A 57,671-nucleotide genomic window follows, 5' to 3' on the forward strand; every position below is an offset into this window, starting at 1 on the left:
CGGCATCCGGGTCGCCGTCCTGCGCGCGGATCATGCGCTTCCACACGTCCATCGCACGGCCGTCGGCCAGGGCGGCCTCGACGTCGGCGTCGGGACGACCCGCGAGGGTGAGCATCTCGCGGGCGAGCGCGACGGTCAGCTCGACGACGTCGGCCGGGCCGCCGCCGGCGAGGACCTCGACGGACTCGCGCACCTCGTTGGCGTTGCCGATCGCGCGCCCGAGCGGGGTGTTCATGTCGGTCAGGAGCGCCGTGGTGTTCACGCCGGAGTCGGTGCCGAGGGCGACCATCGTCTCGGCGAGTTCGCGCGCGCGGTCGATGTCCTGCATGAAGGCGCCGGAGCCGAACTTCACGTCGAGCACGAGCGAGTCGGTGCCCTCCGCGATCTTCTTCGACATGATGCTCGAGGCGATCAGCGGGATCGCCTCGACGGTGCCGGTGACATCGCGCAGCGCGTAGAGCTTCTTGTCGGCCGGGGCCAGGCCCGTTCCCGCCGCGCAGATCACGGCGCCGACGTCGGCGAGCTGCGCGAGGATCTCGTCGTTGGACAGCGCGGCCCGCCACCCCGGGATCGACTCGAGCTTGTCCAGCGTGCCGCCGGTGTGCCCGAGACCGCGGCCGGAGAGCTGCGGAACGGCGACGCCGAATGCGGCGACCAGCGGCGCCAGTGGCAGCGTGATCTTGTCGCCCACCCCACCGGTGGAGTGCTTGTCGACGGTGGGCTTGTCGAGCGAAGAGAAGTCCATGCGCTCGCCGGAGGCGATCATGGCATCCGTCAGCACCCGGATCTGGTCGCGGCCGAGACCGTTCAGCAGGACCGCCATCGTGAACGCCGACATCTGCGCGTCCATCACGTAGCCGCGCGTGTAGGCGTCGACCAACCAGCGGATCTCACCCTCGGAGATGGCCCGACCGTCGCGCTGCGCGCGGATGATGTCGACCGCGTCGTACTGCTCGGTGCTCACCGGGCCGCCTCCTCGAGGTCGCGCGGACCGAAGGCGTCCGGGAGGACCTCGTCGATCGTGCGGATGCCGCTGACGGTCTCGAGCAGCATGCCCGGGATCGCGTGCTCGAAGAGCAGCTGACGGCACCGGCCGCAGGGCATGAGCGTGCGGCCCTCACCGTCGACGCACACGAAGGCCACGAGCTGACCACCGCCGCTCATGTGGAGTTCCGAGACCAGCCCGCACTCGGCGCACAGCGTCACGCCGTAGGAGGCGTTCTCGACGTTGCACCCCGAGACGATGCGTCCGTCGGCGACGAGCGCCGCGGCGCCCACCTTGAAGCGGGAGTACGGGGCGTAGGCGCGATGCATGGCCTCGGTGGCGGCGGAACGGAGTTCGTCCCAGTCGATGTCGGTCATCGTGGAGCGGAGGGTCCTCTCGTGAAGGGGGAAGCGGGCCGGGTCAGCCCTTGACGTACGGTTTGCCGGCGGCCGCGGGGCCGCGGACCTTCCCGACGAGACCGGCGACGGCGAAGATCGTCACGACGTACGGCAGCATGAGCATGAACTCGCTCGGCACGGGCGAGCCGATGACGCCGAGGGTGTTCTGCAGGTTCGAGGCGAAGCCGAACAGCAGGGCGGCGAGGGTCGCGCGGATCGGGTCCCACTGACCGAAGATGACCGCCGCGAGGGCGATGTATCCCGCGCCCGCCGTCATCTCCTTGTTGAAGGCACCGACCGAACCCAGGGTGAAGAACGCACCGCCCAGACCCGCGATCGCACCGCCCAGGGAGACGTTCCAGAACCGGGTGCGGGCGATGTTGATGCCCACGGTGTCGGCCGCCTGCGGGTGCTCGCCGACGGCGCGCAGCCGGAGGCCCCAGCGGGTGTGGAACAGGCCCAGGTAGACGGCGATCACCGTGACGTACATGAGGTAGACGATCACGGTCTGGTTGAACAGCATAGGCCCGATGATCGGGATGTCGGCCAGCACCGGGATCGGCAGACGCGGGAACCGCGGGGGCGAGTTCAGCGTGTCGGCGTGCGGCGAGAGGAGCTGCGAGAACAGGAAGCTCGTCAGGCCCACGACGAGCACGTTGAGGACGACGCCGACGATCACCTGGTCGACGAAGTACTTGATCGCGAAGGCGGCAAGGACGAAGGACACCAGGACACCGGCCACCGCGGCGGCGAGCAGACCGATGAAGGGGTTGCCCGTCACCGTCGCGACGATCGCCGAGGTGAACGCGCCGGCCAGCAGCTGTCCCTCGATCGCGATGTTGACCACGCCGACGCGCTCGCTGAGGACGCCGCACATGGCACCGAAGATCAGCGGCACCGAGAGGCTCAGTCCGCCCGCGAGGAGACCCGTGAGCGGGATGACCGAGGTCGTCGCGCCGGCGGCGGCCCAGGTGAGGAATCCGACCATGAAAACGACGGCGAAGATCACGGCCAGCCAGATCGGAGGCCGGCGGTGCGCGCGCACCATCAGCACGCTCGCGACCGTGACGAGCGCCAGCAGGATCGTGCAGACCGCGCCGGTCACGGCGCCGCCCAGCACGACCTCGGGCAACTGGATGAACTCACCCGGGCTCGAGATCCGGAAGACGGCGTCGCCGTCCTGGCGCGCCACGACGAAGAGCACGGCGGCGAGCACCGTGATGACGCCGTAGACGATCGGGGCCTTCCAGCTCACGACGACGGCCTTGTCGAGGGCCTCGACGGCGGGCGCGGCCTCGGGGTGTGCGGCGGTGGTGCTCACCGGGCCGCCTCCTTCTTCTTGGCGGCGCGCACCTTGGGCTGGCGCGCTCCGGGGGTCGGCAGGCGGAAGATCGCGCGCACCAGGGGCGGGGCGGCGATGAACAGCACGATGAGCGACTGCACGACCAAGACGATGTCGATCGGCACGCCGTTGGCGGCCTGCATGGCGAAGCCGCCGGCCTTGAACGCGCCGAACAGGATGCCGGCCACCAGGACGCCCACGGGGGTGGAGCGGCCGAGCAGCGCGACGGTGATCGCATCGAACCCGATGCCGGCGTCGATGCCGCTGGAGAATCCGGTCGTCACGGTTCCGAGGACCTGGTCCACTCCGGCGAGACCGATGAGACCACCGGAGATGAGCATCGCGTAGACGTACATCGACTTGACGTTGATGCCCGCGACGCGCGCCGCGTTCGGGTTGAGACCGACCGCGCGGAAGCGGAAGCCGAGCGAGGACCGTTCGAGGATCCACCACACCAGCACCACCGCGAGGATGGACAGGACGAAACCGAAATGCAGGTTGTAGCCCGAGCCGAAGAGGTCGGGGAAGACCGCGGTGTCCTTCATCGGCGGGGTCGTCGGGTTGCTCGAGCCCGGCGCCTGGAGGAGCCCCGGGGTGCGCAGCATGTAGTACACGAGGTAGTACGCCACGTAGTTGAGCATGATCGTCACGATGACCTCGTGCGCACCGGTGCGAGCCTTGAGGACTCCCGCGATGCCGGCCCAGATCGCACCGGCGACGACGCCGGCGATCAGGGCGATGACCATGTGGACGCCCCACGGCAGGTCGAACGAGAAGGCGACCCAGCCCGCGGCCGCCGCGGCGACGAGCATCTGACCGCGACCGCCGATGTTGAACATGCCGACGCGGAACGCGAGGGCCACGCCGAGGCCCGCCGCGATCAGGGGTGTCGCGAACGTCAACGTCTCGGTGAGCGGCTTGATCCCCGTGGCGAACTCGGGGCGGCGGAAGTTGTAGATAGCCCCCTGGAAGAAGGAGGCGTACGCCCCCGAGACCGACTCCCAGATGGCGGCGAGCGTGTCGCCCGGCCGCGCGAAGAAGTACGCCGATGTCGCCTGGACGTTCTCATCCGTGGCGGCGATCATGATCGCGCCCACGAGCAGGGCGAGGATGACCGCGAGCACGGAGATGATGGCGTTCCCCGTGGCGATCTCGCGCAGGGCGCGACTCCAGCGGTTCTCCTCGGGCGCGGGCGGCGGAGTCACGACGCGGGCTCCCGCCGCCGTGTCGACCGCGACGCTCCCCTCGAGGGCGACGTCGGCGTCAGTTGCGGCGGCGACCTCGGCGGCGCGATCGGCGCGCGCGGCGGTCGGGTCGTGCGGGCTGTGCGAATCGCTCACGCGGCGACTCCTTCGTTCTGGGGCGCTTCGCCGGCCATCATCAGGCCGAGCACATCGCGCGAGGTGTCGCCCGGGACGATGCCGACGACGCGGCCCCGGTACATGACCATGATGCGGTCGGCGAGGGCGGTGACCTCGTCGAGCTCGGTGGAGACGACGATCACGGGCACACCGCTGTCGCGGGTCTCGATGACGCGCTTGTGGATGAATTCGATCGAGCCGACGTCCACGCCACGGGTGGGCTGGGCGGCGACGAAGAGGCGGAGGTCGCGGCTGAGCTCGCGTGCGAGGACGACCTTCTGCTGGTTGCCGCCGGAGAGGCGCCCGACGGGTGTCTCGATCGAGGGCGTCCGCACGTCGAACTCGCTCACCTTCTCGCGCGCGAAATCGGCGAGCGTGGAGAGTTGGAGCGCGCCGCCCTTGACGAATGGGGCACCGTCGGCCCGGTCGAGCATGAGGTTCTCCGCGATCGAGAACTCCCCCACCAGACCGTCTTCTTTGCGGTCCTCGGGGACGAACCCGACGCCCGAGTCGAGCACCGCGCGGACGCTCTGGCCGAGGAGCTCCGTGCCGTCCAGCACGATCGAGCCCTCGACGCGATCCTGTAGTCCCAGGAGGGCCTCGGTGAGCTCGGTCTGTCCGTTGCCCTGCACGCCGGCGATCGCGAGGACCTCGCCCCGGCGGACGTCGAAGCTGACGTCGTTGACGACGAGCTGGCCGATCGCGTCGACGACGGTGAGCCCGGATACGGAGAGCCCCACCTCGCCGAGCGTCGGCGCCTCCTTCTGAACGGTCAGCTCGACGGCGCGACCGACCATCAGCGACGCCAGTTCCGCGTTCGAGGCGCGCGGGTCGGCCTCGCCGACCACCTTGCCCAGGCGGATCACCGTGATGCGGTCGGCGACCTCGCGGACCTCGCGGAGCTTGTGGGTGATGAAGACGATCGAGGTGCCGGAGGACTTCAGCTGACGCATGATCGCCATCAGTTCGTCGGTCTCCTGCGGCGTGAGGACGGCCGTGGGCTCGTCGAACACGAGGACCTTGGCATCCCGGGAGAGGGCCTTGATGATCTCGACGCGCTGCTGCACCCCCACGGGCAGATCGTCGACGAGGGCGTCGGGGTCGACGTCGAAGCCGAAGCGGTCGGAGATCTCCGTGACCTTCGCACGCGCCGCGGCGAGGTCGAGCCGACCGCCGAACTTCGTCGGCTCGTGGCCGAGCATGACGTTCTCGGCGACGGTGAAGACCGGGATGAGCATGAAGTGCTGGTGCACCATGCCGATGCCGGCCCGCATCGCGTCGCCGGGTCCGGCGAAGTGCTGGACGTCGTCGTCCAGCAGGATCTCTCCCCCGTCGGCCTGGTAGAGACCGTAGAGGACGTTCATCAGGGTGGACTTGCCGGCACCGTTCTCGCCGAGCAGGCAGTGGATCTCTCCGGCCTCGACAGTGAGGTCGATGTGATCGTTCGCCACCAGGGATCCGAAGGTTTTCGTGATCCCGCGGAGTTCGAGCTTCATGTTCCCGATCCTAAGTTCTGTGGCGCCGCACACGGGGTGCGACGGGGAGGATCCGCCTCGTGAGCGGATCGGTTCCGATCGCCGGGGCCGAGGCCCGCGGCTCCCATAAGGGAGGGGAGGCCGGCACGGAGCCGACCTCCCCCAGGAGAGTGGATCTCTCAGCCGGCCAGGTAGGACTCGACCGTGATCTTGCCGCTGATGATGTCGGCCTTGAGCGCGTCCACCTTGCTGGTCAGGTCAGCGGGCACGCGGTCCGACCAGTCGTGGTACGGCGCGATTCCGACACCGTCGTTCTCGAGGGTGCCGATGAACGGCGTGGTGTCGAACTCGCCCTTTCCGGCGGACACGATCGCGTCCTTGGTTCCCACGTCGATGCCCTTGAGGATCGAGGTGAGGAGCAGGCTGCCGACCGAGGGGTCGGTCTCGAACACGTCGGCGTCGACGCCGACCATGGCGATCTCGCGGCCCGAGTCCTGGATGGCGACGGCGGCCGACTGGTAGATCGGGCCACCGACGGGCAGAAGCACGTCGACGTTCTGGTCGATGATCGCCTGCGCGGTCTGACGCGCGGTGTCGTTGGCCTCGAAGCCACCGGTGAACGAGCCGTCCTTGGCGGTGCGGTCCCAGCCGACGACGCGGACCGAGGTGCCGTTGTCGGTGTTGTACTTCTCGACGCCCTGGGCGAAACCGTCCATGAAGATCGTGACGGTCGGGATGTTCATGCCACCGAAGGTGCCGACGACGCCGGTCTTGGAGACACCCGCGGCGAGGTAGCCCGCGAGGTAGGCGGCCTGAGCGGTGTCGAAGATGATCGGCTTGATGTTCGGCGCGTCCGTCGTGCCGTCGAAGTTCTGGTCGACGGTGTCGTCGATCGAGACGTACTGCAGGTCGGGGTTGGCCGTGGCCGACTCGAGCGCGGCCGGTGCCAGGAGGAAGCCGACCGTGATGATCGTGTTGCAGCCCTGGTCGACGAGGCTGGAGAGGTTGGAGGCGAAGTCGGTCTCGGCCTGCGACTGGACCTCGATCGGCTTCTTCGAGCCGAGCTCCGCGGCGGCCTGGTCCAGGCCTTCCTTGCCCAGCTGGTTGAACGACTTGTCGTCGAACCCACCCGAGTCCGACACCATGCAGGGCAGGTAGTCGCTGGCACCGGCAGCGGCCGACGAGCCGGTGCTCTCGGGCGCGGCACCGCAACCGGCGAGCAGCACGGCCGCGCCGATCATCGCGAGGCCGCTGACGACGGCCTTCTTCGTGGTCTTCACGAATGGTCCTCCAAGACGGGGGCCCCCAACGGGTTCGGGGGACGATGGAGTCACGTTACCCACTGTGACGAATCGCTTGCGCGCCCGAACGGGCCCCGCGCGGCAATGGTTACAAAGACGCAATCTCGCGTGATGCGCGCGCCACACGGCGACGGCACCGACGAGACCGGATGCCGCGAGCTGCGGCATCCGGTATCAGAGGACGTCGCCGCGACCGGTGAGCTTGAGCGCGTCCACGACGCCCTTGACGCGCTGGGCGTTCTCGCTCGTGGTCACCAGGAGCGCGTCGGGGGTGTCGACCACGACGATGTCGCGCACGCCGATGAGGCTGATGACGCGCTTCGTCTGGGACACGACGATCCCGCTGGAGGCGTCGGACAGCACGCGCGCGTCCTCACCCAGGATCGCGAGCTCGTTGCGCCCACCGGAGGAGTTCAACTTCGAGAGGCTGGCGAAATCGCCCACGTCGTCCCAGTCGAAGTGACCGGGGATGACCGCGAGACGCCCCTTCTCGGCGGCCGGTTCGGCGACGGAGTAGTCGATCGCGATCTTCTTCAGGCCCGGCCAGATGCGGTCGACGGCGGGACCGCGGAGGTCGCGGTCGTCCCACGCCTCGGCCAGTTCGAGCAGGCCCGCGTGCAGCTCCGGCTCGTTGACGGCGAGCTCGGCGAGGAGCACGTCGGCGCGGGTGATGAACATGCCGGCGTTCCAGAGGTACGCCCGATCCGAGAAGTACGCCTTGGCGGTGTCGAGATCGGGCTTCTCGACGAACCGCTCCACGGTGTAGGCCTCGGGCGCCCCGTCGACGATGAGCTCGTCCGCCTGCTTGACGTACCCGAAGCCGACGGAGGGCTCGCTGGGCTGGATGCCGATCGTGCAGATGTATCCGGCACGGGCGACGGCCACCGCCTGCCGCACGGCGAAGTCGAACTGGCGCGTCTGGCGGATGACGTGGTCGGCGGCGAACGAGCCGATGATGACGTCGGGCTCGCGGCGGACGAGGATCGCGGCGGCGAGACCGATGGCGGCGCTGGAGTCCCGCGGCTCGGACTCGAGGAAGACGTTGTGGTCGGGCACGCCCGGAAGCTCGCGCTCTACGGCGGCGCGGTGCGCACGGCCGGTGACGACCGCGATGCGATCCTCGCCGGACAGCGGCGCGAGACGGTCCCAGGTGTCGCGCAGGAGCGTCTGACCGGACCCGGTGAGGTCGTGGAGGAACTTGGGTGCGTCCGCGCGGGACAGCGGCCACAGGCGGCTGCCGATCCCACCGGCGGGGATCACGGCGTAGAAGTCGTCGATAGCAGGTTCGGCCATGGCACCGACCCTAACGGGAAAGGCGCCGGCGCACCCACGCGAGGCCAGTCGCCGCCCGGCGGGGAGCCACCCCCGGACCCCTCGATTTATCTCGACATCGAGAGAGTGTTAGGCGACCCTCATCCCCCCGATTCATAGCCCGGCCGTAGTATTCAGTGGCGCCCGTGTGACGCTCGGGGCCCACGCGGGCCCCCACACCGTGTTCGATCAGGGAGGACGACCGTGTCAGCACCAGCACGTGCCACGCCGTCGGTGAAAGAGACCACCTCGAAGAGGCCGCGCGGAACCCTCTACCGCGGCCGCGAAGGAATGTGGTCGTGGGTCCTGCACCGGATCACGGGCGTGGCGATCTTCTTCTTCCTTCTCGTCCACATCCTCGACACCGCCCTCATCCGCGTCTCCCCCGAGGCCTACGACGCCGTGATCGGCACCTACAAGAACCCGATCATGGGCCTGGGCGAAGTCGCCCTCGTCGGAGCCATCGCGTACCACGCCTACAACGGCCTGCGCATCATCGCCGTCGACTTCTGGCCGTGGGCGACCCGTCACCAGCGTCAGCTGTGGTGGGGGGTGCTGGGCCTCTGGGTCGTCACGATGCTCGGATTCACCCCGCGTCACCTCATCAACGTCTTCAGCGCCGTCACGGGGAGCCACTGATGTCCGTCGCCCAGGAAGCAAGCACGATCCCCGCGCCCCGCACGCCCGCCGTGCGGAAGAAGGGCTCCAACCTCGAGAAGTGGGGATGGATCTACATGCGCGCCTCCGGCGTGCTGCTGGTCGTCCTCATCTTCGGTCACCTCTTCGTCAACCTGATGACGGGCGAGGGCATCCACCAGATCGACTTCGCGTTCGTCGCCGGCAAGCTGGCCTCGCCGTTCTGGCAGTGGTGGGACGTCCTGATGCTGTGGCTGGCACTCATCCACGGCGCCAACGGCATGCGCACGATCGTGAACGACTACGTCACGACGCCCTCCGTGCGTCGCGTCCTGGTCTGGGCGATCGGGCTGTCGGCGGCCTTCCTGATCCTCCTCGGCACGCTCGTGGTCTTCACCTTCGACCCCTGCCTCGGCGTCACCGAGAGCAGCTCCCTGTGGGAGATCTGCCAGGCGTGAGCCGCGGCATCCTCCCTTTCGACTGAGACAGCAGAGGCATTGCACACGTGAGCACTCAGAACAGCGCGGACACGATCGTCAAGGACGGCGTGCACTACCACCAGTTCGACATCGTGATCGTCGGCGCCGGCGGCGCCGGCATGCGCGCAGCCATCGAGGCCGGCCCCGGCGCGAAGACCGCCGTCATCTCGAAGCTGTACCCCACCCGCTCCCACACCGGGGCGGCGCAGGGAGGCATGGCCGCGGCCCTCGCCAACGTCGAAGAGGACTCCTGGGAGTGGCACACCTTCGACACGATCAAGGGCGGCGACTACCTCGTCGACCAGGATGCCGCGGAGATCCTCGCCAAGGAGGCGATCGACGCCGTCATCGACCTCGAGAACATGGGTCTGCCGTTCAACCGCACCCCCGAGGGCAAGATCGACCAGCGTCGCTTCGGCGGGCACACCGCCGATCACGGCAAGACTCCGGTCCGCCGTGCGTGCTACGCGGCCGACCGCACTGGTCACATGATCCTCCAGACGCTGTTCCAGAACTGCGTGAAGCTCGGCATCAACTTCTTCAACGAGTTCTACGTGCTCGACCTCGTCACCGTGAAGGACGACGCGGGGAACACGCAGGTCGCAGGCGTCGTCGCCTACGAACTCGCCACCGGCGACCTGCACGTCTTCCAGTCGAAGGCCGTCGTCTTCGCCACGGGCGGCTTCGGGAAGATCTTCAAGACCACCTCCAACGCCCACACCCTCACCGGTGACGGCGTCGGCATCGTCTGGCGCAAGGGCCTGCCGCTGGAGGACATGGAGTTCTTCCAGTTCCACCCGACCGGTCTCGCCGGTCTCGGCATCCTGCTGACCGAGGGCGCGCGAGGCGAGGGCGCGATCCTCCGCAACGCCAGCGGCGAACGGTTCATGGAGCGCTACGCGCCGACCATCAAGGACCTGGCGCCGCGCGACATCGTCGCCCGCTGCATGGTGCAGGAGGTCGCGGAGGGTCGCGGCGCCGGACCCCACCGCGACTACGTGCTCCTGGACTGCACCCACCTCGGTGCCGAGGTCCTCGAGACGAAGCTCCCCGACATCACCGAGTTCGCGCGCACCTACCTGGGCGTCGACCCCGTCGTCGAGCCCGTCCCGGTCATGCCGACCGCGCACTACGCGATGGGCGGCATCCCGACCAACATCAAGGCCGAGGTGCTGTCGGACAACGACACGGTGGTCCCCGGTCTCTACGCCGCCGGCGAGTGCGCCTGCGTCTCGGTGCACGGATCCAACCGCCTCGGCACCAACTCGCTGCTCGACATCAACGTCTTCGGCAAGCGCGCCGGCCGCAACGCCGTCGAGTACGTCCAGACCGCGGACTTCGTGCCCCTCCCCGAGGACCCGGCGAAGGAGGTCCGCGAGATGATCGAGGGCCTGCGCGCCAACTCGGGCACCGAGCGCATCGCGGTCCTGCGCAAGACGCTGCAGGACGAGATGGACAAGGGCGCCCAGGTGTTCCGCACCCACGACTCCCTCGCCGAGGTGCTCGACATCATCGCCGACCTGCGCGAGCGCTACAAGAACGTCCACGTCGACGACAAGGGCAAGCGGTACAACACCGACCTGCTCGAGGCCGTCGAGCTGGGGTTCCTGCTCGACCTCGCCGAGGTCGTCGTCTACTCCGCGCAGAACCGCGAGGAGAGCCGCGGCGGTCACATGCGCGACGACTTCCCGACGCGCGACGACGAGAACTACATGCAGCACACCATGGCCTACCTGACCGGCGACCCGCACTCGTCGCACCCCGCCGACCACATCGAACTCGGGTGGAAGCCCGTGGTCTTCACGAAGAACGATGCCGGCGAACTGCGCTACCCGCCCCTCGAGAGGAAGTACTGAGATGGCATCCACCGTCATCGAGACCGTCGACACCTCCGACGAGGTCGAGCAGACCCCCGAGGACACGGGGATCCAGTCGTTCCTGGTCACGTTCAACATCCGCCGGTTCGACCCCGAGGTCGACGACGAGCCCCGCTGGGTCGACTACGACGTGGAGCTGTACTCCACCGATCGCGTGCTCGACGCCCTGCACAAGATCAAGTGGGAGAAGGACGGTTCGCTGTCGTTCCGCCGCTCGTGCGCGCACGGCATCTGCGGATCGGATGCCATGCGCATCAACGGCCGCAACCGCTTGGCCTGCAAGACGCTGATCAAGGATCTCGACATCTCGCAGCCGATCTACGTCGAGGCGATCAAGGGCCTGCCGCTCGAGAAGGACCTCATCGTCGACATGGAGCCGTTCTTCGCCTCCTACCGCGAGGTGCAGCCCTTCCTCATCGCGAACAGCAAGCCGACCCCCGGCAAGGAGCGCATCCAGTCGATCGTCGACCGCGAGGTCTTCGACGACACGACGAAGTGCATCCTGTGCGCCGCGTGCACCTCGTCGTGCCCCGTGTTCTGGACCGACGGCCAGTACTTCGGACCGGCCGCGATCGTCAACGCGCACCGCTTCATCTTCGACTCGCGCGACGACGCCGGCGACGTGCGTCTCGACATCCTCAACGACAAGGAAGGCGTGTGGCGCTGCCGCACGACCTTCAACTGCACCGAGGCGTGCCCCCGCGGTATCGAGGTCACCAAGGCCATCGCCGAGGTCAAGCAGGCGGTCCTCCGCGGCCGCTGAGTTCCTCTCGCGAACGGCGGGTGCGCTTCGGCGCCCCGCCGTTCGGCGTCTTGCGTGGGAACACGGCGTCGCGGGGCCGGAACCGCTCGCCGGCCGCGGCCGAGAGCGACCGGCATCCATTCACTAGGCTCGAACGGTGACCGACAGCCGCCACGACCCCCGACCGCTGCCCGGTGCGGCGTCGGAGGACACCTCGTTGCGCGACCGGTTCGATGCAGCCCAGGCGGCCGTGCGCGAGCGTCTCGATGAACCGCTCGCCCGCGCGGCGAAGCTCGCGCAGCTGTTCCCGGTGCGGGTGTGGCGTCATTTCCTCCGGCACAACGGATTCCTGCTCGCGGCCGGCATGAGCTATCAGGGCTTGTTCGCGGTATTCTCCGCGCTCTACCTCGCCTTCGCCAGCGTCGGCATCTGGCTGGGCGGAAGCAAGGAGGCAATCGACGGACTCATCCGCATCGTCAACAGCTACATTCCCGGGATCATCAGCGACACCGGCCTGATCAAGCCCGAGCAGGTCGAGGCCGTCGCGCAGGACAGCGGCAGGCTTCTCGGTGTCACCGGCGGCTTCGCCGGCGTGGTCGTCATCTGGACCACCATCGGGTTCGTCACCTTCACCCGGCGCGCGGTGCGCGACACCTTCGGGCTGCCGTTCGACCTGCGGAACTACGTGCTGCTGAAGGCCCGGGATTTCGTCGCGTCGCTGTTGTTCGGCGTCTCCCTGCTGGTGGGTGCGCTTCTGGGTTCCATCACCACGGGTGCCGTCGACCTCGTCTTCGGGTGGATCGGGTGGACGCGCGAGACCGAGTGGTGGTCGCTCGGGGCGCGAGGGGTGTCGCTCGTGGTCGCCTTCGGCGTGAACACCCTGGCGCTCGGGTCGCTGTTCCGGTTCCTCACGGGCACCGTGCTGCCCTGGCGGCGGATCTGGCCGGGCGCCCTGGTGGGTTCGGCGGGGCTCGTGCTCCTTCAGGTGGGGGCGGGCTTCCTGTTCGTCTACACGCCCTCCAACCCGTTGCTCGCGACCTTCACGGTGCTGATCGGTTTCCTCCTGTGGTTCCGCCTCGTGGGGATCGTGATCCTCGTCGCCGCGGCGTGGATCGCCGTCGCCGCGCAGGATCGAGACGTACCGCTGCGCTCTCCCGAGGACCGTCGCGCCATGGAGCAGACTGCCCTGGTCATCGCCGCCCAGGTTGCGGTGCGAACGGCAGAGGAGACCGCGGCTCTCTCCCGGTGGCCTCGCCGATGGATCGCCCGGCGCCGGCTGCGCGCCGCCCGGGCGCACCTGGCACGGGTGGAGGCGGAGCTTCCCGCTCCGCGTCGGCAGACGCTGCTGCTGGACTGAGCGTCCGGGTCGCCGCGGGCGGGCCCGGCGGCCGCCGCCGGGTCCCGTGTCGGAGGCCCGGGCTACGCTCGACGGGTGGCTCGTTCCGTACGCATCGTCTCCGTCAACGTCAATGGCATCCGCGCCGCCGTCCGCAAGGGCATGATCGAGTGGCTCGACGCCTCGGGCGCCGACATCCTCGCTCTTCAGGAGGTGCGCGCGACGGCCGACCAGCTCGCCGAGGCCCTCCCGGGGTGGCAGATCGTGAACGACGAGGCGCTGCAGAAGGGCCGCGCCGGCGTCGCGATCGTCAGCCGGCTCCCCGGCGTCGAGACCCGCACCCACCTCGGACCCGAGCCGCTGGACGCCTCGGGACGCTGGATCGAGACCGACTTCGCCATCGACGGCGAGACCCTGACCGTCGTGAGCGCCTACGTGCACAGCGGCGAGGTCGACACCCCGAAGCAGGAGGCGAAGTGGCTCTTCCTTGATGCCATGGAGGCGCGTCTCGCCGAACTCGCGGCCACGCAGCCGCTCGCCGTCGTCATGGGCGACCTGAACGTCGGACACCGCGAGCTCGACATCAAGAACTGGCGGGGCAACCGCAAGAACGCCGGGTTCCTGCCCCGTGAGCGCGCCTACTTCGACCGGTTCTTCGGCCCCGCCGGCGAACAGGTCGAGGGTGCCGACGGCTCGACCGGTCGCGGCCTCGGATGGGTCGACGTCGGCCGTCGCCACGCCGGCGAGGTCGAGGGACCGTACACGTGGTGGTCGATGCGCGGGAAGGCGTTCGACAACGACTCGGGGTGGCGAATCGACTACCACGTCGTGACCCCCGCCCTGGCGGAGCGGGTCACCGACTACCGCGTCGACCGCGCACCGTCCTACGACACCCGGTGGAGCGACCACTCCCCCGTCATCGCGGACTACACGCTGGGCCTCTGAGCGGCGCGGGTCGCCGGACACGTTCCCCATGTCGCGGCGGCCTAGGATCGTACGGTGACCCAGCAGCGCCTCTACTCCGGAATGCAGCCCTCCGCCGACAGCCTCCAGATCGGCAACTACATCGGGGCGCTCCTCCAGTGGCGCGAGCTGCAGGACCAGTACGACGCGTTCTTCTCGGTCGTCGACCTGCACGCCCTCACGCAGCCCGGTGATCCGGCCGAGCGCCGCGAGAAGACCCGCCGCACCGCGGCGCAGTACATCGCCGCGGGGATCGAGCCGTCGCGCTCGACCCTGTACGTGCAGTCGCACGTGCCCGCGCACGCCGAGCTGCAGTGGGTGCTGTCGACGCTCACCGGTTTCGGCGAGGCCGGACGCATGACGCAGTTCAAGGACAAGTCGGCCCGTTACGGGGCGGATGCCACGAACGTCGGCCTCTTCACCTACCCGGTGCTCATGGCCGCCGACATCCTGCTGTACCAGACCGACGTGGTGCCGGTCGGCGACGACCAGAAGCAGCACATCGAGCTCACGCGCGATCTCGCGGAGCGCTTCAACAAGAACTTCGGTGAGACGTTCACGATGCCGAAGCCGATGATCCAGCGCGAAACCGCCCGCATCTACGACCTGCAGAACCCGACGGCGAAGATGTCGAAGTCGGCCGAGTCCGACGCGGGCGTGCTGTGGATGCTCGACGAACCCAAGGTCAGCGCGAAGAAGATCATGCGCGCCGTCACCGACTCCGAGGGAGCCGTGCGCTTCGACCGCGAGGAGAAGCCGGGCGTCTCGAACCTGCTGGTGATCTACTCGGCCCTGACCGGCCGCGAGATCTCCTCCATCGAGGACGACTACGCCGGCCGCGGCTACGGCGACTTCAAGAAGGGTCTCGCCGAAGTGGTCGTCGCCGAGTTCGAGCCGGTGCGTGCGCGCGCCCTCGAGCTGCTCGACGACCCCGCCGAGCTCGACCGCGTGCTGGCCACGAACGCCGAACGGGCGGCATCCGTCGCGGAGAAGACCCTCGCCGACGTCTACGACCGCATCGGCCTGCTCCGCCGCGGCTGACGCGGCGCGGGGAGCCCCCCGATAGCGTGGGCGGATGGAACCCGACCACCTGCAGACGCCTCGGCTGGAACTCTCGGCCCCGGCCAACGCCGACGTCGCGGCGATCCACGCCGCGTGCCAGGATGCCGACCTGCAGCGCTACACCACCGTGCCGTCGCCGTACCTCGTCGAGGACGCCGAGCGTTTCGTCGCGCTGACGGCCGAATGGTGGTCGGACGGCACGCAGCCGACGTGGGCGATCCGTCGCGACGGCCGCCTCGCCGGGATGATCGGGCTGGCGAAGCTCGACACCGGGGCACCCGAGATCGGCTACTGGATCGCCCGCGACGCGCGACGGCAGAACATCGCGGTCGAGGCGGGGACCGCGGTGATCGACTGGGCGTTCGCCGATGACCGGCCCGCGGTCGAGCGCATCGAGTGGCGTGCCGTGGTCGGCAACCTCGGCTCGGCCCGGATCGCGCGGCGCCTCGGCTTCCGGTACGAGGGTCTGCTGCGGCAGGCCCACGTCAACAGCCTCGGGCGCGCCGACCTCTGGATCGGCGGTCTGCTCCGACACGACGAGCGAACCCCGCAGGACTGGCCGCTCGACCTCGGTTAGCCCGCGGCGAGGTCGAGTGTCCAAGACACGCCGCGTCGCGCCGGGCGCATGCGGCGTGTCTTGGACACTCGGTGGGGCGGGGTGGGCGGGGGCGCGGCAAGGGCCTGTCGCATGTCGGTGACGGATGCCACGATGGCTGCATGCCCGAGATGCCCGAGGTCGAAGGACTCGTCGAGTTTCTGCGCGGCCGCGTGACGGGGCTGACGTTCACGAAGGCGAGTGTGTCCGCCATCAGCGCGTTGAAGACCTACGACCCGCCCATCGACGCGCTCGTCGGCTCGGCCGTCACGGGGGTCGAACGTCACGGCAAGTTCGTCGACGTCGCCACCCACGGTGGCATCCATCTGGTGTTCCACCTCGCCAAGGCGGGTTGGCTGCGGTGGTACGACGCGCTCCCCTCGACCCTCATCAAGCCGGGGAAGACGCCGATCGCGCTGCGGATCGGGTTCGACGACGGATCGGGCTTCGACCTGACCGAAGCGGGGACGAAGAAGTCGCTCGCCGTCTACGCCGTCCGCTCCCCCGCCGACGTGCCGGGCATTGCCCGACTCGGCCCCGACCCCCTCGACGACACGCTCGATCGCGACGCGTTCGCCGCGCTGCTCGCCGGGCGCCGCACGCAGATCAAGGGCGTCCTGCGCGACCAGTCGATCATCGCGGGCGTCGGCAACGCCTACTCCGACGAGATCCTGCACGCGGCGAAGATGTCGCCGTACGCGCTGGCCGCCAACCTCACGCAGCCCGAGATCGACACGCTCTACGCCGCGATGATCAGCACCCTGACCGAGGCGATCGACACCGCGCGCGGCAAGCCCCCGGCCGACCTGAAGGATGCCAAGCGGCGGGGCATGCGCGTGCACGGCCGGCGCGGCGAGGCGTGCCCGGTGTGCGGCGACGAGGTACGGAGCGTCTTCTTCGCCGACAACTCCCTCGAGTACTGCCCGACCTGTCAGACCGGCGGCAAGATCCTCGCCGACCGACGTCTGTCGCGCCTGCTCAAATAGCACGATTTCGCCGTGAGTCGGCGGGAATGAATCCGTGTCGGCGGTGTTGATTAGACTTCGACCAAGCAATACGTGCTCCGGGGTCGGTGGGAATCCGAACCGGCGGTGACAGTCCGCGAACCCCTCCGCTCCGGCGGTGGGGCCGATCCGGTGGAATTCCGGAACCGACGGTGATGAGGCGAGAGATCTCCTCTAGTCCGGATAGGAGGCAGCACGGTCGGCGCGCCGCGCCGTGCCACCCTGCGCTCCTGCCCCGTCACGAGGGGAAGGACAGGGAAATGGCATCCGCCGCCGAAACATACGCCATGCGCCGCGCGCTGCGTCTCGCGCGGAACGGTCCCCGCGGCCTCAACCCGCAGGTCGGCGCCGTGATCCTCTCCCCCGCAGGCGACGTGCTCGCCGAGGGTTACCACCGCGGTGCGGGCACCGCCCACGCGGAGGTCGACGCGCTCTCGAAGCTCACGCCCGGCGAAGCCCGCGGTGCGACCGCGGTCGTCACGCTCGAGCCCTGCAACCACACCGGACGCACCGGTCCGTGCGCCGTCGCCCTGCTCGAGGCCGGGGTCGCCCGGGTCGTGTACGCCCTCGACGACCCGACCGACGCGGCGGCGGGCGGAGCAGACCGTCTCCGCCACGGCGGCGTCGATGTGGAGTCCGGGCTGGAACGCGATGCCGCGGAGGAGCTCATCCGCGGCTGGGTGCACCTCCAGCGCACCGGCCGCCCGCGGGTGACCGTGAAGTGGGCGCAGAGCCTCGACGGCCGCGCCGCCGCGGACGACGGATCGAGCCAGTGGATCACCGGTCCCGCCGCGCGCCGCGACGTGCACGATCGCCGCGCGGCCGCCGACGCGATCCTCGCCGGCACCGGCACGGTGATCGCCGACGACCCGGCCCTCACCGCGCGGGACGCGGACGGCGCACTCCTCGAACGCCAGCCGATCCCGGTGGTCGTCGGCGAGACCGAGGTCCCGGCGGATGCCGCCGTCCGCCGCCACCCGCGCGAAGCGCTGTTCTTCCCGACCCGCGACCTCGGCGCGATCCTCGACGACCTCGGCGGACGTGGCATCCAGACCGTGTTCGTCGAGGGCGGTCCCACCCTCGAGAGTGCGCTGGTGCGCGAGGGGCTGGCCGACGAGGTGCTCGTCTACCTCTCCCCCGTCCTGCTCGGCGGCTCGCGGCTCGCGCTCGGCGACCTCGGCGTCCCCGACATCGCCTCGGCCCGTCGGCTCGAGGTCGCCTCCATCGACATCTTCGGCGACGACATCCGCGTCGTCGCCCGTCCCGTCCACGACACCCAGGGAGATTCCTGATGTTCACCGGAATCGTCGAAGAGATCGGCGAGATCACCGCGGTCGAACCCGCCGGCGACGGCGTGCGCGTGACCGTGAAGGCCCCGCTCTCCGTATCGGATGCCGGCCATGGCGACTCGATCTCGGTCAGCGGCGTGTGCCTCACCGTGGTCGACCAGGGCACCGACTGGTTCACCGCCGACGTCATGAAGCAGACGCTCGACATGTCGACGCTCGCGAATGTCGGCGCGGGGCGTCCCGTCAACCTCGAGCGCGCGACCGCCGCGCACGGCCGCCTCGGTGGCCACATCGTGCAGGGCCACATCGACGGCACGGGTGTCGTTCGCGAGGTGCGTCCGGGCGCGCAGTGGAGCGTGGTGCGCATCGGCATCCCGGCCCAGCTCGCCCCGCTCGTGGTCGATAAGGGCTCCATCGCGATCGACGGCGTCTCGCTGACCGTCAGTGCGGTGAGCGAGGCCGGCGACCCCGAGCCCTGGCTCGAGGTGTCGCTGATCCCCGAGACCCTCGAGGCGACGACGCTCGGTCGCGCCGAGGCGGGCACTCCCGTGAACCTCGAGACCGACATCCTGGCCCGGCACGTGCAGCGCATGCTGGCCTTCCGCAGTACCGAGAACCCCGCGGCCCCCGCCGCGACGACCGAGAGGGGCTCCGCATGAGCCTGTCCACCATCCCCGAGGCCCTCGAGGCCCTCCGTGCCGGACGCCCGATCCTCGTCGCGGACGACGAGAACCGTGAGAACGAGGGCGACGTCATCATCTCGGCGCAGCTCGCGACCCCCGAGTGGCTGGCGTGGACCGTGCGCTGGTCCAGCGGCTACGTCTGCGCGCCCATGCCGGCCGACTGGGCCGACCGTCTCGATCTCCCCCCGATGGTCGAGGTCAATCAGGACGCGCGCGGCACCGCCTACACGGTGAGCGTCGACGCGGCGTCGGGCGTGACGACGGGCATCAGCGCCGCCGACCGCGCGCACACGCTCAACGTCCTCGCCGACCCCGAGTCCGTGCCGACGAGCCTCATCCGTCCCGGCCACGTGCTGCCCCTGCGCGCCGTCGACGGCGGCGTGCGCGAGCGCGCGGGCCACACCGAGGCGGCCGTGGACTTCATGCGCCTGGCCGGCCTCGAGCCGGTGGGCGCGATCGCCGAGGTGGTGGCCGAGGACGGCAGCATGATGCGCCTCCCGGGCCTCATCGAGCTCGGCGAGCGCGACGGCATCCCGGTCGTGACGATCGAGCAGCTCGTCGCGTACCTGAACGAGACCGAGCCGGTCGAGGCGACCCCGGTCCCCCGCCGCCGCGTGAGTCTGCGGGCCGAGGCGAACGTGCCGACCTCCCACGGGACGTTCCGCTTCCTCGCCTACAAGGACCGCATCACCGGCACCGACCACATCGCGGTCGTCTCGGGCGAGATCACCGACGAGGCTCCGCTGGTGCGCGTGCACTCGGAGTGCCTCACGGGCGAGGCGTTCGGCTCGCTCAAGTGCGAGTGCGGTCCCCAGCTGGATGCCGCGCTGGACACGATCGACCGCGAGGGCGGCATCGTGATCTACATGCGCGGCCACGAGGGTCGCGGCATCGGTCTCATCAACAAGCTCCGCGCGTACAGCCTGCAGGAGCGGGGCCTGGACACGGTGGATGCCAATCTCGCGCTGGGCCTCCCCGCCGACGCGCGCGATTACGCCGCCGCGGCCGGCATCCTCACCGACCTCGGTGTGGAGCAGGTGCGCCTGCTGACCAACAACACCGACAAGGTGGCGCAGCTGCGCAGCTTCGGCCTCGACGTCGTCGAGCAGGTCCCCTTGCTCGTGGGCGTCGGCCCCAACAACCACCAGTACCTCGAGACGAAGCGCGACCGGATGGGTCACGTCATCGACGAGGACGAGCTGCGCGATGCACTCGCGCACATGAAGGAAGGACTCGTCTGATGGCGGGAAGCGGAGCACCCGAGACCGGCGGCGTCGACGCGACGGGACTGAACGTCGTCGTCGTGGCCGGCACGTGGCACGAGGTCATCACCGACGGTCTGATCGCCGGAGCGAAGCGGGTCCTGGATGCCACGGGCGCGACGTACCGCGTCGTGCGCGTGCCGGGTTCGTTCGAGCTGCCGGTCGCCGCCGTCGCGGCGTTCGAGGGCGGGGCCGACGCGGTCGTCGCGCTCGGCGTGATCATCCGCGGGGGGACCCCGCACTTCGAGTACGTCTCGTCGGCCGCGACCGACGGCCTGACCCGGGTCGCGATCGACGCCGGGAAGCCCGTCGGATTCGGCGTGCTGACCCTCGACGACGAGCAGCAGGGCCTCGACCGCGCCGGACTCGAGGGCTCCAAGGAGGACAAGGGCGCCGAGGCGGCAGACGCCGCCCTCCGCACCGCTCTGGTGCTGCGCGACCTGCGCGGCTGACCGCGGTCCCGCACGGCGCGCCTCCCCTCGCGGTGAGGCGCGCCTTGCTGGCGGCGGGGGCACGGCATCCCTACCCTGACCGTATGGAGATCCTGCGTCACGTCATCGTCCTGGTTCATCTGATCGGGTTCGCCACGTTGTTCGGCGCCTGGATCGTCGAAGCCGTCTCGCGTCGCGTGCGCGTCACGCCGCTGATGAACTACGGTCTCCTCCTCTCGCTCCTCACGGGCCTGATCCTGGCCGCACCGTGGGGACTCGAACACGACCTCAACTACGCGAAGATCGGCGTCAAGCTCGTCGTGCTCATCGTCATCGGTGCGCTGCTGGGCATCGGTTCGGCCCGGCAGAAGCGCACCGGCGCGGTGCCCCCGGTCCTGTTCTGGCTCGTCGGGCCCCTGACGGTGCTGAACGCCGCGCTCGCGGTCATCTGGCGCTGACCCGCCCGCTCGCCGAGTCCCTCTCGGCGAGCGCCTAGACTGGAGGGTCTGGACCCACACCCGGGTCCATCCCGGTGCCCCCCGCCGCGCGCCCGGACACGCATACCTGCCGTGCCCGACTCCGCGCCACCGCCTGCGCCCCCACGACGGACGCGATCGCTCGATCTCTCGTCAGGCAGTCATGACCTCCTCCTCCCCCACCGTCCGCTCCTCGTCGGCCCCCGCCAATCCGCGCTCCCGTGTCATCACCGCGAGCCTCATCGGCACGACGATCGAGTTCTACGACTTCTACGCGTACGCCACCGCGGCGGTGCTCGTCTTCCCGATCCTGTTCTTCCCGACCGGCAACGAGACCACCTCGCTCCTTCTCTCCTTCAGCGTCTTCGGCGCCGCCATGGTCGCGCGCCCCCTCGGCGCCGTCGTCTTCGGCCACTTCGGCGACCGGTTCGGCCGCAAGGCCACCCTCGTGGCATCCCTGCTCACCATGGGCGTCGCGACCTTCCTCATCGGCTGCCTGCCGACCTACAACGACATCGGCGTGTGGGCGGCCGTCCTGCTGCTGATCATGCGCCTCGCGCAGGGCTTCGCGCTCGGCGGCGAGTGGTCCGGCGCGGCCCTGGTGGCCACCGAGAACGCGCCGAAGGGCAAGCGCGCCTGGTACGGCACGTTCCCCCAGCTGGGTGCGCCGATCGGCTTCATCATCGCCAACGGCGTCTTCCTCTTCATCAACTTCGCCCTCCCCCACCCCGACGGCACCGCGCAGCGTTCGGCGGAGTTCCTCGCGTGGGGCTGGCGCGTGCCGTTCCTGTTCTCGGCCGTGATGGTGATCGTCGGCCTCTGGGTGCGTCTGAAGCTGGTCGAGAGCGAGTCGTTCGCGAAGGCCGAGAAGAGCGGGGCGATCCGCAGGTTCCCGCTCGGCGAGGTGATCCGCCGCAACTGGGTGCAGCTGATCCTCGGCACGTTCATCATGCTGGCCACCTACGTGCTGTTCTACCTGATGACGAGCTTCACGCTGTCGTACGGCACCAAGCCGACGCTCGAGGGCGCCGCCGCCGCGGCCGAGAAGGCGGGCACCGAGTTCGATCCGTCCACGTTCGTGCCCGGCCTCGGCTTCGGATACACCGACTTCGTGATCATGCAGATCGTCGGCGTCGTCTTCTTCGGCATCTTCACGCTGCTGTCGGGCCCGCTCGCCGACCGGTTCGGACGCAAGCGTCTGCTCACCGTCGTCACGATCGCGATCATCCTGTTCGGCCTCACGTTCTCGTTCTTCCTGCTGCCGCAGGCCGACGCCGGCCTCACCCGGGCGTCCGTGCAGGCGTTCCTCATCATCGGGTTCCTGCTCATGGGCACGACGTTCGGCCCGATGGGCGCGGTGCTGCCCGAGCTCTTCCCCACCAACACCCGCTACACCGGGTCGGCGATCTCCTACAACGTGTCGTCGATCCTCGGCGCCGCCCTGGCGCCGATCGTCGCCGTCGCCCTGTGGGCGGCGGGCGGCGGCAACCCGTGGCTCGTCGGCGTCTACCTGTCGGTCATGGGCGTCCTCACGCTCATCGCGGTGGCCCTCTCGCCCGAGACCAAGGACGTCGACTACGACGCGAACATCGCGGCCGGGGCGAGCGCGCCGTAGGACGCGTACACGCGGATCGATGGATGCCACGGGGCCCCGGCCTCGTGGCATCCGTCGTTCCACCGACGAGCAGACGCGTCCGCCGATGTCGGCGCGGAGAGGTACGGTCGAAGAACCCGTTCTTCTGCTGAGGTGAGCATGTCTTCGTCCGCTCCCGCCCGAGGCCGCCGCGGCCGCCGCGCCCCCGAGGGGCCCCGCGCGTCCTTCCGCCAACTGCTGCCGTTCCTCGCCGAGCACAAGGGCACACTGGTCGTCGTCGGGGTGTTGAGCATCCTGGGCGCCGGCGCGACCCTCGTGCAGCCGCTGCTCGTCGGCCAGGTCATCACGCGCGTGCAGCAGTCGGTGCCGCTCGGGGCGCTCGTCTGGCTGCTGGTCGGATTCGTCGTGCTGTCATCGCTGATCTCCGGGTACCAGCACTACCTCCTGCAGCGCACCGGCACCGCCGTGGTGTACTCCTCGCGGCGGCGACTGATCGCGCGCATCCTCCGTCTGCCGATCAGCGAGTTCGACGCGCGCCGCACCGGCGACCTCGTCTCGCGCGTGGGAACCGACACGACCCTGCTCTACGCCGTCCTCACCCAGGGGCTCGCGGATGCCGTCGGCAACGCGCTCATCCTCGTCGGGGCGATCATCGCCATGGCGTTCATCGATCCACTGCTCCTCGGTCTCATCGTGCTCGTGCTCGGCGCCTCGATCGCGACGGTCGGGATCCTCAGCACGCGCATCCGCACCGCTTCGGCGGCACAGCAGGCGAAGGTCGGGGAGCTGGCATCCGGAGTCGAACGCGCCGTCGGATCGATCCGCACGATCCGCGCCGCGGGGGCCACCGAGCGGGAGGTGGCGACCGTGACGGGCGCCGCGACCGAGGCGTACGACGCCGGCGTGCGGATCGCGAGGGTGTCGGCGCTCATCGTCCCCGTCGCCGGGATCGCCCTGCAGGTCTCGCTCCTGGTGGTCCTCGGCGTGGGCGGCTTCCGCGTGGCATCCGGAGCCATCGACGTCGCGTCGCTCGTGACGTTCGTGATCTTCCTGTTTCTCCTCGTGCAGCCCCTCGCATCCGCCATCGGCGCGATCACCTCCGTCAACCAGGCACTGGGCGCGCTCGGGCGCATCCAGGAGGTGCTCGACCTGCCCCTCGAGGAGGACGACGACCGGCCGGGCCCCACGGCAGGCCCGACGGATGCCGCGGCGATCGAGTTCCGCGACGTGCGGTTCCGCTACCCGGACCACGTCGTCAAGGCCCGCGAAGCCGCCGCGAAGGAAGCGCGCTCGGTGCTCGCGCAGGCGCACCTCGACCGCGTCGCGGACGAGACGACGGCGGAGGTGGCGGACAACGCGCAGGAGGTGCTGCGCGGGGTGTCGTTCACCGTTCCCCGCGGGTCCCGCGTCGCGCTCGTCGGGCCGTCCGGGGCCGGGAAGAGCACCGTCCTCTCGCTGATCGAGCGGTTCTACGACCCGACGGCCGGCGCCATCCTGGTCGACGGCGTCGACGCCCGACAGCTGCCCCGCGAGGCGCTGCGCGCCCGCTTCGGATACGTCGAGCAGGACGCTCCGACCCTGGCCGGGACGATCGCCGACAATCTCCGCCTGGCCTCACCCGACGCCACCGACGCCGACTGCGCGCGGGTGCTCCGCGCCGTCAACCTCGGCGACGTGCTCGAGCGCAGCCCGCTCGGAGTGGATGCGCCGGTCGGCGAAGACGGTGTGATGCTCTCGGGCGGCGAACGCCAGAGGCTCGCGATCGCCCGCGCGCTCCTGGCTGCTCCCCCCGTGCTGCTGCTGGACGAGTCGACCTCGTCCCTCGACGGCGTGAACGAGCAGCGCATGCGCGAGGCGATCGACGCCGTCGCCACCGGGCGCACGCTGCTGGTCATCGCGCACCGCCTGTCGACCGTCGTCGACAGCGACCTGATCGTGGTGCTGGAGCACGGCCGCGTCGTCGGTCAGGGGACGCACAGCGAGCTCGTGGCATCCGTCCCCCTCTACCGCGAGCTCGCGAAGCACCAGCTTCTGGTGTGACGCGGGCGCCGCGCGGCGGGCGTGGGCGCGGCGGGCGCGGGGGCAGGCGGGGACACGACGACGCCCCTCCCGCGCGCCAAGAGCAGGGAGGGGCGTCGAGTTCGCGTCCGCCCCGCTCCGCGATACGGCGGGCGGGGTGGACGAGACCGTGCGGCTACGCGCGCTGCAGGCGGTAGCGGAGAGCGGCCAGTTCGGCGCGGAGGGCGGCCGGGAGGTGGCTGCCGAACGTGTCGAAGAACTCCTCGGTGAGGTCGGCCTCGGCAAGCCACGACTGCGTGTCGATGGCGAACAGCTCGGCGAGGTCGGCTGCGGGAAGGTCGAGGCCGGAGAGGTCGAGGTCCTCGGCGTAGGGCAGACGGCCGATGGGGCTGTCCACGGCGTCGACCTGACCGTCGACCCGACGGATGATCCAGTCGATCACGCGGGCGTTGTCGCCGAAGCCGGGCCACAGGAACCGGCCGTCGTCACCCTTGCGGAACCAGTTGACCTGGAAGATGCGCGGCGCGCGGTCGAAGCGGAGCTGCTCCCCGACCTTCAGCCAGTGGCCGAAGTAGTCGCCCATGTTGTACCCGCAGAAGGGCAGCATCGCGAACGGGTCGCGACGCAGCTCGCCGACCGTGCCCTCCTGCGCGGCGGTCTTCTCGCTCGACACCGTCGAACCGAGGAAGACGCCGTGCGACCAGTCCGTCGCCTCGAGGACGAGAGGGACGTTCGTGGCGCGACGACCGCCGAAGAGGATGACATCCAGCGGAACGCCCTGCGGGGTCTCCCAGTCGTCCGCGATCTGCGGGCACTGCGCGGCCGCGACGGTGAAGCGGGAGTTCGGGTGCGCGGCCGGGCGGCCCGAAGCCGGGGTCCAGTCCTTGCCCTCCCAGTCGACGAGCTGCGGCGGAGCCTCGTCGGTCAGCCCCTCCCACCAGACGTCGCCGTCGGGGCGGAGCGCCACGTTGGTGAAGATCGTGTTGCCCCACAGGGTCTCGACCGCGGTCACGTTCGTGGACTCACCGGTGCCGGGGGCGACGCCGAAGAAGCCGGCCTCGGGGTTGATGGCCCAGAGGCGCCCGTCCTCGCCGGGGCGGATCCAGGTGATGTCGTCACCGAGGGTCTCCACGCGCCACCCGGGGATCGTCGGACGCAGCATCGCGAGGTTGGTCTTTCCGCACGCCGACGGGAAGGCGGCGGCCACGTGGTACGCCTTTCCCTGCGGGTCGATCACGCGGATCAGCAGCATGTGCTCGGCCAGCCAACCCTCGTCGCGACCGATGACCGAGGCGATCCGCAGCGCGAAGCACTTCTTCGCCAGGATCGCGTTGCCGCCGTAGCCCGATCCGAACGACCACACCTCGAGCGTGTCGGGGAAGTGCACGATGTACTTCTCGTCGTTGCACGGCCAGGCGACGTCCGCCTCGCCCGGGGCGAGCGGCGCGCCGACCGAGTGCACCGTCTTGACCCACGGGGCCCCCGCGGCGATCTGCTCGAGCACGGCGGTGCCGACGCGCGTCATGATCCCGATGGATGCCACGGCGTACGCGCTGTCCGTAATCTGCACGCCGATGTGGCTGAGCGGACCGCCGACCGTTCCCATCGAGAAGGGGACGACGTACATGGTGCGTCCGCGCATCGAGCCCTCGAAGACACCGTTCAGCGTCTGGCGGATCTCCTCGGGCGCGATCCAGTTGTTCGTGGGACCGGCATCCTCCTCGCTCTCCGAGGCGATGTAGGTCCGCGACTCGAGGCGAGCGACATCGCTCGGGTGCGAGCGGGCGAGGTAGGAGCCGGGACGCCACTCGGGGTTGAGCTTGATGAGCTTCCCCTCGTCGACCATCTCGCGCAGGAGGGCGTCGTTCTCGGCCGCCGAGCCGTCGACCCAGTGGATGCGGTCGGGCTGGGTGAGCGCGGCGACCTGGTCGACCCAGGCGGTGAGGGCGGCGAGTCCGGGGCCCTCGACCGAGGGACGGATGCCGCGGCCCGGGTGAGCCGGACGGGCGGCGGGCGTGGTGCGACCGGAGGGGCGTCCGGCGAAGATGTCGGCGAGTGCCATGGTCGATCTCCTCGATTGAGAGCGAATTCGGATGTCTTCCTCCACTTTGCGACCCTCGAGCTGGTCTTTCAGCAGATTTTCGTCACAAGAATCGCCGATCTTTCGCTATCGTCAAGGAATGGCCTCGTCGCTCGAACTGACCACGCTCGGACACCGCATCCGCCACCACCGCCTCGCCCGCGGGTACACCCTCGACGAGCTCGGAGCGCTGGTCGGGGTGGCCGGCAGCCAGCTGAGCCTGATCGAGAACGGCAAGCGCGAACCCAAGCTGTCGCTCCTGCAGGAGATCGCGCGCGCGACCGAGACCGAGGTCACCGAGCTGCTGTCGACCGAGCCGCCCAACCGTCGGGCGGCTCTGGAGATCGAACTGGAGCGCGCGCAATCGAGCCCCTTCTTCCGACAGCTGGGGATTCCGCCGATCAAGGTCAGCAAGGGCACGAGCGACGAGACCATCGAGGCGGTGCTGGGTCTGCACCGTGAACTGCAGCGCCGCGAGCGCGAGACCATCGCGAGCCCGGAAGAGGCACGCCGTGCGAACACCGAGCTGCGCCTGCGCATGCGCGGGCTCGACAACCACCTGCCCGACATCGAGAAGCTCGCCGAGAAGCAGCTCAAGGCGGCAGGGCATTCGTTCGGCGCCCTCACGCACCGCACCGTGAGCATCATGGCGGAGCAGCTGGGGTTCGAGCTCATCTACGTCGCCGACCTCCCGCATTCCGCGCGGTCGGTCACCGACCTCGAGAACGGACGCATCTACCTGCCACCGGCATCCATCCCCGGCGGACACGGCCTGCGCTCGATGGCCCTCCAAGCGATGGCGCACCGTCTGCTCGGGCACCGCCCGCCCACCGATTACGCCGACTTCCTGCAGCAGCGGCTGGAGATCAACTACTACGCCGCGTGCTGCCTCATGCCCGAAACCAACTCGGTCGCGTTCCTCGCACAGGCGAAGAAGGACCGCAACCTCGCCGTGGAGGACTTCCGCGACGCGTTCGGCGTCACCCACGAGGCCGCCGCGATGCGCATGACGAACCTCATGACGGCGCATCTCGGCATCCGTCAGCACTTCCTCCGGGTCGACGGCGACGGCGCGATCTCCCGGGTGTACGAGAACGACGACCTGCCCCTGCCGACCGACGTCACGGGGTCGGTCGAGGGCCAGATCGTCTGCAAGAAGTTCTCGGCCCGCGCCGCGTTCGACGAGCACAACCGCACCACCGAGCACTACCAGTACACCGACACCCCGGCCGGGACGTTCTGGTGCTCGACGCAGACGGGCACCACCGCGGAGGGCGATTTCTCCATCACCGTCGGTGTGCCCTTCGACGACGCCCGGTGGTTCCGCGGACGCGAGACCACCACCCGCGGGATCTCGCGCTGCCCCGACGAATCGTGCTGCCGCCGCCCCGACTCCGAAGCGGCGGAGCGCTGGTCGGGCAAGGCGTGGCCGAGCGCCCGCGTGCACCGGCACATGTTCTCGCCGCTCCCCCGCGGCATGTTCCCCGGCGTCGACGACGCCGAGGTCTTCGCCTTCCTCGATCGCCACGCGTCCTCGTCCGACGCGTAGGGGCGGCAGGGACGCGTGAGTCGCCAGGATTTGTCGCCTACATCACGCCAGAGGCGACAAATCCTGGCGACTCACGCATCAGGACGGCGAATGCCACGGCCCCGACGCCTGGGAGAGCGCGGGGCCGTGGCATCCGGTGGGTCAGGCGTAGGGGTTGGCCGTCAGCGTGTACTTGGTCTGCAGGTACTCGTGGATGCCCTCGTCGCCGCCCTCGCGACCGGGGCCCGACTGCTTCCAGCCACCGAACGGGGCCGCGGCGTTGGAGACCACGCCGACGTTGAGGCCCATCATTCCGGTCTCGAGGCGCTCGATCATGCGCTGACCACGCGAGAGCGACTCGGTGAAGACGTACGACACGAGACCGTACTCGGTGTCGTTGGCGATCCGCACGGCGTCGTCCTCGGTGTCGAAGGGCACGATAGCGAGCACGGGTCCGAAGATCTCCTCGCGGAGGATGTCGCTGCCCGGCTGCACGTCCGACACGACGGTGGGCTCGAAGAACGTTCCGGGGCCGTCGACGGGCGAGCCGCCGGTCGTGACCGTGGCGCCGCGCCCCACGGCATCCCCGACGAGGGTCTTCGCCTTGTCGACGGCGCGGTCGTCGATCAGGGGTCCGATCTGCACGCCCTCCTCGGTGCCGCGCCCGATCTTCATGCCCTGCACGCGCTCGGTGACGCGGCGCGTGAACTCCTCGACGACGGAGCGCTGCACGATGAAACGGTTCGCCGCAGTGCACGCCTGGCCGATGTTGCGGAACTTCGCCAGCATCGCACCGTCCACCGCCTTGTCGAGGTCGGCGTCCTCGAAGACGACGAACGGGGCGTTGCCACCGAGCTCCATCGAGGTGCGGAGCACACCCGGGGCGGCCTGCTGCAGCAGCTTCACACCCACCGGCGTGGAGCCCGTGAACGAGAGCTTCCGCAGACGCGGGTCGGAGATGATGCGCTCGGAGACCGGGCCGGTGTTCGTGGTGGTCACGACGTTGACGACACCGGCCGGAACACCCGCGTCCTGCAGGATCTGCGCGAAGAACAGCGTCGTGAGCGGCGTGAGGGTCGCCGGCTTGATGACGACGGTGCAGCCGGCGGCGAGCGCGGGCGCGATCTTGCGCGTCGCCATGGCGAGCGGGAAGTTCCACGGGGTGATGAGGTAGCAGGGACCCACGGGGTGCTGCGTGACGATCATGCGGCCGGTGCCCTCGGGGTTCGCGCCGTAGCGGCCCTGGGTGTGCGCGGTGACCTCGCTGAACCAGCGCAGGAATTCGCCGCCGTAGCCGACCTCGCCGCGGGCCTCCGCGAGGGGCTTGCCCATCTCGAGGGTCATCAGAAGCGCGACGTCCTCCTTGCGCTCCTGGAGCAGATCGAACGCGCGGCGCAGGATCTCGGCCCGCTCGCGGTCGGGGGTCGCCGCCCACGACGGGAACGCCTCGGCCGCGGCATCCATCGCCGCCACTCCGTCGGCGACGGAGGCGTCGGCGATCTCATGGATGACCTCGCCCGTCGCGGGATCGTTGACGGCGACGGTCTTGCCGCCCTCGGCCGCACGCCACTCGCCGTTGATCAGCAGGCCGGTCGGTACGGATGCCAGCAGCTCGCTCTCGCGCGAATCGGTCATGGGTCCTCCTGGGTCGGTGCGGGTCTCCCCGCTCATTCTGGTCAGCGCACGAACGAGCGCCGATATACGTGCTGTACAAGCGGAGCGCCGGGGTCGCCGCGGCGGCGAGGACGTGGCATCCGCTCGCTTCGCTCCCGTCGCTGCCTGAGAGCCGCGGCACCCGCCGCACACGCATAAACGCGATTTCCGCGCAGAAACACGTCGCCATCGCGTTTATGCGCGCGGATCGTGTTTATGCCCGACCGGCACCGACACCGGCACCGGCGGATGCAGCGACAGCGGACGCAGCGACGGCGGGAGCAGCGACGCCGCCGGCGGAGGTCGCCGGGGAGCGCATCGCGCCGGAGAGGAACCGCTCCAGCTCCTCGGGTGCGGTCAGCGGCAACACGTGCGCGACGTACTGATCCGGCCGCACGACGACCACCGCGCCCGCGGCGCCGATGCCGCGCTCGGCGAAGATGTCGTCGCTCGTCCACGCGGAGGGGGCGGCGGCGAACACCTTCTCGAGGTCGGTGAGTCCGAGCGGGCCCGACTGCGGCCGGAAGAGAGCGGGGACGTCGGTGACGTCCTCCCAGCGCCCGGGGTAGACGACCTTGGCGTCGAACACGGAGTCGAGGTCGGCGCCGGCGGGGGTGAACCGTTCGACGATCCCGCGCGCGGCCTCGGCCCATCCGCGCAGCGCCGCGCCGTCGGCATCCGCGAACGCGTAGAGACGCCACCGGCCGTCCGCGCGCGCGTGGTGCCCGAGATGGACGCGATTGCCGTCGCACACCCGCACGACTTCGACGCTCTGGAAACGTCGGCCGACCGGGAATCCGGATGCCAGCTCCTGGGCCGGCGCATCAGAGACCAGGGTCGAGGGCGCGTACCGCGTGCCGAATCCGGACGGGAACTCGGCAGTCGCGAGGTAGTACGTCGCCAGCTCGGCAGGGTCGGTGATCTCACCGGGCTTGCGGGCCATGAGCGAGGACCACTTGCGGTCGAAGTCGATGAGCTGTTGGGCGACCGGGCGACGCTCGGCGTCGTAGGTGCGCAGCAGATCGCGGGATGCCAGTCCCGTGAGGACGTGTCCGAGCTTCCAGCCCAGGTTGAATCCGTCCTGCATCGACACGTTCATGCCCTGACCGGCTTTGGCGCTGTGGGTGTGGCAGGCGTCGCCGGTGAGGAAGACACGCGGGTTCTGCAGGTCGTCGACGAACTGATCGGTCACCCGGTGCCCGACCTCGTAGACGCTGTGCCAGGCGACCTGCTTCACATCGATCGCGTAGGGGTGCAGGATCTCGTTCGCCTTCCGGATGATCTCCTCGATGGGCGTCTGCCGGACGCGGTGGTTGTCGCCCTCCGCGACCTCGCCGAGGTCGATGTACATGCGGCTGAGGTATCCGCCCTCGCGGGGGATGTGGAGGATGTTGCCGGCGGCGGCGTTGATCGCGCACTTGATGCGCCAGTCGGGGAAGTCCGTCTCGACGAGCACATCCATGACACCCCACGCGTGCTGGGCGGCGGCACCCACGTGCGTGCGGCCGATCGCCTGTCGCACGCCGCTGCGGGCACCGTCGCAGCCGACGACGTATTTCGCGCGGATGGTGCGCTCGCCCTCGGCCGTCTGCACGCGCACCTTGACATCGTCGTCGCCGACCTCGAGCCCCAGGAACTCCACCCCGTAGTCGGGGACGACGCGCGCCGGCCCGTTCGCTGCCGCCTCGGCGAAGTAGTCCAGAACCCGCGCCTGGTTGACGATGAGGTGGGGGAATTCGCTGACCTTGAGGCCGTAGTCCTCGGTGCGGGTGGTCCGCACGATCCGGTCGGGGCTCTCGGGGTCGGGAGCCCAGAAGTTCATCCAGCCGATGTTGTAGGCCTCCGCGGTGATGCGATCGGCGAAGCCGAAGGCCTGGAAGGTCTCGACGCTGCGGGGCTGGATGCCGTCGGCCTGGCCGAGCGCGAGACGCCCCTCGCGCTTCTCGATGAGGCGCGTCGTGAACTGCGGGAACTGCGACATCTGCGCGGCGAGCAGCATGCCCGCGGGCCCGGAACCGACGATCAGGACGTCGATCTGCTCGGGCAGGGACGAGGGACGGGCGATGCCCGTGCCCGCGGCGGGCTGGACGCGCGGATCACCGGAGACGTAGCCGTGGTGGTGGAACTGCATGGTTCTCCTGACGTCGATGTCGGGGCTCAGCGCGGCGGCGCGGTGCTTGCGTCGCCAACGGTCGTGTTCTATATTCGAACGCACCGTTCTTCTATCGAACGAGAGGTTAGCTGTCCCATGGCCCCGCGGCAAGACACGACCCCCGCGTCGCAGACCCTGAGTCGTGGCATCCGCCTGCTGGAAGAGCTCGCCGACGCCCGCGGTCCGCTCACGATCGACGACCTGTCGGCACGCGTCGGACTGCATCGCTCGGTCGCGTACCGACTGCTGCGCACCCTCGAAGATCACGGCCTGGTGACCCGGGATGCCACGGGTGCCGTACGCCTCGGGACGGGGCTCGCCGCCCTGGCCGCCGGCGTCGCCGCCGATCTGCAGTCCGAGGCCCTGCCCGAACTGACCGCCGCCGCCAACGACCTCGGCATGACCTGCTTCCTCGTCGTGCTCGACCACGACGAATGCGTGACCCTCGCCAGCGTCGAGCCGCGGCACGCGGTGACCGCGGTGGCGCAGCGGCCGGGTACGCGGCATCCGGTCACCCGGGGCGCCCCCGGTCGCGCGATCCTCGCGCAGCTGCCGCCGCGCCGGTGGCCCGACGGCGTGGACACGCGCCTCGCCGCCGAGGTGGCGGAGGCCGCGGAGCGCGGCTGGGCGACGAGCCACGACGAGGTCGTACCGACGCTGCGCGCGGTGGCGGTGCCGCTGAGCGTGCAGGGTCGCGGGCCCGCCGCCGTCGCGGCCGTCCACGTCAACACCGAAGCCGACGACGCGGCGATCGCCGCGCGGCTAAGGGCCACGGCCACCGCCATCACGAGCGCCCTCTAGCTTCCCCCTTCCCTCGGTCGACGTGGGCCTGGGCACGCGCGAGGGCGCGGTCGACGAGCATTCGGCGCACGTCACCAGGTGGGACCGAGGCGCTCACGCGTCCCGCCCGCCGGCGAGCGCGGGCTGGAGTTCGCCGAACGCGGCGCGCAGGCGGGCACGCGCCCGCTCGTAGCGCTTGCGCGCCGCCGCCGGCCGCACTCCGGCGAGTGCACCCGCCTCGGCGACGCCGAACCCGTCCCACAGCACGAGTCGCAGCAGTTCCTGGTCGGCGGGCGCGAGGGTGCGCAAGGCCTCGAGGGCGAGGAACGCCTGATCACTCGCCGGTTCGGGGACCTCCCGCACGAGTGCCTGATCGATCCGCGCGCGGCGAGCGCGCTTGCGCGTGTGATTCGCGAGGACGTTCCGGGCGATGCCGAACGCCCACATGCGCTGATCCTCGGATGCCACGGGCAGCCGCTTTCGATGCCGCCACAGCGCGAGGGTGGTTTCGGAGACGCAGTCGTCGGCATCGGCGCGCGGCTCGACGCGCCGCACGAAGTACCGCAGAAGGTCGGGGATGAGGGGCCCGACCGCATCCTCGAAGCGGGCGCGTTCCGCCTCGGCGGTCACCGTCCGCGCCCCTCGAGCATCTCGCCGCACCACGCGTCGGCGGCGGTCACCCCGGCACGGTCGCCCGCGGTCGCCGCCGCGGCGAGAGCGCGCTCCTCGTCCACGATGCCGCCGCCGTCCGACGCGACGGTCGCGGGCCAGGTCGCCGCTGCGGTCAGCGTCTGCGCCGCCGTCGCCGCGCGTTCCGCATCGCCCCGCGCATCGGCGTCCAGCCATTCCGCTCGCCACGCGCAGCGGGCGTTCTGCTCGAACTCGCTCCGGATGCCGGTGACCTGGCGAAATCCCTCGACGCTGTCCGCCGCGATGGGTCGGGCGAACGCAGCGGTGTCGTACCCGACGGGCAAGGCGGCGTACGCCGGCCACAGGGTGACGGCATAGTCGCCGTAGTCGGGCGCCGACGCGTCGATCCACTCGCTGCCGTCGGCCTCGGTGCCGATCGGGCGCGTCCCTTCGGGGGAGCCCGGCTGGGGCGAGCCGAACCACCCCGTGCGCGCGAGGTACCCGGAAGCCACCGCCGCCCCGGGGATGCCGATGGCGCACACCACCGCGATCGTCACGGTCGCGAGGATCCAGCGCCGTCTCCGAGATTGCGCTGTCGCCGCTCGCACGATGCGCCGCACGTCGGCGTCGGACAGCGAGACGTCGCGAGCCGGGTCGGCCGCGGCCAGGGCCGCGAAGGGGTCGGTGTTCATGAGGGGTCCTCTCTCATTCTCTTCACCCCGTTCCTGTCGCGAGCCCGCGCGAACGTGACACCCCGCGCCGTCGTCCTCCGCTGACTTGCGCGCGTGTACGCGAAAGGCCCCACCCGGCGTATATACGGCACAAGTCAGCGAGGAGGGCCGTGCCCCTATACTCGATCCCGTCAGGCGCACCGGGTCGTGCGTCGCTGCTCGAAAAAAGGGCACGTAGCGCAGAAGCGCGAGACACATACGGCATCCATTCCGTCCGTCTCGAAAGGCTTCCTTCGCCATGCCCACCGTCTCCGCGCACGTCGCGCACACCCTCGCCCGCCACATCGACACCGTCTTCGGTGTCATGGGCAACGGCAACGCCTACTTCCTCGACTCCCTCGGACGCGAAACGTCCTCGGGCTTCGTCGCCGTGCGGCACGAAGCCGCCGGGGTCGTCGCCGCCGACGCGCACTACCGCGCGAGCGGCCGGCTCGCCGCGGCCACCGCGACCTACGGCGCCGGGTTCACCAACACGCTGACGGCGCTCGCCGAGGCGGTCCAGGCCCGCACGCCCCTCGTCCTGATCGTCGGTGACGAACCGACCTCGGGCCCGCGGCCGTGGGGAGTCGACCAGATCGCCCTCGCCGCCGGCGTCGGCGCCCGCACGTACACCGTCGGGCACCGCGACGCCGCCGCCACGGTCGTCATCGCGATCGAGCACGCCCTGACGTATCGCCTGCCGGTCGTGCTCGGCATCCCGTACGACGTGGTGACGCGCGACGCGGGCCCGGTCCCGGATGCCTCGGCCCCCCAGGTCACGCCCGAGCACCCTCCCGTGGGGCCGTACGCCGACGGCGTGATCGATCGCATCGTCGACGCCCTCGCGACGGCCGAACGCCCGCTGCTCCTCGGCGGGCGCGGAGCGTGGCTGGCCGGGGCCGGGTCGGTGCTGGGCGAACTCGCGGCCCTGACCGGCGCCCTCACGACCACCACGGCTCTCGGCCGGGGACTCTTCCCCGACTCCGCGCGCGACCTCGGCGTCGCGGGCGGGTTCGGTGCGCCCGGCGCCATGGAGATCGTGCGCGACGCGGACGTGGCCGTGGTGTTCGGCGCCGCCCTCAACCAGTTCACGATGCGCTTCGGCGAGCTCTTCGCCCCCGGGACGCGCGTGTTCCAGATCGACCTCTCCCCCACCGCCACGCACCCGCACGTCGGCGGCTACGTCCGCGGCGACGCGGCCGACGTCGCCGGCGAGATCGTGCAGCGTCTGCGCGTCCGGGGCGGCTCCCCGTCGACGTGGGGCACCGGACTCGACCTCGAAGCCGCCCGCCGCCAGGCTGCGGGCACCGGCGTCGGACCCGACGGCCGGCTCGACCCCCGCACCGCGGCCGCCCGGATCGCCGAGCTGCTGCCCGAGGACCGGGTCGTCGTGTCCGACGGCGGCCACTTCCTCGGCTGGTCGAACATGTACTGGCCCGTGGCCTCCCCCGACCGGATGATGATGGTCGGCACCGCGTACCAATCGATCGGCCTCGGCTTCCCCAGCGTGCCCGGCGCCGCGGTCGCGCGACCGGACTCCACCGTCGTGCTCACCACCGGCGACGGCGGCGGACTCATGGCGATCGCCGACCTCGAGACCGCGATCCGCGTCGCGCGAGGACGCGGAGTCGCCGTCGTGTGGAACGACGCGCAGTACGGCGCCGAGGTCCTCAACTACGGCAAGAAGGGGCTGCACCCCGACCCGATGCTGATCCCCGAGGTCGACTTCGCCGCCGTCGCGCGGGGATTCGGCGCCGAGGGCGTGGTCGTGCGGGATGCCGCCGACCTCGACGCCCTGGCATCCTGGACGGCCCGCGATCCCGAGGACCGGCCGTTCCTCCTGCTGGATCTGCGGGTGAGTGCGGCCGTCGTGGCGCCGTACTGGGAGGAGATCGCCGCGCGCGGCTGAGGCTGCGACCCTCGTCCCCCGTTGTGTTGCTGCCACGGGGGCCGAGGCTGCGACCCCTGTCCCACTTGGTGCTGCCGCGGGCCCGAGGCGGCGACCCATGTCCCACTTGGTGCTGCTGCGGGGCCGCCAGAACCGCACCTCGTGGGACATGATGCGCCACAGGTGGGACGAAGGCCGCCCAGCCCGACGGAAAGGCCCGCCGCACGCCCTGCCGGACCCATGTCCCACTTGGTGCTGCTGCGGGGCCGCCAGAACCGCACCTTGTGGGACATGATGCGCCGCAGGTGGGACATGATCCGCCGCAAGCGGGACGAGGGTCACACCGAACAACGGAAAGGCCCCGCCGCACGCACGGTGCGACGGGGCCGGAGGACCCGGGCTCAGACGTTCGCGAACCCGCGGATCGGGCTCCGCTCCTGCTCGGCCTCGTGGTCGGGGCCGAGGGGGATGCCGCTGCGGTCGCGCAGCAGCAGCGTCGCGACGAGGCCGACAACCGTCATCCCGGCGAGGTACCACGTGACCGACATCGTGGTGCCCGTCGCCTTCACGAGCGCCTCCGCGATCGTCGGGGCGAAGGCACCGCCGAGGATCGCCCCGATGGCGTACGAGATCGAGACCCCCGAGAAGCGGATGGATGCCGGGAACAGCTCGGCGTACAGCGCCGCCTGCGGGCCGTAGGTGAGGCCGAGTCCGACCGTGAGGATCACGAGCGCGAGCGTCAACAGCCCGATGCTCCCGGTGTTCACGAGCGGGAAGAGCAGGAAGACGCCGACGAGCTGCGCGATCCACCCCAGCACGTACGTGTTGCGGCGACCGATCTTGTCGCCGATCCACCCGCCGAGCCACGTGAACGCCAGCCACGACACCGCTGAGAGGGTCACGGCGCCCAGCACGTCGGCGGTGGCGAAACCGATCGGTCCGTCGGGGTTGGTCGCGTAGCGCTGGATGTACCCGCCCGTCGTCATGTAGCCGACGGCGTTGTTGCCGGCGAACACGAGCGCGGCGATGAGGACGAGCAGCGCATGCTTGCGGAACAGCTGCACGATCGGCATCCGCGTCTTCTCCTTGCGCTCGGCGAGCTCGAGGAACACCGGGCTCTCCTCGACCTTCTTGCGCACGTAGTAGCCCACGAGGATCAGCACGAACGACAGCAGGAAGGGCACGCGCCAGCCCCACGCGAAGAACGCATCACCGGGGGCGATCAGGGCCATGAGCGCGAGCATGCCGCTCGCCAGCAGCAGGCCCAGCGGCACGCCGAGCTGCGGGGAGGCGCCGAAGAGGCTCCGCTTGGTCTTGGGCGCGTGCTCGACCGCCATCAGCACCGCGCCGCCCCACTCTCCACCGGCCGAGATGCCCTGCAGCACCCGCAGGAGGATCAGCAGCACCGGGGCCGCGACGCCGATGACCTCGTAGGTGGGGAGCACGCCGATCAGGGTGGTCGAGGCTCCCATGAGGATGAGCGTCAGCATGAGCACGACGCGTCGGCCGTACTTGTCGCCCAGGTGACCGGCGAGGAACGCCCCCAGCGGGCGGAACAGGAAGCTCAGACCCACCGTGAGGAACGACAGGATCTGGGCGATGCCGGGGCCGGCGGGCGCGAAGAAGAGCTGCCCGAACACCAGGCCGGCAGCCGAGGCGTAGAGGAAGAAGTCGTACCACTCGACGGTGGTGCCGACCACGGTGGCGAAGACGACGCGGCGCCGGTCGCCGGTCGTGGAGATGGTGCCGGTGGGCGTGAAGCCCGGGGAAGAGGGGCGGGACATGGGACTCCTTCGTGACGTCGTCGTCGGCCCGCCGGTCTCGCCGTCGACGCCGACGGAGCGAGTTGCGGGAGCGTTTCTGGATCATATACGATTTCGAATACGACGCAAGGGAGCCTCATGACCACCACCGACCCCCGCTTCGCCGTCCTCGGCGCCCGGCCGGGAAAGATCGTCGCGGTCCACCTCTCGTACACCTCGCGGGCCGATCAGCGCGGCCGCCGGCCCGCCGCCCCCTCGTACTTCCTCAAGCCGTCGAGCTCCCTCGCCCCCTCGGGCGCGACGATCGAGCGCCCCTCCGGCACCGAACTCCTCGCGTTCGAGGGAGAGATCGCCCTCGTCATCGGCGAGCCCGCCCGATGGGTGACCCCGGATGCCGCGTGGAACCACGTGGCATCCCTCACCGCCGCGAACGACTTCGGACTGTACGATCTGCGCGCGAACGACAAGGGCTCGAACGTCCGCTCGAAAGGCGGGGACGGCTACACCCCGCTCGGTCCCGCTCTGATCGACGCCCGCTCCGTCGACCCGCACGCGCTGCGGCTGCGCACGTGGGTCAACGGCGACCTCGTGCAGGACGACTCCACCGCGGGCCTCCTGTTCCCCCTCGCGCAGATCGTCGCCGACCTGTCTCAGCACTTCACGCTCGAGACCGGCGACGTCATCCTCACCGGCACGCCCGCGGGATCGTCGGTGGTCGTGCCCGGCGATGTCGTCGAAGTGCAGGTGGATGCCGGCATCCATTCGACCGGCCGGCTCCGCACTCCCGTGACCCAGGGCGCGCACTCGTTCGATGCCGCGGTCGGGTCCCTCCCCGCGGTGGACGACACGCAGCGCCTCGAGGCGTGGGGTTCGGCCGAGGCTGCGGGCTCGGCGCCCTCCTCCGCCCTCCCGCCGGAACTGCGCGCGAAGCTCGAACGCGTCCCGGTCGCCGGCCTCAGCGCGCAGCTGCGCAAGCGCGGCCTGAACGACGTGACGATCGACGGGGTGCACGCCCTCACCCCCGGGAGCCGCTTCGTCGGCACCGCGCGGACGCTCCGCTTCCTCCCGCACCGCGAAGACCTCTTCGCCGCGCGCGGCGGCGGCTACAACGCCCAGAAGCGCGCGTTCGACGCGGTCGACGCGGGCGAGGTCATCGTGATCGAGGCGCGCGGCGAGACGGGGTCCGGCACCCTGGGCGACATCCTCGCGCTCCGCGCCCACGCGCGCGGTGCGGCGGCGATCGTCACCGACGGCGGCGTACGGGATGCCGAGGCCGTCGCCGCGGTCGGCATCCCGGTGTTCACCGCGGGTCCCCACCCCGCGGTGCTCGGCCGGAGGCACGTCCCGTGGGAGACCGGCGTCGCCGTCGGCTGCGGCGGCACCACCGTCGAGCCGGGCGACATCCTCGTGGGCGACGGCGACGGCGTGATCGTGATCCCCCCGCACCTCGCCGAGGAGGTCGCCGACGCCGCCCTCGCGCAAGAGGCCGAGGACGCATGGATCGCCCGCCAGGTGGCATCCGGTCATCCCGTCGACGGACTGTTCCCCCTGAACGCGCAGTGGCGCGCCCGCTACGAGGCCGAGAGGAACGCCTGATGGATGCCACGACCCCCGCCGCCACGACCCCGGCGAGCGCGCAGCCGGCGAGCGCGCAGAGCAAGTCGCAGCAGGCGTACCACTGGATCAAGGAACGCATCGCGGCGCAGGAGTTCACCCCCGGCTACCGGCTGGTGCTCGGCACGATCGCCGGCGACCTCGACATGAGCGTCGTGCCGGTGCGCGAGGCGATCCGTCAGCTCGAGGCCGAAGGGCTCGTGACGTTCGAGCGCAACGTCGGCGCGCGGGTGTCGATGGTCGACGACTCGCAGTATCGCTTCAGCATGCAGTCGCTGAGCATCCTCGAGGGCGCGGCGACCGCGCTGTCGGCGCGGGCCCTCACGACCGACGACGTCCGCCGCGCGCGCCGCATCAACGAGCTCATGGTCGAGACCCTCGACCACTTCGACCCGCGGGCGTTCACCGCGCTGAACCAGGAGTTCCACGCGACCCTGTTCGAGAAGTGCGCGAACCCCCGAATGCTCGACCTCGTCCGTGCGGAGTGGGCGCGCCTCGGGCACCTGCGCGACTCCACCTTCAGCTTCGTGCCCGGTCGCGCGGCCGAGTCGGTCCGCGAGCACGAGAACATCCTCGTGCTCATCGAGAACGGCGCCCCGCTCGCCGAGATCGAGAAGACCGCCCGCCGCCACCGATCGGCCACGCTCGACGCCTACCTCATCCACGAGCACCCCGACGAGTCGCTCGGGCTTCCCGCTTTCTGAACCGGATGCCACCGGCATCCCTCCCCTCCATCGAAGGAGCACCCATGACCCGCCGCACCCCGGCAGACCTGCCCGCGCGCATCCGGCACTACATCGGCGGCAGCTTCGTCGACTCGATCGACGGCGACGAGTTCGACGTGCTCGACCCGGTGACCAATGAGACGTACGTCCGCGCCGCCGCGGGCAAGAAGGCCGATGTCGACGCCGCCGTCGCCGCCGCCCGCGCGGCGTTCACCGAAGGCCCGTGGCCGCGCATGCTGCCCCGCGAGCGTTCGCGCGTGCTGCACCGCATCGCCGACCTCGTCGAGTCGCGCGACGCTCGCCTGGCGGAGCTGGAGTCCTTCGACTCGGGCCTGCCGATCACCCAGGCACTCGGGCAGGCGCGGCGCGCGGCCGAGAACTTCCGTTTCTTCGCCGACCTGATCGTCGCGCAGACGGACGACGCGTTCAAGGTTCCGGGCCGCCAGCTCAACTACGTCAACCGCAAGCCGATCGGTGTCGCCGGACTCATCACGCCGTGGAACACGCCGTTCATGCTCGAGTCGTGGAAGCTCGCCCCGGCGCTCGCCACGGGCAACACGGTCGTGCTGAAGCCCGCCGAGTTCACGCCGCTGTCGGCGTCGCTCTGGGCCGGGATCTTCGAGGAGGCCGGGCTCCCCGAGGGCGTGTTCAACCTCGTCAACGGCCTCGGCGAGGACGCCGGCGACGCGCTCGTGAAGCACCCCGACGTGCCGCTCATCTCGTTCACCGGCGAGAGCTCGACCGGGCAGCTGATCTTCGCCAACGCGGCACCCTTCCTGAAGGGCCTGTCGATGGAGCTCGGCGGCAAGAGCCCGGCGATCGTCTTCGCGGATGCCGACCTGGATGCCGCCATCGACGCGACGATCTTCGGCGTCTTCTCGCTCAACGGCGAGCGCTGCACCGCCGGCAGCCGCATCCTCGTCCAGCGGGACATCTACGACGAGTTCGTCGCGCGCTACGCCGCCCAGGCCGACCGGGTGAAGGTCGGCTTCCCCGACGACCCCGCGACGGAGGTCGGTGCGCTCGTGCACCCCGAGCACTACGCGAAGGTGATGTCGTACGTCGAACTCGGCAAGACCGAGGGGCGCCTGGTCGCCGGCGGCGGCCGGCCCGACGACTTCCCCGAGGGCAACTTCGTCCGCCCCACCGTGTTCGTCGACGTCGCCCCCGACGCCCGCATCTTCCAGGAGGAGATCTTCGGCCCGGTCGTCGCGATCACGCCGTTCGACACCGACGCGGAGGCCCTGGCGCTCGCGAACGACACGAAGTACGGCCTCGCCGCCTACGTCTGGACCAACGACCTGAAGCGCGCGCACCTGTTCGCACAGAACGTCGAGGCCGGCATGGTGTGGCTCAACTCCAACAACGTCCGCGACCTCCGCACCCCGTTCGGCGGGGTGAAGGCCTCGGGCCTCGGACACGAGGGCGGCTACCGCTCGATCGACTTCTACACCGACCAGCAGGCCGTGCACATCACGCTCGGCCCCGCCCACAACCCCACCTTCGGCAAGGGAGCCTGAGATGACCGACCGCAGCCAGATGACCCGCACCTCGTCGGGATTCTTCGTGTCGCAGGAGGCGCCGATCCAGGCGGAGAACCCCGTCCCCACCCCCACCTCTCCCGCGCCCGACATCCTCCGGTGCGCCTACATGGAGCTTGTCGTCACCGACCTCGCGGCATCCCGGGAGTTCTACGTCGACGTGCTCGGTCTGCACGTGACGGAGGAGGACGCGGACGCGATCTACCTTCGCTCGACCGAGGAGTTCATCCACCACAATCTCGTGCTGCGTCGCGGCGAGATCGCCGCCGTCGCCGCGTTCTCGTACCGCGTGCGCTCCGCCGAGGACCTCGACAAGGCCGTCGTGTTCTACGAGGAGCTCGGCTGCGACGTCCGCCGTGAGCCGAACGGCTTCACGAAGGGCATCGGCGACTCGGTGCGCGTGGTCGACCCGCTCGGATTCCCGTACGAGTTCTTCTTCGACACCGAGCACCAGGAGCGCCTGTCGTGGCGCTACGACCTGCACTCCCCCGGCGAGCTCGTGCGCCTGGACCACTTCAACCAGATCACCCCCGACGTCCCCCGCGCGGTGAACTTCATGCAGGCGTTGGGCTTCCGCGTCACCGAAGACATCCAGGACGAGGAGGGCACGGTGTACGCCGCGTGGATGCGGCGCAAGCCCACCGTGCACGACACCGCGATGACCGGCGGCGACGGCCCGCGCATGCACCACGTGTGCTTCGCGACGCACGAGAAGCACAACATCCTCGCCATCTGCGACAAGCTCGGCGCCCTCCGGCGATCGGATGCCATCGAGCGCGGCCCCGGCCGCCACGGCGTCTCGAACGCGTTCTACCTGTACCTGCGCGACCCCGACGGCCACCGCGTCGAGGTGTACACGCAGGACTACTACACCGGCGACCCCGACAACCCCGTCATCACGTGGGACGTGCACGACAACCAGCGCCGCGACTGGTGGGGCAACCCCGTCGTCCCCTCCTGGTACACCGACGGTTCGCTGGTGCTCGACCTCGACGGCATCCCGCAGCCGGTGCGTGCGCGCACGGACTCGAGCGAGATGGCCGTGACGATCGGCGCTGACGGCTTCTCCTACACGCGCGCGCCCGACGCGGCCCCCGCCCCCGCCGAGTTCAAACTCGGCAACCAGCTGTAACCCCCCCTCGCGTGAGTCGCCAGTATTTGTCGCCTGAGCACCCCTCTAGGCGACGAATCTTGGCGACTCACGCGCCGCCACGACGGAGGAGACGCATGCTCAACGAGCAGCAGATCGACGACATCGCAGAGGAGCTCGCCGAAGCCGGGCGGACGCACTCGGTGATCCCGCGCATCACGGCACGGTACCCGGATGCCACGGTCGAGGACTCGTACGCGATCCAGGGCCGCTGGCGCGATACGCAGGTCGCCGCCGGCCGCACGCTCGTCGGGCGCAAGATCGGCCTTACCTCGAAGGCGATGCAGCAGGCGACGGGGATCACCGAGCCGGACTACGGCGTCATGTTCGACGACACCGTGTACCGCACGGGCGACGAGATCCCCGTGGACCACTTCTCGAACGTCCGCATCGAGGTCGAGCTCGCGTTCGTGCTGAAGACACCGCTCGAGGGCCCCGACTGCACGCGGGAGGACGCCCTCGCGGCGATCGACTACGCCGTTCCCGCGCTCGAGGTGCTCAACTCCCACATCGAGCTCGAGGGCCGCACGATCGTCGACACGATCAGCGACAACGCCGCCTACGGCGCGATGGTGCTCGGGGACGTGCGCAAGCGTCCCGACGAGATCGACCTGCGGTGGGTGCCGGGCGTCCTCAGCCGCAACGGCGAGATCGAGGAGACCGGGGTCGCCGCGGGAGTCCTCGGCCACCCCGCGACCGGTGTCGCGTGGCTCGCGAACAAGTTCCACCAGCACGGCGCGCGCCTGGAGGCGGGCGAGATCATCCTGGCAGGATCGTTCACGCGCCCGATGTGGGTGTCGCGCGGTGACGACGTGTCGTGCGACTACGGACCGATGGGAACGATCACGTGCCGCTTCGTCTGACCCCCACCTTCCGCGCCGCCCTCGCGGCATCCGATCGCCCGCTCGCCGGCATGTGGGTGTGCGCCGGCAGCACGGTGGCGACCGAGATCGCCGCGGGCTCGGGCCTGGACTGGTTGCTGGTCGACATGGAGCACAGCGCGCTGTCGCTCGAGTCGGTGCTCGCGCAGCTGCAGACCGCGGCCGGATACCCTGTGACTCCCGTTGTGCGGGTGCCGTGGAACGATCCGGTGCTCATCAAGCAGGTGCTCGACATCGGCGCGCAGAACATCATCGTCCCGATGGTCGGCTCGGCCGAGGAAGCCCGCGCCGCCGTCGCGGCGACCCGGTACCCGCCGGCCGGGATCCGCGGCGTCGGCAGCGCGCTGGCCCGCAGCGCCCGGTGGAACCGCGTCGACGACTACCTCCGCGACGCCGCCGAGCACGTCTCCGTGACGGTGCAGATCGAGACCGCGGCCGGCGTCGAGGCCGCGGCGGAGATCGCGGCCGTCGAGGGGGTGGATGCCGTCTTCGTCGGCCCCTCCGACCTGTCGGCGTCCATGGGGCTGCTGGGCCAGCAGTCGCACCCCGACGTCGTCGCCGCGGTGCACCGGGTCTTCGCCGCGGCGCACGCGGCCGGCACCCCGGTCGGGGTCAACGCGTTCGACCCCGCCGTCGCCGAGGCATACCTCGACGCGGGCGCGGACTTCGTCGCGGTCGGCGCCGATGTGGCCCTGCTCGCCCGCGCGTCGGAGGCGTTGGCGGCCCGGTTCGTCGCCGCCCGCACGGAGTCCCGGGACAGCTACTGAGCGCACGCGAAGGGGGCCGGACGATTGCGTCCGGCCCCCTTCGTCACGAGTCAGTCCTCGTCGTCGTCCTCATCGTCCTCGTCGTCCTCACCGACGATCTCGATGTCCTCGACCTCGAGCTCGGGCGTGAGCTGCACGTGCACGAGCGCGTCGGGGAACGACGTCGCCCCGGCGAAGACCACGATGATCGCGTCGGCGAAGACGCCGACGCCCACGGCCTCGAGGTCGGTGCGCAGGTCGATCTCGCTGTCGACCTCGTCGTCCTCGAGCGCGTCCTCGATCTCGGTCGCGACCTCGTCGACGATCGCGCGCCAGCGGTCCTCGCTCACCGAGAGGATGTCGGACAGCGACGTGAGGATCGCGTCGACGTCGGGGTCGTCGACGTCGTCGATCTCGGGGTCGAGGTCGACCTCGACCTCGACGCCCGCGGCATCCAGGTGGGCCAGACCCACGACGGTGTCCTCGTCGATGGTCGGCTCGTCGAGCAGGCCGCTCTCGGTGACGCGGCGGAGGAGGTCGTTCAGCACGGACTCAGTCATGGATGAACTCTGACACGTCTCGCGGGTCACCGCCTCCCGGTTGCGCGTGGCGCTCCGTCTGTTCAGTCGGCGTGGGTGCGCGGTTCACCGTTCGGGTGCGTGCCGGGCTCCGGAGAACGGGCGAGGTCCGGCGGTTCAGAGACCGGCCGCGCGCTCCGCGGCCTCGACGACGTTCGTCATCAGCAGAGCCACGGTCATCGGCCCGACCCCGCCCGGGTTGGGCGAGACGAACCCTGCGACCTCGGCGACGTCCGGGTGCACGTCCCCGTAGACACGCGACTTCCCCGTCTCGGGGTCGGTCTCGCGCGTGACACCCACGTCGAGAACCGCGGCACCCGGCTTGACGTCCTCGGCGCGCACGATGTGCCGCACGCCGGCGGCCGCGACGATGACGTCGGCCTCGCGCAGGTGCTTCGCGAGGTCGACGGTGCCGGTGTGCGTGAGGGCCACGGTGGCGTTGATCTCGCGACGGGTGAGCAGCAGCCCGATGGAGCGGCCGATCGTGACACCGCGCCCGACGACGACGACCTCCTTGCCCGTGAGGTCGTAGTCGTTGCGCAGCAGCAGCTCGATGACCCCGCGCGGCGTGCACGGCAGCGGCGTGGTGATCGGGGCGTTGACGTTGAGTACCAGACGGCCGAGGTTCGTGGGGTGAAGTCCGTCGGCATCCTTCGCCGGATCGATGCGCTCGAGGATCGCATCGGTGTCGAGGTGCTTCGGCAGCGGGAGCTGCACGATGTAGCCGTGACAGGCCGGGTCGGCGTTGAGGCCGTCGATGACCGCCTCGACCTCCTCCTGCGTGGACTCGGCGGGCAGCTCGACCTGGATCGAGTTCATGCCGATCGCCTCGGACTGCTTGTGCTTCATCCCGACGTACAGCTGCGACGCGGGGTCGGCGCCGACGAGCACGGTGGCGATGCCGGGCACGATCCCGCGCTCGCGCAGGGCCGCGACCCGTTCGGCGAGCTCGGTCTTGATCGCCGCCGCAGCGGCCTTGCCGTCGAGAATCGTCGCCGTCATGGCATCCCTCTTCCTGGGTGTTGATCGGGCTCGCGCGGGGTCGGTCCCTCACGCATAAACGCTTTTCACTCGCATAAACGCGCTCACCTCGTGTTTATGAGCGGGAATCGTGTTTATGCCTGGGCCGGACGCCCCGGAGGACGGGTGCGCGACCGGATGCCGGGACCCCGACCGCCGCACCGCGCGGCCCGCCGCCCGCCGCACCGCGCGGGCCGCACGGCGCGGGGCGCATCGCGCGGACCGGATGCCGGGGCGGGGCCGCCTGCGCGACGCCCGCCCCGGCGGGGCTCACTGCTGGAGGCCGGGGTACAGCGGGAAGGCCGCCGTCAGCGCGGCCACGCGGGTGCGCAGCGCCTCGACGTCGGCACCGGGGATCAGCGCGAGCGCGATGATGTCGGCGACCTCGGTGAACTCCGCGTCGCCGAAGCCCCGGGTGGCGAGGGCCGGGGTGCCGATGCGCAGACCCGACGTGACCATCGGCGGGCGCGGGTCGTTGGGGACCGCGTTCCGGTTGACCGTGATGTGGATCTCGTGCAGCAGGTCTTCGGCCTGCTTGCCGTCGATCTCGGCCTCGCGGAGGTCGACGAGCACGAGGTGCACGTCCGTGCCACCCGAACGGACCGCGATACCGGCGGCCTTCACGTCGTCCTGGGTGAGGCGGTCGGCGAGGATCGACGCACCGCGGAGGGTGCGCTCCTGGCGCTCCTTGAACTCGGGCGTCTGGGCGAGCTTGAACGCCGTCGCCTTGGCGGCGATGACGTGCATGAGCGGACCGCCCTGCTGGCCCGGGAAGACCGCGGTGTTGATCTTCTTGGCCAGGTCGGCGTCGTTGGTCAGGATGAGGCCCGACCGGGGGCCGCCGATCGTCTTGTGCACCGTGGTGGAGACGACGTGAGCGTGCGGGATCGGGCTCGGGTGGACGCCCGCGGCGACGAGACCGGCGAAGTGCGCCATGTCGACCCACAGGTACGCCCCGACCTCGTCGGCGATGGCGCGGAAGGCTTCGAAGTCGAGCTGGCGCGGGTACGCCGACCAGCCCGCGATGATGACCTTCGGCTTGTGCTCGAGCGCGAGACGACGCACCTCGTCCATGTCGATGATCGAGGTCTCGGGGTCGACGCCGTACGCGACGATGTCGTACAGGCGGCCGGAGAAGTTGATCTTCATGCCGTGGGTCAGGTGACCGCCCTGGTCGAGGGCGAGGCCGAGCAGCGTGTCGCCGGGGCGGGCGATCGCGTGCAGCACCGCGGCGTTGGCGGACGCACCCGAGTGCGGCTGGACGTTGGCGAACCCGGCGCCGAACAGCGCCTTCGCGCGCTCGATCGCGAGCTCCTCGGCGACGTCGACCTCTTCGCAGCCGCCGTAGTAGCGGCGACCCGGGTAGCCCTCGGCGTACTTGTTGGTCAGCACGGATCCCTGCGACTGCAGCACCGAGACGGGAACGAAGTTCTCGGACGCGATCATCTCGAGATAGCCGCGCTGGCGGTCGAGCTCGCGCTCGAGAACCTGGGCGATCTCGGGGTCGACCTCCGAGAGCGGGGCGTTGAAGTACGGATCGGTCATGCGATCTCCTTGACGATGGTTCCGGATGCCGCAGGCTCGGGCGAGTCCGCGGTGATACCGCACCGACCCAGGCGTGCGGTCGGATACCGTCAAGCGGTCGCTCCCCGGTGGTTCCCCACCTCAACGCCAGTCGCGACGCCCTCACCCTACCCGGTTTCGCGCGCGACGCGCCCGGGTGGGTCGCTCGTCCGCGAGGTATCCCGGATGCCACGGTGCGGGGCCCGCGTAAAATGGCGGGGTGACCGACACTCCCCACGTCCGCGCGCAGGCGCCCCTGGCCCCCGGCATGCGTCCGCGTCCGACGGCCGTCGAGATCGGCAGCGTCCTGTGCGGGATCGCCGCGTTCGTGACGCTCGCGATCTGGGGCTTCACGGCGTGGGCGTTCCCCTGGAACATCGTCGCCGGGATCGGCGCCCCGCTCCTGGCGATCCTGGTGTGGGCGCTGTTCGTCTCGCCCCGTGCCGTGCTGGCGGTGCACCCGTTCGTCCGCGCGATCGTCGAGCTGTTCGTGTACGCGGCCGCCACGATCGCCTGGTGGAGCATGGGACAGGCGTGGATCGGACTCGTCTTCGCCATCGTCGCCGTGACGTTCGGCGCGCTGAACGGCCGCCGGCGCCTGGCGTGACCATCGACGTCGTCGCGTTGCTCCGGGCCGAGCTCGGTGATCGCGTCGACGTCTCTCCGGCAGCCCTGACCGCGGCGCGCGCCGACAAGTCCGGGCACGCCGCACCCGGCACTCCCCTGGCCGTCGTGCACGCGGCATCCGTCGCCGACGTCCAGGCGGTGATGCGCATCGCCACGGCGACCCGCACGCCCGTCGTGCCGCGGGGCGCCGGCACCGGACTCGCCGGAGGCGCCAACACCGGCGGCGGCGAGATCTCGTTGTCGGTGCGCGCGATGGACCGCGTGCTCGAGGTCCGCGCCGACGACCTCCTCGCGGTGGTGGAGCCCGGCATCCTGAACGCCGATCTGAACGCACTGCTCGAACCTCACGGCGTGTGGTGGGCTCCCGACCCCGCGAGCCGGGCGATCTCGACGGTGGGCGGCAACATCGCGACGGGCGCCGGTGGACTGCTGTGCGCCAAGTACGGCGTCGTGCGGGATGCGGTCCTCGGCGTCGATCTGGTCCTGGCGGACGGGCGCCTCCTCCACCTCGGTCACCGCAGCGTCAAGGGCGTCACCGGACTCGACCTCACCTCGCTCGTCATCGGTTCCGAGGGGATCCTGGGCGTCGTGGTCGGCGCCACCCTGAAACTGAGGCGCCTGGTCGCCGGGGAACGCGTGACCCTGACGGCGCTGTTCGACGGTGTCCGGTCCGCAGCCGTGGCCTCGGCCGCGGTGACGGCGTCCGGCATCCAGCCGGCGGTCATGGAGCTGATGGATGCCACGAGCCTCGCGGCCGTGCATCGACTGCTGTCGCTCGCGGCTCCGCCGGAGGGCGCCGCGCAACTCACGATCCAGACCGACGGGCCGGCCGCCGCGGACGAGGCCCGCGCGATCGCCGGAGTCCTCCGCGGAGCCGGCGGTCGTGTCGCCGTCGCCGCCGACGAGGTCGAAGGCGAGTCGCTGCTCGCGGTGCGCCGAGCCCTGCACCCCGCGATGGAGACCCTCGGGACCACGCTCATCGAAGACGTGTCGGTGCCGCGCAGCGCCCTCCCGGCGATGTTCGACGCGATCGCCGGGATCGAACGCCGGTACGGCCTGGTGATCCCGACGGTCGCCCACGCGGGCGACGGCAACCTGCACCCGAACTTCGTGTTCGAGGGATCCGAGGTCCCCGAGGTCGTCTGGTCCGCTGCCGAAGACCTGTTCCGCGCCGCTCTCGACCTGGGCGGCACCCTGACCGGCGAGCACGGCATCGGGGTACTGAAGAGGCGGTGGCTCGCCGACGAGCTCGGCGACGACCAGTGGCGACTGCAACGCGACATCGCGCGCGTCTTCGACCCCCTCGGCATCCTGAATCCGGGCAAGGTCTTCGAGCTCTGATCCGGCCGTCTGCGGTGTAACCAGAACGTGACAAACCTCACGGCTGGGACGAAGGGTGCCCGCCTAGCATGGAAAGACTGACTTCCTGGGGGGTTCACCTATGACCGACGGCGCGAACGGCACCGACGGCGTCACCTACGCCTGGGCTCCTCCCGAGCCCACCAAGCGGAAGAACCGCTCGGGACTGTGGATCGGCATTCCCGCGGGCGCGACCGCGGTCGCCTTGATCGCGGCCTCGCTCGTGCTCATCGCCCCCGGCGCCTCGGTGGCCGGTGTGCAGATCGGCGGCCTCACCGCCGGGGCCGCGGCACAGGCGATCTCGGCCCGTCTCGCGACGACCGAGGTGACCGTCGAGAGCCCCGCGGGCGAAGTGACCGTCACCGGCGCCGATCTCGGCGCGACCGTCGACGCCACGGCGATCGCAGAGAAGGCCTTCGCCGACAACCCGATGTGGAAGCCGGCGGCGTGGTTCCCCGCGGGCACCGGTGTCGAGGTCCAGGTCGACCCCGCCGCCGCCGCGGCGGTGCTGCGTGAGAAGGCCCCGGGCACGTACCGGGCGCCCGTCGACGCGACCGTCGCCTTCGACACGGGCTCACAGTCGTACGTCGCGACCCCGGCCGAGGCCGGCGAGGGAATCGACGTCTCGGCCGTCACGGCGGCGCTGCAGTCGGCATTCGACGCCGGCACGGCGGCGACGTCCGTCCAGGCGGCACTGGTGCCGGTCGACGCCGCGGTGAGCACGGAGAAGGCCGACGCCGCTGTGGCGGGGCTCAACGGCATCCTCGACAACATCGGCTTCTACATCGGCGACGAGCGCACGGTGCCCGTCGACCGGGCTACCGCCGCGTCGTGGCTCACCGTCACCTCCGACGGCAAGGGCGAGTTCCCCGTCACCGCCGATCAGGCCGGCATCCAGAAGGTCGTCGATGGTCTCGCCGGTCAGGTCGACCGCGGCGCCGTGAACGCCGACGTCATCGTCGACACCGGCGGCGAGGTCATCAAGACGCTCACCGAGGGTCAGACGGGCCGATCGATCGGCGACACCTCGGGCATCGCCGCCGCCTTCGCCGCGCAGCTGGCCGAGGCCAACGGAAAGTTCGCCCTGACCGTCGCCGAGACGCCGTTCGAGACGACCAAGACCGAGCGTCACATCGACGTCAACCTCAGCACGCAGACGACGACGCTGTACCAGAACGGTCAGGTGTACCGCACGTACACGATCTCGTCGGGCGCCGGCGAGCACGCCACCCACACCGGCAACTTCCGCATCGGCTGGAAGACCGAGATGCAGGACATGGGCTGCGTGCCCGGCTACGACTACTGCACCAAGGACGTCCCGTGGGTGTCGTACTTCAACGGTGACGAGGGATTCCACGGCACCTACTGGCACAACAACTTCGGCACCCCGATGAGCCACGGCTGCATCAACATGACCATCCCGCAGGCCAAGGAACTGTTCGACTGGGCCTACCGCGGCACGGAGGTCTCGGTTCACTACTGAGTCACCCGCTGACGGGGGCCGGATGCCATGGCATCCGGCCCCTTCTTCCTGCGTGGGGTGGCGACGTGCACAACGCCTGCGGAGCCGGGCGCGCATGCCCGGGGCAGCGGGCGGGCCCGGTTGTGCCGGAGTTGTGCCCGCCCGTGGCCTCGGCAGCGAGGCGGGGGGACATGACGAAGGAGAATCCCTCCGCCGCCGCTGCGTCCCGCGGGAAACAGGCTCGGGATGCTGCCGCAGTTGTGCGGGGCGCACACGGAAGAGGGGCGGATGCCGATGGCATCCGCCCCTCCCGGGTCAGTCGATCACCGCAGGGCGTCGACGATGCCGTTCAGCGTCGCGGAGGGACGCATGACCTTCTCGACCAGCGCGGTGTCGGGGCGGTAGTAGCCGCCGATCTCGGCCGGGTGGCCCTGCACGGCGAGGAGTTCCTCGACGATGGTGGACTCGTTCGCGGCGAGGGCCTCGGCCACCGGCGCGAAGACCGCGGCGAGGTCGGCATCCGTCGTCTGCTTCGCCAGCTCCTGCGCCCAGTACAGGGCGAGGTAGAAGTGGCTGCCGCGGTTGTCGATCGTGCCGAGGGCGCGGCCGGGCGACTTGTCGTTCTCGAGGAACGTGCCCGTCGCGGCATCCAGCGTGTCCGCCAGAACCTGCGCGCGCGCGTTGCCGGTGAAGCCGGCGTAGTGCTCGAGCGAGGCGGCGAGGGCGAAGAACTCGCCCAGCGAGTCCCAGCGGAGGTAGTCCTCTTCGAGGAGCTGCTGCACGTGCTTCGGCGCGGAGCCGCCCGCACCGGTCTCGAACAGTCCGCCGCCGGCGAGCAGCGGCACGATCGAGAGCATCTTGGCACTCGTGCCGACCTCGAGGATCGGGAACAGGTCGGTGAGGTAGTCGCGCAGCACGTTGCCGGTCACCGAGATGGTGTCGAGACCGTGACGCAGACGCGCGAGCGTGTAGCGCGTGGCCTCGGCCGGCGGCAGGATCAGGAGCTCGAGGCCGTGCGTGTCGATCGTGGCGAGCGCCTGGTAGACCTTGGCGATGATCTGGGCGTCGTGCGCGCGGTTGACGTCGAGCCAGAAAACCGCCGGGACGCCCGTGGCGCGGGCGCGGCGCACGGCGAGGTTCACCCAGTCGACGATCGCGACGTACTTGGTCTGCGTGGCGCGCCAGATGTCGCCGGGCTGCACGTCGTGCTCGATGACGACGTTGCCGTCGCCGTCGACGACCTCGACGCGGCCGGCGGCGGCGATCTCGAACGTCTTGTCGTGCGAGCCGTATTCCTCGGCGGCCTGCGCCATGAGACCGACGTTCGGGACGGTGCCGATGGTGGCCGGGTTCAGGGGGCCGTTGGCGATGACGTCGTCGATCACGGCCTGATACACACCGGCGTACGAGGAGTCGGGGATCACGGCGAGCGTGTCGTCCTCTCCCCCGTCGGCGCCCCACAGCTTGCCGCCGTTGCGGATGAGGGCGGGCATCGAGGCATCCACGATGACGTCGGAGGGGACGTGCAGGTTCGTGATGCCCTTGTCGGAGTTGACGTACGACACGCGCGCGGCGGTGTCGACGGCCTTCTCGAACGCCGCGGCGATCTCGTCGCCGCCCTCGACCGAGCCGAGACCCGACAGGATGCCGCCGAGGCCGTTGTTCGGGTTCAGACCCGCCGCGGCGATCTTCTCGCCGTACTGGGCGAACACGTCGGCGAAGTACGCCTTCACGACGTGACCGAAGATGATCGGGTCGCTGACCTTCATCATGGTGGCCTTGAGGTGCACCGAGAAGAGCACGTCGTCGGCCTTGGCCTGGGCGACCGTCTCGGCGAGGAACGCGTCGAGGGCCGCGGCCGAGAGGAACGTGGCGTCGATGATCTCGCGCGGGAGGACCTTCAGGCTCTCCTTCAGCACCGTGACCGTGCCGTCTTCGGCGGTGTGACGGATGGTGAGCACGTCGTCGTGGGCGGCGACCCACGACTTCTCGTTGCTCTTGAAGTCGTCGTGGCCCATGGTCGCGACGCGGGTCTTCGAGCCCTCGACGAACGGCTTGTTGCGGTGCGGGTGCTTCTTCGCGTAGTTCTTCACGGCCAGCGGCGCACGGCGGTCGCTGTTGCCCTCGCGCAGGACCGGGTTGACGGCCGAGCCCTTGATGCGGTCGTACCGCGCCCGCACGTCCTTGTCTTCGACGCTCGTCGCGTCGTCGGGATAGTCGGGGATGTCGTACCCCTGCGACTGCAGCTCGGCGATCGCGGCCTTGAGCTGCGGGATGGATGCCGAGATGTTGGGCAGCTTGATGATGTTCGCCTCGGGGAGCGTGGCGAGACCGCCGAGCTCGGCGAGGGCGTCGCCCACGTGCTGCTCGGGCGTGAGGCGCTGCGGGAAGGCGGCCAGGATGCGGCCGGCGAGCGAGATGTCGCGGGTCTCGACATCGATGCCCGCCTGGGTGGTGACGGCCTGCACGATGGGCAGGAACGACGCCGTAGCAAGCGCCGGCGCCTCGTCGGTGTACGTGTAGATGATGGTGGAATCGGGCACGTCGAATCTCTCCGTAGAGGCGGCCAGGGTTGCGCTTCAGCCTATCGCACCGGCGCAAAGTCTCTTGATGTCGAGATAGTTCGCGGGTGCCTCCCGTCTCGGGAAACGCGATTCGCGCCGGGAAGGGCGGCACGTCGCGTTCCCCGCCGCGCATCGCGTTTGTCGAGTGGATGCCGGGAGGTTGGCATCCGGAATGTTGCGCGGATCGGCGGGGCGGATAGCCTGGGCGCATGGCCGACCTTCGTCTCGTCGAACTCTCCGCCGCCACGATCGTGGCCGTGAACAACCTGTCGCTCAAGCCCGGGCAGGAGCAGTTCCTCGCTCCGGTCAGCTACGGCATCGCCGCCACGGTGATGGATCCGCAGACCTCCTGGCAGCGCGTCGTGCTCGACGGCGACGAGGTCGTCGGGTTCGTGAGCGCGAACTTCGACCCCGAGGCGCACGAGGAGCACTTCCGGTCGGTGCTGTGGCGCATCAACGTCGACGCCGACGACCAGGGGCGCGGTGTCGGTCGTTTCGCGCTGGGACAGCTCCTCGAGGAGGCGCGCCGTCGCGGCATGGACCACGTCGACGTGATCTACGAACCCGGCGTCGGCGGCCCCGAGACCTTCTTCCTGCGCGCGGGCTTCGAACCGGTCGGCGAGACGGAGTACGGCGAGACCGTCGCCCGCGTCCACATCTAGGGCGAGATCGCCCGGGAACGGGTGAGACCGGGCGCCGCTCCTCTCGAGGGATTCCCCTGCCCTCATCGGCGGGATGGAGGGGAGGCGGCGCAGGCCTGTCGTCACGGCTGGAACGTCGTTCGGCCAGTCCGCCTCCCCTCGGCGCGCGGCCCGAGCGCGCCGGACTGGCCGTCGGGTCGACCAGTCCGCCCAACGTATACATGTCGACTCGGCGCTCTGCGCCGAATCACCCCCTGACGCCGCGTAGTCACCCGTCGGACTCCGAACCCCGAGCGGAACGGCGGGAGGGATGCCACGACCCCGCGGCCGTGGCATCCCTCCCGATCCGTCAGACGAGCGACTCCCGCCACGACGCGTGCAGCTGCGCGAACTTGCCCGTTCCGGCGATGAGCGCCTCGGGGCTGTCGTCCTCGATGATGCGGCCGTGCTCCATCACGAGCACGCGGTCGGCGATCGCGACCGTCGACAGGCGGTGCGCGATGATGATCGCCGTGCGGTCGGCCAGCAGCGTCTGCAGGGCGTCCTGGATGAGCCGCTCGCTGGGGATGTCGAGCGACGCGGTCGCCTCGTCGAGGATCAGGACCGCCGGGTCGGCGAGGAACGCCCGCGCGAACGAGATCAGCTGACGCTGTCCGGCCGACACACGCCCGCCGCGCTTGTTCACGTCGGTGTCGTAGCCGTCGGGCAGCTTCTCGATGAAGCCGTCGGCGCCTACGGCCCGGGCGGCCGCGCGGATCTCGTCCATCGTCGCATCGGGCTTCCCGAGGGCGATGTTGTCGGCCACCGTTCCGCTGAACAGGTACGCCTCCTGCGTCACCATGACGATCGCCCGACGCAGGTCCTTGGGGTGCAGGCGACGGAGGTCCACGTCATCGAGCGTCACCGCCCCCTTCGTGGGGTCGTAGAAGCGGGAGATGAGCTTGGCGAGCGTCGTCTTGCCGGCGCCGGTCGTGCCGACGAGGGCGATCGTCTGCCCCGCGGGGATGTCGAGCGAGAAGTGCGGCAGGATGACACGCCCCTCCGAGTACCCGAAGGTGACATCGTCGAAGCGCACGTGGCCGCGGGCGCTCCACAGGTCGACCGGGTCGACCGGGTCGGGCACCGTCGGCTGCTCCTCCAGCACGCCGGACACCTTCTCGAGCGCCGCGGTGGCGGACTGGTACGAGTTGAGGAAGAACGCCACCTCCTGCAGCGGGGCGAAGAAGTTGCGCACGTACAGCACCGCCGCAGCGAGCACACCGATCTCGAGCGCGCCGCCGATGACACGACCACCACCCCACAGCAGCACGAGCGCGACCGAGACGGATGCCACGGCCATGAGGCCCGGCTCGAAGGTGCCGAACAGCCGGATCGAGCGCATGTTCACGTCGCGGTACTGGCCCGCGAGGTCACCGAACTCCTCGTCGTTCCGCGGCTCTTTGCGAAAGGCCTTCACCGCCCGGATGCCGGTCATGCTCTCGACGAACTTCACGATCACCTGGGCGCTGATCACCCGCGACTCGCGGTAGATCACCTGCGACCGGCCGTAGAACCACCGCATGAGCAGGTAGAGCGGCAATCCCATGACCGCGAGCACCAGCCCAGACTGCCAATCGATCAGGAACAGCGCCACGAGGGTGAACAACCCGTACAGCACGCCGGAGACCAGCTCGTTCAGCCCGCCGTCGAGCAGTTCGCGGATGGTGTCGAGGTCGCTCGTCTGACGCGAGATGATGCGACCGGACGTGTACGACTCGTGGAACTCCAGGCTCAACCGCTGGGTGTGCAGGAAGATGCGCTTGCGCAGGTCGAGCATGACCGCCTGGGTGAGGCGGGCCGCCACCACGACGTACCACCCGATCAACACGGCACCGCCGATGCCGGCCGTGAGGTAGATCGCGACGACCATGATCGTCGGCATCCAGTCGTTGTTCTGGATCACCGCCGGCAGGGCGTTGTCGATGCCGTAGGCGATCAGCGCGGGACCCGCGACGCGCAGGGCCGTCGAGATGACGAGCACGGCGGCGGCGAGCACCAGCTGACCGCGCAACGGTGAGACGAGGGAGCCGAGCAGGCGCAGCGAGCGCTGGCGGATCGCCCGGCTCTCGTCGCGGGTGTAGTCCGAGCGATCTTCGCCGCTGGTCCCGGTGACGGTGGTCGTGCTCATCGGGTCGCCTCCTTCGCGGGCTGGGGTTCGTCGGCGGATGCCGCGGTGTCGGGGCCGGTTCGGATCACGGGGATCGCGCCGGTCTGCGCCTCGCGTTCGGCCTCGGCCTCTTCGAGGCTGGAGATCACGTGCCGGTAGGCGTCGCTCTGGCGGAGCAGGTCGGAGTGCGTGCCGACCGCGGTGATACGGCCGTCCTGCAGCAGGGCCACCCGGTCGGCGAGCGTCACGGTCGAGGGACGGTGCGCGACGACGAGGGCGGTGGTCTCGCTCAGCACCTCGCGGAGCGCATCCTCCACGAGAGCCTCGGTGTCGACGTCGAGGGCCGACAGCGGGTCGTCGAGCACGAGCACGGCGGGCCGCGCGGCGACCGCGCGGGCGAGCGCGAGACGCTGACGCTGGCCGCCGGACAGGCTCAACCCCTCCTCGCCGATGACGGTGTCGAGCCCGTCGGGCAGGTCGTGGACGAAGTGCGCCTGCGCGACCTCGAGCGCTTCGGTGAGCACGGCCTCGGCCTCGGGCGAGCCCGGCTCGAGGTCTTCCCGGCCGAGCAGGACGTTGGCGCGCACGGTCTGTGAGAAGAGCGTGGCGTCCTCGAACGCCATGCCCACGTGCCGTCGCAGCTCCGACAGCCGGAGCTCCCGCACATCGATCCCGTCGAGCAGCACCCGGCCACCGGTGACGTCGTACAGACGGCCCGGGAGGGTGGTGAGCGTCGTCTTCCCGGAACCGGTCAGACCGACCAGCGCCATCGTCTCGCCCGGACGCAGACTCAGGTCGACGCCGTCGAGGAGGTCCGGCTCGGTGTCGGCGGCATCCTGATACCGGAAATGCACGCCCTCGAGGACGAGCTCGCCGCGCGGCTCGGCGATCGTGCGCGGCTCCTCGGGGTCGACGATCGTGTTCTGCTCGTCGAACACCTCGAAGATGCGATCGGTCGCGGTGCGCGCGTCGAGCAGGAACGAGAACAGGAAGCCGATCGACTCCATCGGCCAGCGCAGCACGGTGGCCATCGCGAAGAACGCCACGAGCTCCGCCACCTGCAACTGCCCCAGCTGCGTGAGGACGATGCCCGCGCCCAGGCACACCGCGAAAGCGATGTCGGGCAGCAGCACGAGCCAGAACCAGATCCAGCCGATCGCCCGGGCCTTGCCGAGCTCGGTCTCGCGCAGCGACTCGGCCTGACGCGTGAACTTCTGCAGAGCGTGCTTCCCGCGGCCGAAGGCCTTCA

48 protein-coding genes and 2 riboswitches (2 of these 50 cut by a window edge) are annotated in these 57,671 nt (G+C 70.3%); of the genes, 29 read left to right on the forward strand and 19 right to left on the reverse strand.

The genetic code is table 11. The annotated features are described in order from the left end of the window. From CSIV_RS05935 to CSIV_RS05965, 7 genes are all read right to left on the reverse strand, one after another. Positions 1–964, reverse strand: partial view of a thymidine phosphorylase gene (locus CSIV_RS05935; RefSeq protein WP_077050472.1) — the 5' portion only. The gene continues 326 nt to the left of window position 1, outside the view; 964 of the gene's 1,290 nt are visible here — the first part of the coding sequence; it begins with the start codon at positions 962–964; the stop codon falls past the left edge of the window. Continuing rightward, positions 961–1,362 (reverse strand): cytidine deaminase, encoded by a 402-nt coding sequence (locus CSIV_RS05940; protein WP_058595516.1) that lies wholly within the window; start codon positions 1,360–1,362, stop codon positions 961–963. The genes CSIV_RS05935 and CSIV_RS05940 overlap by 4 nt, the downstream gene beginning before the upstream one ends. Before the next feature lie 43 nt (positions 1,363–1,405). Further along, positions 1,406–2,704, reverse strand: coding sequence for an ABC transporter permease (locus CSIV_RS05945; protein WP_077050473.1), 1,299 nt, complete (start codon positions 2,702–2,704; stop codon positions 1,406–1,408). Next, a complete protein-coding gene (locus CSIV_RS05950; protein WP_175627573.1) occupies positions 2,701–4,065 on the reverse strand; it encodes an ABC transporter permease in 1,365 nt (454 codons plus the stop codon). Before CSIV_RS05950 ends, CSIV_RS05945 begins: the two co-directional genes overlap by 4 nt. Beyond that, entirely contained in the window at positions 4,062–5,582 is a 1,521-nt protein-coding gene (locus CSIV_RS05955; protein WP_077050474.1) for an ABC transporter ATP-binding protein, read from the reverse strand. Before CSIV_RS05955 ends, CSIV_RS05950 begins: the two co-directional genes overlap by 4 nt. Before the next feature lie 158 nt (positions 5,583–5,740). Beyond that, the gene (locus CSIV_RS05960; RefSeq protein WP_238592339.1) at positions 5,741–6,841 is read right to left on the reverse strand and encodes a BMP family lipoprotein; all 1,101 of its coding nucleotides are present in this window, start codon (positions 6,839–6,841) and stop codon (positions 5,741–5,743) included. Positions 6,842–7,036: 195 nt separating this feature from the next. Next, positions 7,037–8,155, reverse strand: a complete 1,119-nt coding sequence (locus CSIV_RS05965; RefSeq protein WP_077050475.1) for a mannose-1-phosphate guanylyltransferase — start codon at positions 8,153–8,155, stop codon at positions 7,037–7,039. Between the two features lie 222 nt (positions 8,156–8,377). On the opposite strand from CSIV_RS05965, the gene sdhC reads away from it, so the two are divergent. The 16 genes from sdhC (at position 8,378) to CSIV_RS06045 (ending at position 24,642) form a co-directional block, all read left to right on the forward strand. Beyond that, complete coding sequence (gene sdhC, locus CSIV_RS05970) at positions 8,378–8,812, forward strand: succinate dehydrogenase, cytochrome b556 subunit (RefSeq protein ID WP_077050476.1); 435 nt, start codon at positions 8,378–8,380, stop codon at positions 8,810–8,812. Further along, positions 8,812–9,267: a succinate dehydrogenase hydrophobic membrane anchor subunit gene (locus CSIV_RS05975; protein ID WP_077050477.1), complete on the forward strand. Its 456-nt coding sequence runs from the start codon at positions 8,812–8,814 to the stop codon at positions 9,265–9,267. The genes sdhC and CSIV_RS05975 overlap by 1 nt, the downstream gene beginning before the upstream one ends. A gap of 47 nt (positions 9,268–9,314) precedes the next feature. Continuing rightward, positions 9,315–11,144 carry a succinate dehydrogenase flavoprotein subunit gene (sdhA, locus tag CSIV_RS05980; RefSeq protein ID WP_077050478.1) on the forward strand — a complete coding sequence of 610 codons (1,830 nt, stop codon included), beginning with the start codon at positions 9,315–9,317 and terminating at the stop codon, positions 11,142–11,144. Position 11,145: 1 nt separating this feature from the next. Continuing rightward, on the forward strand, positions 11,146–11,928 hold the full coding sequence (locus CSIV_RS05985; RefSeq protein ID WP_077050479.1) for a succinate dehydrogenase iron-sulfur subunit: 783 nt from the start codon (positions 11,146–11,148) through the stop codon (positions 11,926–11,928). A 136-nt stretch (positions 11,929–12,064) separates the two neighbouring features. Beyond that, positions 12,065–13,264: a YihY/virulence factor BrkB family protein gene (locus CSIV_RS05990; protein WP_083735009.1), complete on the forward strand. Its 1,200-nt coding sequence runs from the start codon at positions 12,065–12,067 to the stop codon at positions 13,262–13,264. Positions 13,265–13,339: 75 nt separating this feature from the next. Continuing rightward, on the forward strand, positions 13,340–14,188 hold the full coding sequence (locus CSIV_RS05995; protein ID WP_077050480.1) for an exodeoxyribonuclease III: 849 nt from the start codon (positions 13,340–13,342) through the stop codon (positions 14,186–14,188). Between the two features lie 54 nt (positions 14,189–14,242). Further along, positions 14,243–15,247, forward strand: a complete 1,005-nt coding sequence (gene trpS, locus CSIV_RS06000) for a tryptophan--tRNA ligase (protein ID WP_077050481.1) — start codon at positions 14,243–14,245, stop codon at positions 15,245–15,247. Between the two features lie 34 nt (positions 15,248–15,281). Next, positions 15,282–15,845: a GNAT family N-acetyltransferase gene (locus CSIV_RS06005; protein WP_077050482.1), complete on the forward strand. Its 564-nt coding sequence runs from the start codon at positions 15,282–15,284 to the stop codon at positions 15,843–15,845. A gap of 140 nt (positions 15,846–15,985) precedes the next feature. Next, positions 15,986–16,849 (forward strand): Fpg/Nei family DNA glycosylase, encoded by an 864-nt coding sequence (locus CSIV_RS06010; RefSeq protein WP_077050483.1) that lies wholly within the window; start codon positions 15,986–15,988, stop codon positions 16,847–16,849. 69 nt (positions 16,850–16,918) lie between these two features. Next, positions 16,919–17,067: riboswitch (FMN riboswitch) on the forward strand. Positions 17,068–17,127: 60 nt separating this feature from the next. Continuing rightward, positions 17,128–18,159, forward strand: a complete 1,032-nt coding sequence (ribD, locus tag CSIV_RS06015) for a bifunctional diaminohydroxyphosphoribosylaminopyrimidine deaminase/5-amino-6-(5-phosphoribosylamino)uracil reductase RibD (protein WP_077050484.1) — start codon at positions 17,128–17,130, stop codon at positions 18,157–18,159. Beyond that, complete coding sequence (locus CSIV_RS06020; RefSeq protein WP_077050485.1) at positions 18,159–18,815, forward strand: riboflavin synthase; 657 nt, start codon at positions 18,159–18,161, stop codon at positions 18,813–18,815. Before ribD ends, CSIV_RS06020 begins: the two co-directional genes overlap by 1 nt. Then, the gene (locus CSIV_RS06025) at positions 18,812–20,080 is read left to right on the forward strand and encodes a bifunctional 3,4-dihydroxy-2-butanone-4-phosphate synthase/GTP cyclohydrolase II (protein ID WP_077050486.1); all 1,269 of its coding nucleotides are present in this window, start codon (positions 18,812–18,814) and stop codon (positions 20,078–20,080) included. Before CSIV_RS06020 ends, CSIV_RS06025 begins: the two co-directional genes overlap by 4 nt. Beyond that, complete coding sequence (ribH, locus tag CSIV_RS06030; protein WP_077050487.1) at positions 20,080–20,553, forward strand: 6,7-dimethyl-8-ribityllumazine synthase; 474 nt, start codon at positions 20,080–20,082, stop codon at positions 20,551–20,553. The genes CSIV_RS06025 and ribH overlap by 1 nt, the downstream gene beginning before the upstream one ends. Before the next feature lie 83 nt (positions 20,554–20,636). Continuing rightward, entirely contained in the window at positions 20,637–20,990 is a 354-nt protein-coding gene (locus tag CSIV_RS06035) for a Fe-S protein (protein ID WP_077050488.1), read from the forward strand. Positions 20,991–21,171: 181 nt separating this feature from the next. After that, complete coding sequence (locus CSIV_RS06040; RefSeq protein WP_077050489.1) at positions 21,172–22,623, forward strand: MFS transporter; 1,452 nt, start codon at positions 21,172–21,174, stop codon at positions 22,621–22,623. Between the two features lie 138 nt (positions 22,624–22,761). Continuing rightward, a complete protein-coding gene (locus CSIV_RS06045) occupies positions 22,762–24,642 on the forward strand; it encodes an ABC transporter ATP-binding protein (RefSeq protein ID WP_077050490.1) in 1,881 nt (626 codons plus the stop codon). A 154-nt stretch (positions 24,643–24,796) separates the two neighbouring features. Here CSIV_RS06045 and CSIV_RS06050 read toward each other — a convergent pair whose 3' ends face one another. Beyond that, on the reverse strand, positions 24,797–26,683 hold the full coding sequence (locus tag CSIV_RS06050) for a phosphoenolpyruvate carboxykinase (GTP) (RefSeq protein ID WP_077050491.1): 1,887 nt from the start codon (positions 26,681–26,683) through the stop codon (positions 24,797–24,799). 118 nt (positions 26,684–26,801) lie between these two features. Here CSIV_RS06050 and CSIV_RS06055 point away from each other — a divergent pair, with 118 nt between their 5' ends. Beyond that, complete coding sequence (locus tag CSIV_RS06055; protein ID WP_077050492.1) at positions 26,802–28,250, forward strand: XRE family transcriptional regulator; 1,449 nt, start codon at positions 26,802–26,804, stop codon at positions 28,248–28,250. Positions 28,251–28,391: 141 nt separating this feature from the next. Here CSIV_RS06055 and CSIV_RS06060 read toward each other — a convergent pair whose 3' ends face one another. Next, positions 28,392–29,864: an NAD-dependent succinate-semialdehyde dehydrogenase gene (locus CSIV_RS06060; protein ID WP_077050493.1), complete on the reverse strand. Its 1,473-nt coding sequence runs from the start codon at positions 29,862–29,864 to the stop codon at positions 28,392–28,394. Between the two features lie 232 nt (positions 29,865–30,096). Beyond that, the gene (locus CSIV_RS06065; RefSeq protein ID WP_077050494.1) at positions 30,097–32,013 is read right to left on the reverse strand and encodes an FAD-dependent monooxygenase; all 1,917 of its coding nucleotides are present in this window, start codon (positions 32,011–32,013) and stop codon (positions 30,097–30,099) included. Positions 32,014–32,130: 117 nt separating this feature from the next. On the opposite strand from CSIV_RS06065, the gene CSIV_RS06070 reads away from it, so the two are divergent. Beyond that, a complete protein-coding gene (locus tag CSIV_RS06070) occupies positions 32,131–32,835 on the forward strand; it encodes an IclR family transcriptional regulator (RefSeq protein WP_077050495.1) in 705 nt (234 codons plus the stop codon). Positions 32,836–32,928: 93 nt separating this feature from the next. On the opposite strand, the gene CSIV_RS06075 is transcribed toward CSIV_RS06070, so the two are convergent. Together CSIV_RS06075 and CSIV_RS06080 are read right to left on the reverse strand one after the other, a co-directional pair. Next, a complete protein-coding gene (locus tag CSIV_RS06075; protein WP_077050496.1) occupies positions 32,929–33,444 on the reverse strand; it encodes an RNA polymerase sigma factor in 516 nt (171 codons plus the stop codon). Then, positions 33,441–34,136, reverse strand: coding sequence for a hypothetical protein (locus CSIV_RS06080; protein WP_077050497.1), 696 nt, complete (start codon positions 34,134–34,136; stop codon positions 33,441–33,443). Before CSIV_RS06080 ends, CSIV_RS06075 begins: the two co-directional genes overlap by 4 nt. A 277-nt stretch (positions 34,137–34,413) precedes the next feature. On the opposite strand from CSIV_RS06080, the gene CSIV_RS06085 reads away from it, so the two are divergent. After that, positions 34,414–36,063, forward strand: a complete 1,650-nt coding sequence (locus CSIV_RS06085) for a thiamine pyrophosphate-binding protein (RefSeq protein ID WP_077050498.1) — start codon at positions 34,414–34,416, stop codon at positions 36,061–36,063. A 380-nt stretch (positions 36,064–36,443) separates the two neighbouring features. On the opposite strand, the gene CSIV_RS06090 is transcribed toward CSIV_RS06085, so the two are convergent. Then, positions 36,444–37,826, reverse strand: coding sequence for an MFS transporter (locus tag CSIV_RS06090; RefSeq protein WP_077050499.1), 1,383 nt, complete (start codon positions 37,824–37,826; stop codon positions 36,444–36,446). A gap of 117 nt (positions 37,827–37,943) precedes the next feature. Here CSIV_RS06090 and CSIV_RS06095 point away from each other — a divergent pair, with 117 nt between their 5' ends. From CSIV_RS06095 to CSIV_RS06120, 6 genes are all read left to right on the forward strand, one after another. Next, entirely contained in the window at positions 37,944–39,401 is a 1,458-nt protein-coding gene (locus CSIV_RS06095) for a fumarylacetoacetate hydrolase family protein (protein ID WP_077050500.1), read from the forward strand. After that, positions 39,401–40,123: a GntR family transcriptional regulator gene (locus tag CSIV_RS06100; RefSeq protein ID WP_077050501.1), complete on the forward strand. Its 723-nt coding sequence runs from the start codon at positions 39,401–39,403 to the stop codon at positions 40,121–40,123. Before CSIV_RS06095 ends, CSIV_RS06100 begins: the two co-directional genes overlap by 1 nt. Positions 40,124–40,167: 44 nt before the next feature. Next, positions 40,168–41,664: a 5-carboxymethyl-2-hydroxymuconate semialdehyde dehydrogenase gene (gene hpaE / locus CSIV_RS06105; protein ID WP_139340616.1), complete on the forward strand. Its 1,497-nt coding sequence runs from the start codon at positions 40,168–40,170 to the stop codon at positions 41,662–41,664. 1 nt (position 41,665) lies between these two features. Beyond that, the gene (gene hpaD / locus CSIV_RS06110) at positions 41,666–42,817 is read left to right on the forward strand and encodes a 3,4-dihydroxyphenylacetate 2,3-dioxygenase (protein WP_077050503.1); all 1,152 of its coding nucleotides are present in this window, start codon (positions 41,666–41,668) and stop codon (positions 42,815–42,817) included. 95 nt (positions 42,818–42,912) lie between these two features. Beyond that, complete coding sequence (locus CSIV_RS06115; RefSeq protein ID WP_077050504.1) at positions 42,913–43,698, forward strand: 2-keto-4-pentenoate hydratase; 786 nt, start codon at positions 42,913–42,915, stop codon at positions 43,696–43,698. Beyond that, positions 43,683–44,483 (forward strand): HpcH/HpaI aldolase family protein, encoded by an 801-nt coding sequence (locus CSIV_RS06120; RefSeq protein ID WP_077050505.1) that lies wholly within the window; start codon positions 43,683–43,685, stop codon positions 44,481–44,483. Before CSIV_RS06115 ends, CSIV_RS06120 begins: the two co-directional genes overlap by 16 nt. Before the next feature lie 50 nt (positions 44,484–44,533). Here the strand turns inward: CSIV_RS06120 and CSIV_RS06125 are convergent, their stop codons facing one another. From CSIV_RS06125 to glyA, 3 genes are all read right to left on the reverse strand, one after another. After that, complete coding sequence (locus CSIV_RS06125; protein ID WP_077050506.1) at positions 44,534–45,022, reverse strand: hypothetical protein; 489 nt, start codon at positions 45,020–45,022, stop codon at positions 44,534–44,536. Between the two features lie 135 nt (positions 45,023–45,157). Further along, positions 45,158–46,042, reverse strand: a complete 885-nt coding sequence (locus tag CSIV_RS06130; RefSeq protein WP_077050507.1) for a bifunctional methylenetetrahydrofolate dehydrogenase/methenyltetrahydrofolate cyclohydrolase — start codon at positions 46,040–46,042, stop codon at positions 45,158–45,160. Between the two features lie 288 nt (positions 46,043–46,330). After that, positions 46,331–47,605, reverse strand: a complete 1,275-nt coding sequence (gene glyA, locus CSIV_RS06135) for a serine hydroxymethyltransferase (protein WP_077050508.1) — start codon at positions 47,603–47,605, stop codon at positions 46,331–46,333. A 58-nt stretch (positions 47,606–47,663) separates the two neighbouring features. Next, a riboswitch (ZMP/ZTP riboswitch) is annotated at positions 47,664–47,749 on the reverse strand. Positions 47,750–47,843: 94 nt separating this feature from the next. Here glyA and CSIV_RS06140 point away from each other — a divergent pair. From CSIV_RS06140 to CSIV_RS06150, 3 genes are all read left to right on the forward strand, one after another. Beyond that, the gene (locus CSIV_RS06140; protein ID WP_083735011.1) at positions 47,844–48,230 is read left to right on the forward strand and encodes a YrdB family protein; all 387 of its coding nucleotides are present in this window, start codon (positions 47,844–47,846) and stop codon (positions 48,228–48,230) included. Between the two features lie 2 nt (positions 48,231–48,232). Further along, positions 48,233–49,591 (forward strand): FAD-binding oxidoreductase, encoded by a 1,359-nt coding sequence (locus CSIV_RS06145; RefSeq protein WP_077050649.1) that lies wholly within the window; start codon positions 48,233–48,235, stop codon positions 49,589–49,591. 100 nt (positions 49,592–49,691) lie between these two features. Then, positions 49,692–51,092 carry a L,D-transpeptidase family protein gene (locus CSIV_RS06150; RefSeq protein WP_083735012.1) on the forward strand — a complete coding sequence of 467 codons (1,401 nt, stop codon included), beginning with the start codon at positions 49,692–49,694 and terminating at the stop codon, positions 51,090–51,092. A gap of 302 nt (positions 51,093–51,394) precedes the next feature. Here the strand turns inward: CSIV_RS06150 and CSIV_RS06155 are convergent, their stop codons facing one another. Continuing rightward, on the reverse strand, positions 51,395–53,614 hold the full coding sequence (locus CSIV_RS06155) for an NADP-dependent isocitrate dehydrogenase (protein ID WP_077050509.1): 2,220 nt from the start codon (positions 53,612–53,614) through the stop codon (positions 51,395–51,397). A gap of 230 nt (positions 53,615–53,844) precedes the next feature. Here CSIV_RS06155 and CSIV_RS06160 point away from each other — a divergent pair, with 230 nt between their 5' ends. Next, positions 53,845–54,297 carry a GNAT family N-acetyltransferase gene (locus CSIV_RS06160; protein WP_077050510.1) on the forward strand — a complete coding sequence of 151 codons (453 nt, stop codon included), beginning with the start codon at positions 53,845–53,847 and terminating at the stop codon, positions 54,295–54,297. 328 nt (positions 54,298–54,625) lie between these two features. Here the strand turns inward: CSIV_RS06160 and CSIV_RS06165 are convergent, their stop codons facing one another. Further along, a complete protein-coding gene (locus CSIV_RS06165; protein ID WP_077050511.1) occupies positions 54,626–56,443 on the reverse strand; it encodes an ABC transporter ATP-binding protein in 1,818 nt (605 codons plus the stop codon). Continuing rightward, positions 56,440–57,671, reverse strand: the 3' portion of a protein-coding gene (locus CSIV_RS06170; RefSeq protein ID WP_077050512.1) for an ABC transporter ATP-binding protein. The gene runs 658 nt beyond the window's last position; only the last 1,232 of its 1,890 coding nucleotides appear in the window; its start codon lies beyond the right edge, outside the window; its stop codon occupies positions 56,440–56,442. The genes CSIV_RS06165 and CSIV_RS06170 overlap by 4 nt, the downstream gene beginning before the upstream one ends.

The organism is Microbacterium sp. CSI-V (assembly GCF_001984105.1).
Classification (GTDB): domain Bacteria; phylum Actinomycetota; class Actinomycetes; order Actinomycetales; family Microbacteriaceae; genus Microbacterium.

What these genes read in the sequence shown, in the direction of transcription:
- CSIV_RS06065 (WP_077050494.1), bottom strand. Translation starts at nt 32,013, where the DNA reads ATGCAGTTCCACCACCACGGCTACGTCTCCGGTGATCCGCGCGTCCAG.
- CSIV_RS06165 (WP_077050511.1), bottom strand. Translation starts at nt 56,443, where the DNA reads ATGAGCACGACCACCGTCACCGGGACCAGCGGCGAAGATCGCTCGGAC.
- CSIV_RS06060 (WP_077050493.1), bottom strand. Translation starts at nt 29,864, where the DNA reads ATGACCGATTCGCGCGAGAGCGAGCTGCTGGCATCCGTACCGACCGGC.
- CSIV_RS06020 (WP_077050485.1), top strand. Translation starts at nt 18,159, where the DNA reads ATGTTCACCGGAATCGTCGAAGAGATCGGCGAGATCACCGCGGTCGAA.
- CSIV_RS06010 (WP_077050483.1), top strand. Translation starts at nt 15,986, where the DNA reads ATGCCCGAGATGCCCGAGGTCGAAGGACTCGTCGAGTTTCTGCGCGGC.
- CSIV_RS06040 (WP_077050489.1), top strand. Translation starts at nt 21,172, where the DNA reads ATGACCTCCTCCTCCCCCACCGTCCGCTCCTCGTCGGCCCCCGCCAAT.
- CSIV_RS06050 (WP_077050491.1), bottom strand. Translation starts at nt 26,683, where the DNA reads ATGGCACTCGCCGACATCTTCGCCGGACGCCCCTCCGGTCGCACCACG.
- CSIV_RS06160 (WP_077050510.1), top strand. Translation starts at nt 53,845, where the DNA reads ATGGCCGACCTTCGTCTCGTCGAACTCTCCGCCGCCACGATCGTGGCC.
- CSIV_RS06095 (WP_077050500.1), top strand. Translation starts at nt 37,944, where the DNA reads ATGACCACCACCGACCCCCGCTTCGCCGTCCTCGGCGCCCGGCCGGGA.
- CSIV_RS06115 (WP_077050504.1), top strand. Translation starts at nt 42,913, where the DNA reads ATGCTCAACGAGCAGCAGATCGACGACATCGCAGAGGAGCTCGCCGAA.
- CSIV_RS05955 (WP_077050474.1), bottom strand. Translation starts at nt 5,582, where the DNA reads ATGAAGCTCGAACTCCGCGGGATCACGAAAACCTTCGGATCCCTGGTG.
- CSIV_RS06090 (WP_077050499.1), bottom strand. Translation starts at nt 37,826, where the DNA reads ATGTCCCGCCCCTCTTCCCCGGGCTTCACGCCCACCGGCACCATCTCC.
- CSIV_RS06070 (WP_077050495.1), top strand. Translation starts at nt 32,131, where the DNA reads ATGGCCCCGCGGCAAGACACGACCCCCGCGTCGCAGACCCTGAGTCGT.
- CSIV_RS06085 (WP_077050498.1), top strand. Translation starts at nt 34,414, where the DNA reads ATGCCCACCGTCTCCGCGCACGTCGCGCACACCCTCGCCCGCCACATC.
- CSIV_RS06045 (WP_077050490.1), top strand. Translation starts at nt 22,762, where the DNA reads ATGTCTTCGTCCGCTCCCGCCCGAGGCCGCCGCGGCCGCCGCGCCCCC.
- CSIV_RS06025 (WP_077050486.1), top strand. Translation starts at nt 18,812, where the DNA reads ATGAGCCTGTCCACCATCCCCGAGGCCCTCGAGGCCCTCCGTGCCGGA.
- glyA (WP_077050508.1), bottom strand. Translation starts at nt 47,605, where the DNA reads ATGACCGATCCGTACTTCAACGCCCCGCTCTCGGAGGTCGACCCCGAG.
- CSIV_RS05985 (WP_077050479.1), top strand. Translation starts at nt 11,146, where the DNA reads ATGGCATCCACCGTCATCGAGACCGTCGACACCTCCGACGAGGTCGAG.
- hpaD (WP_077050503.1), top strand. Translation starts at nt 41,666, where the DNA reads ATGACCGACCGCAGCCAGATGACCCGCACCTCGTCGGGATTCTTCGTG.
- CSIV_RS06125 (WP_077050506.1), bottom strand. Translation starts at nt 45,022, where the DNA reads ATGACTGAGTCCGTGCTGAACGACCTCCTCCGCCGCGTCACCGAGAGC.
- CSIV_RS05965 (WP_077050475.1), bottom strand. Translation starts at nt 8,155, where the DNA reads ATGGCCGAACCTGCTATCGACGACTTCTACGCCGTGATCCCCGCCGGT.
- CSIV_RS06150 (WP_083735012.1), top strand. Translation starts at nt 49,692, where the DNA reads ATGACCGACGGCGCGAACGGCACCGACGGCGTCACCTACGCCTGGGCT.
- CSIV_RS06130 (WP_077050507.1), bottom strand. Translation starts at nt 46,042, where the DNA reads ATGACGGCGACGATTCTCGACGGCAAGGCCGCTGCGGCGGCGATCAAG.
- CSIV_RS06055 (WP_077050492.1), top strand. Translation starts at nt 26,802, where the DNA reads ATGGCCTCGTCGCTCGAACTGACCACGCTCGGACACCGCATCCGCCAC.
- ribD (WP_077050484.1), top strand. Translation starts at nt 17,128, where the DNA reads ATGGCATCCGCCGCCGAAACATACGCCATGCGCCGCGCGCTGCGTCTC.
- CSIV_RS06080 (WP_077050497.1), bottom strand. Translation starts at nt 34,136, where the DNA reads ATGAACACCGACCCCTTCGCGGCCCTGGCCGCGGCCGACCCGGCTCGC.
- ribH (WP_077050487.1), top strand. Translation starts at nt 20,080, where the DNA reads ATGGCGGGAAGCGGAGCACCCGAGACCGGCGGCGTCGACGCGACGGGA.
- CSIV_RS05975 (WP_077050477.1), top strand. Translation starts at nt 8,812, where the DNA reads ATGTCCGTCGCCCAGGAAGCAAGCACGATCCCCGCGCCCCGCACGCCC.
- CSIV_RS06100 (WP_077050501.1), top strand. Translation starts at nt 39,401, where the DNA reads ATGGATGCCACGACCCCCGCCGCCACGACCCCGGCGAGCGCGCAGCCG.
- CSIV_RS06035 (WP_077050488.1), top strand. Translation starts at nt 20,637, where the DNA reads ATGGAGATCCTGCGTCACGTCATCGTCCTGGTTCATCTGATCGGGTTC.
- hpaE (WP_139340616.1), top strand. Translation starts at nt 40,168, where the DNA reads ATGACCCGCCGCACCCCGGCAGACCTGCCCGCGCGCATCCGGCACTAC.
- CSIV_RS06005 (WP_077050482.1), top strand. Translation starts at nt 15,282, where the DNA reads ATGGAACCCGACCACCTGCAGACGCCTCGGCTGGAACTCTCGGCCCCG.
- CSIV_RS05940 (WP_058595516.1), bottom strand. Translation starts at nt 1,362, where the DNA reads ATGACCGACATCGACTGGGACGAACTCCGTTCCGCCGCCACCGAGGCC.